This is a genomic window from Paenibacillus castaneae, assembly GCF_002884445.1.
Lineage (GTDB): Bacteria > Bacillota > Bacilli > Paenibacillales > Paenibacillaceae > Pristimantibacillus > Pristimantibacillus castaneae.
This window is the reverse complement of the sequence record NZ_KZ614144.1, coordinates 972671-1030341: the sequence shown is the minus strand read 5'-3', so window position 1 is coordinate 1030341 and position 57671 is coordinate 972671. Positions and strand designations below refer to the sequence as shown.

Genomic DNA, 57671 nt, shown 5'->3' with positions numbered 1-57671 from the left:
TAACACATCCTTGTTGGTTATGCACTCGGTTCGCTGGCTAGTTGTCCTTCCAATTTATTCATATTGGATCCCTTTCGAAATTCATTCGCGAAACGGTATATAAAAAAGCATTGGTCTGGAGTATAGATGCCATCCACCAATGCTTTTTTTAATAGAATCGAGAGTACGTCAATAATAGCATTTTATGCCGACATAATAATGATACGATCTATCAACCAATATGCCCCTAGTATCAAGGCGATTGCTGATCCAACAATAACTGCGCGTCTTAAAAATTTCCAACGATGCAGCATGATCAGCGGAAGCAGCAACAGTGCAACCAACGCTACTTGAATCGTTTCAATACCAAGATTAAAACTAATTAAGTCTGTTGCCAGTTCACTTCTTGGAATATCCATTTCTTTCAAAATGTCAGCAAAGCCCATACCATGAATTAATCCGAACAAAAAGGTTAATACCCACCGATAGCTAACATCTTTACGCACTATATTTTCAACGGCTACATAGCAAATACTAAGCGCAATTGCTGGTTCTACAAACCACGCAGGTATATTAATAATACCGAGCACTGTTAATGTCAAAGTTATACTGTGAGCGATCGTAAACGCAGTTATCATTTTTGCATACTGCTTAAACGTTTGTCTTGCAATAAGCAGCGAGAACAAAAATAACAGATGGTCATAACCACCCAAAATGTGACCCATGCCTAACGTAAAGAAAGAAAACCAACCTGAAATATGCCCTAAACCATCTGAACTTTCCGTACCGCCAGATTCAGTACTATTACTATTCGGCTGCGATTGCAGATCCTGACGGAGAGCAGCATAATCACTTTCTGTTAGTTGCATCGACCATACGCGGTACTTCCCCGACAGGGCAGATGTACTGTTTTGTGTACCGTAATTGATTTTAACTAAATCAACATAATTTGCAGTATTTTTATCAATTAAGTAGAGATTGTCTGTTAATGAAATTGACTGAGAAGCCAGTACAGGAGGAAAGGTGATATTTAGGATCACCTTCGTGGCGTCTCCTTCACGTTTCAATGTAAAGCTTTCAATTTGGGACCATTCCTGAGGCACGTTATCAATTTCTAATTGAATATCTTTCTTTAACAATTCCAAAATCCGGTCCTTCACCGCATCGAACTCTTCCGGTTCCAGCATACTATTCTTATTCACATCGCCATCCGTCAGTTCTATGACAGAGAGCTCATCAAGTGTATATGTCATTCCAATGTTGGCTTTCGTTAGAGTTAACGTTGTATAGCTGGCGCTGTAAGCATGTGCATCTACTTTTCCAATAGGGATAAGAAGAAGCGCTAGAATAGACAATAGGATGGAAGCTCGAATTGTAGCTTTAACACGAACCATGATTTCTCTCCTTATTATTGAAAGAGGATGCAATATAAAGTACCATCCTGTAATTCAAATATTTTTATTGTGCAACCTAAATTAAAGAGGCTATCCCAAACTAGCTTAGCAGTATGGTCAAGTTAGTTTGGAATGCCTTAGTGTATTGAAACTCTTCGTTATATTCCTACACCTAGTACAAGCGAGTAAAGATTGCATACAGAACTTTAGCCGCTTCATCACGTTTTAAGTTATCCAGCGGTCTGAGCTTGCCGTTGCTGCCATTGATAATACCAGCCGCTACGAGCTTTGCTGTGCTATCAGTTGCATAAGAAGCAACCTGCTTCGCATCGTTGAATGCAGATAGAGATGCTTTCTCCGAAAGCGGTTTGCCTGCAATTGTAAGTGCGCGATCAATGAGTGTAATCATTTCCTGTCTTGTGATCTGCGATTTAGGGTTAAACTTGTTGTCGCCAGATCCGTTAACGAGGCCAACTGCTTTGGCTGTCATTACTGATTCATAGTAATAAGCCGTGGATGGAATGTCGCTGAAATCATTTCCTTGTTTCTGTGCTTTAAGTCCAAGAACACCAACAAGCAGTTTTGTGAAATCAGCTCTTGTAATGTTCGCCGCAGGAGAGAAAGTCGTTGCAGTCGTACCATTAATGATGTCGCGAATGGCAAGCGCTTCAATCTCGTTCTTCGCCCATGAAGTTTGAATGTCAGCAAAGCTTTTCTGAGCAAAAACTATACCATAGTTGCTAAAATGGTTCGTTGCGAAATTAATGCTATGGCTTTGAGCGTTATAAATACTGTTTGCTACAGCATAAAGCTTACCGTTATCGTCAATATAATGAACAGTCAATTTATTAGTGTTCTTTGCTTCATCCGCTGTTGGAGTGTAAGGAATAGATACAGTTACCGCTACATCATCATTATTCCAAGCAATAGATTTTCCATCAACTAAGAAATGAATATCAAAAACGGGATGGCTGCCAACCTGTGACTGAACATCCTTCGATAAGAGGGACAAATTCTGCTTTTTCACAATTAAAGTAAGCGTACTAGCATTAGCTGCTTGTTCCTTTGTCAATACATTTGACGGAAGGTTGAATGTTCCGAATGGCGTAATGATATTAACAATACGCTGCTCTGGCGTATTGAGAAGGAAGTAAGGCAATTGAATAGCAATTTCATCATTGTCGTCTGCCAGTACCTTAGTTGCATCAATTGTAATAACTTTGACATTGTTCTTATCTGTTTTGGCTTTCTCTAGTGCACTTAAGGCATCTTGGCTGTCAACAACATAAGAACCGCTGTTTTTATCCGCAGGAGGTTTGGTATCAGAACCACCGCCTGGACCTGGGTCTGGGTTACCACCTGCAGTGCGAGTTACTTGCAAAACTTTATTGGGTTTCGCAGATTCTGTGCTTACAAAGCCATCCGCTGTAATTGTTGTAACATTCGTTTCAACTAGAGTTACTTTAGCCGGGGAATCGCCCGTATATGTGAAAGTTATTGTACAAACATTTATTTTTCCATTGTATTTATTTGCTTTATCATAAAAACCAAAATAATTTACGCCATGGCTTTCTAATGGGCCTATATGAGAACTAGAAATGGCATTGCTATATTGTATTTTATCTTTTTGAATGGTTACGCCTTCCAAAAGAAGACCGAATTCTGCGCTGCTAAAAGATGCGTTATTGTTTAAAATAATATCAACGGAAAATTCCTTGGCATTGCTGCCAACCGTAATGCTCGATTTGGAGAAGTCCACAGATTGAATATGTTGATCGGCTGACGCATAAACAGGCACCTGGAAGCTAAAGCAACAGATTATTAAGAGTGCGGTTAACCATTTAATTTTCATTAGATTAAACTCCCTTATTAGTAAGGAGCAGGAAAAGGCGCAAGGCCTTCTCCTGCTCCTTTACTTACTTTTTATTAGTGCATGATGTGGTACATGATTAATGTTAAGTCAGCGGTATCAATAACGCCGTCTTCGACAACGTCAGATCGTTTTGCTTTATTCCAATTTGGATCAGCAGAAGTAGTTCTGTAGCAATCAATAGCAAATGAAAGGTCGCCGACGTCTACTTTGCCGTCTTCGTTAACATCAACGAGGTTTTTATACGTACGAAGCATGATCGATGCCGCTTTTTCCTCCGTGTTGTTTAGAACTACTGTATTGATTCCTTTGGAAGCAGTTGTTACTTTGTCAAGCTTGATGTCAGCTTGCAGGAATTTATTAAACACACTGATTGGTTCCAAAGTCAGCTTCACTACATCCGTGTAGCCAACTGTTGAAATTGGTTTTGTAAAGCCAGCGATGAAACGTACAGAACCATTGTTATCATCGAATGATTGGATGTCATCGTCTTGGTTGATCAGCTCAAAAGCCGCTAATTTGAATTTTGTGTGGTCATAATGGAAAGTAGTGTCCAGTGCGTTTACATCATCAGCGTTGCTCAGTGCAATATAGAATTCTGCTTTTTTAGACAGTTCCGCAATTACCGTACTTTTTTTAACATAAACTTTAACATTTGGTTGATTAATAATCGTTACTGGAGCATTCCTCTCTTCTACATTGGAAACATTAACTCTATGTTTGTTTAAAGTAGTAAGATCAGATTTTGCAAGTTCTACACTTACTACTTCCGATTTTTGGACACCTACTCCTTCAAAAGTAAGCTTAATAACATCAGCATAATCCTGAGAGCGGATTGGAGTTGCAAGAGTAGCCTTGATGTTTACTTCTCCCGCTTTACTGCTGTCAACTACAAAGCTTCCAGTGTCTGGAGTTACCAATGCAGCATCTTTCAATTTCATTTTTGTGCTGTCGAAAGTAAATGTAGTATCCAGGTTTTTCACAGCATTAGCATTCTTGATTGCGTAGTAAACGCTAGCTTTATCATCCGCTTTTGCGTAAACCTTAGCGTCTTCTGGTTTTTTCACAACTTTGTATGAATCAATAAGAGTTAAGCTGTCGTCGGATTCGATTTCATACGTATCATAAGTAAACGTTGTTGGTGTTACGGTAACAGTAGAGAAAGACAGTTTGTTGTGCTGGATTCTTGATTCAGAATAATATTCAGCAATTGGTGCTAGAGCATAATATTTACTTCCGGTCGCAGAGTTCGCTGTAAAGTAGGATGTACCAGAAGGGTTGATATCATTTCCTTGGCCATCTTTAAATTGAGTTTGAACATCGTTGTTATACAAAGGGTACGATCTAGCATAAGAGTGGTCATGACCTGTGAAAACCAAATCAATGTCAAGCTCATCGATTACAGGCTGAAGATATATCCTTCTAGCTACCGAATCTGATGTAGAGTGGGCCGAACCAGCACCATAAATGTCATGATGCAGAGTAACGAATCTCCATTTGGCATCTGGATTAGCAGCGACAGTTTGTCTCATAAACACTGCATGGTCTGCAGTACTAGAACTATTTGAATTAATAACCATGTACAGAGCATCGCCATAAGTATACGAATAATCACCGTTGACAATTTTACCAGAAACGGTTTGACCGCCGAAAGTTGTCAAATTAGGAACATTAAAGTGGTACTCATAGTTAATACTCGTATCATGATTACCAACTGTTGTTGCTACTGGCAGATTTTTGAGTTGATCAGGACTTGTATAAAGATCATATTGGGCCTCAGATGTTGCTGTATCAACCTGGTCACCGGCAGACATAACGAAGTCGATGTTCGGGAAGTTATCTTTAGCTAGTTTCATTGTTCTTTTCCAGCCAATAGTATCCGTGTCTGCGTTACCGCTTGCACCAATTTGCGGGTCACCTACGTACATAAAAGTGTAGCTATCCGGATTTGGAGTTTTGTAATCGTAAGCTTCGCTCCAGTTTTCGTCTGTACCGTCTCCAAAACGGTAAACGTATTGCGTATCTGGCTCAAGATTTGTTGCCGTTACTTTATTGGAATTAAACCCAGTAACTGCTGGAGAAGAAGTGCCATCGAATGACAAAGCTTTATCAGTTGGAAAAATACCATCAACCACATCAGTTACTTTGGCCATTTGAACAACAGCGCCTACCGGATTAACAGAAGAGTACCAAGCGAAATTCAATTTGGATTCATCTGCACCTGGAGTAAGTGAAATGTCCTTTGCACTGTAAACGGCTTGTACATCAGCTGCAGCTTCTACTGAATTTGATCCTGCAACACTAAGAACGTTACCTGGCAGTAAAGATACTGCCAACATCGAAGTTAGGACCAACGTGCCAATCTTAGTGAATTGCCTTTTCTTAAATTTGATAAACATTGCGAAATCAACACCCCTTTTGAATAAAATGTTGCGAGCTCTTATCAAGCCCGACCCGTCAAATTATAGGGTTAATTTGTTAAATCCAATTGGGAATTACGTGATTTATTTGTAAACATTTACACATTTAACTTTGCATTAGAAAAATGCTCTTACAATGAACCATACTATGCCAAACAACAAAAGCGTTTTTAAGATCCAAGAAAATAAGTTCTTAACCTTTAATACGAAATGAAGAACGAGGTACAAGATTAATGCAATTATAGATACAGCGGCACCGATTCCGACAGTATAAGCCAGAACAGAGTATATTTTATGCCCTCCATCCGATTTCAACCCGGCCAAACCTTCGGCATATCCGAATCCGTAGAAGAAACCGAAACCCCCTGCTAGCCATAGATAGAGATTTTTTTTCTTGCTTAGTAAGGTATATAACGAGACTATGAAAATACTTAGTGCAATAATTGAATGAATAAAATGATCAGGCAAGTTTAATAGCTGTAAACCTGCCAAAATTAAAGTCAATGAATAAATTCCCAAAAAAACGAACAAAGCTGCTGCAAGCTGCTTGACGGATTTACGACCTATAATTAATAGAGCGATTAAAATAATAGATTCAAACAGTGTCAATACATGCTTAAGACCAAGCAGAAAAAAATGCTCCAACGTATAGGGTAAACTCATTTGTCCAATTCGAAGCTCATGAAGCTCAGAGACGAACACAGCATTTGCTTTTAAATCTCCGAGCGCTACATTAACATAATTGACATGATATGAATCACGTTCAAAAACCAAATTATAATCTAGTTCAAATTTTTGGGGACTATTTTCAACTGGATACTCAAGCACCGCTTCTGCAAATGGTTGGTTCTGATCCTCTTTGTCAACTTGACTCAGCTGCGTTAGTTTTCCTTTAAGCGGTAAATCATCAGCATATAATTCTATATTAGATAACAAGTACTTCTCTACAGGATCATGCGACTCTTTAACAAACCGATCGTACGCTTCAGAAGTTTTATCCCCTACATCTGGATTCTCCGGTGTTGCCTCTACCCTTATATCATACATATCAATTTGTATTACAAATTTAATTACATTGCCTTTGATCGAAATATCTGTAAAAGCTATGCTGTCATTATCATGAGCGGATGTAACGGATGGAAATAACCCCAATAAAAACACAAACATAATTGTCGAAAATATAAAAAGCCTGCCCATTCTCTTCACCATTTCTGCCTCCTAAATTAACTTGAATATTATTCAGGTCTCATAATACCATTATTTAATTACAAAAATAATACATAAATATTCTTGTACATTTTCAACCAATAAGATAGATTAATTAATGTATTTAAGCCGTTTTTCATACAACTTATTCGGAGGTAGTATATGAAAATATCTAAGAAGACAAGAACGGTGCTCTCTCTCGTGGCACTGCTGATCATCTGTGCTTCAATTTATTTGTTCAGCAAGGCTCCTGAGGTGAAATACCTCCAATCGGGACTCACTTATTCTAAATATGTAACGGCACAAGTTTTGACGATCATTAGTGAAGATTTAGAAAAGAGTCCTGATCAACTCAATCTTAGAACAGGAACCCAACAGATGGAGGTAAAACTTCTTTCTGGCGAGCATAAAGGCGAAGTTCACAAAGTCATGAATTATGTTAGCCTGTACAATCACAATATTTTCAAAAAAGGCTCAACGGTTGTTGTAAATGTTGATACTGCTTCCACTAAAGATTATGAAGTTTATGTATACAGTAACCACAAAGCTCCCGTAATCCTGGGTTTAATTTTGCTATTCTTTGCAGCTTTATGGCTGATCGGAGGCAGAAAAGGGCTAATGTCTGTATTCGGCATTATTTTCACTTTTGCTTGTATTATTTATTTATATATTCCTATGCTGTACAGAGGTTACTCCCCAATTTGGGCATCTGTTTTGATCGTCGTTTTATCAACTTTTGTCACGCTGGTTTTATTAAATGGGTGGAGCTCAAAATCCTGGTCCGCTATAATCGGTACGATCATTGGGGTGACTGTTGCCGGTCTTATCGCCTATATAGCCGGAAATTTGACGCATATTTCGGGGTATAACATAGAAAGTGGAGAGTCGTTAGTTACCATTTCCCATAACACCGGTTTACAGCTTAGCGATTTGTTATTTGCAGGAATTTTACTCGCTTCGTTAGGAGCTATGATGGACGTAAGCATCTCTATTGCAGCAGCCGTTCATGAGGTTTTTCTAGCCAATCCAAACATTGGTAAGAAAGAATTGTATATGTCGGGACTTAATGTGGGGCGTGATATGATGGGTACGATGGCTACCACCCTTATTCTTGCTTTCACAGGCAGTGCTCTCAGTTCACTAATTATCATCTACGCGATGCGAGTTTCCGTTGCTCAATTGCTGAATATGAATTTTATAGCTATTGAAGTCATCCTGGGAATGAGCGGGTGTATAGGAATCGTACTCCTCATACCGGCCGTAGCATTCGTAGCATCCACAATTATTCCTAAATATGAAAAGGTTCCCGCAGTAGAGACTCCTGTATACGAGTAATTGCAAACAATACCAAAAAAGGAACAAGTCAACTTATTGACTTGTTCCTTTTTTTATTATCTCGCTATTACAGCACGCTCTCGCACAACAGGCGAAAGCAAAATGTTTACAATAAAAATATATTAATCATCATTCGGTCAAATGAAAAACCGAGCGAACTCAGTGATATTACCTGAATCTCGCTCGGTTATTTTGTATTCTCTAGCGTGCTTTGAGGGGGCTGTAGGTAAGCAATATCTGCTTCCTATTCTCATTCACTCACCCTATTTAGCACGGGTTTATTACGTTTTTAGCAGAACTTTATTTGTTATAGCAAGAGTTTATTGGGTGGTTACAACATCTCTCACTAGCAACACACAGCTCTCCACATGCACCGTCCAAGGAAACATATCCACCGGCACAACCTCAGCCGTGCGGTATCCGCCATCCTCCAGCACTCTCAAATCCCGAGCAAGCGTAGACGGATTACAGCTCACATAAACAACTCTTTCCGGCTTCATTGCGAGAATCGTTTCAAGCAGTGCAGGATCGCAGCCTTTTCTTGGTGGATCAACGACGATTACATCTGCCGTTATGCCTTCCTCGCGCCAGCGAGGAATAACGACCTCCGCAGGTCCCGCTTCAAATGACGCGTTCTCGATACCATTCAGCGCAGCATTCCTTGCTGCATCCTCAATCGCTTCTGGAACGATTTCCACTCCATACACGCGGCCCGCTTGCCGAGCAAGGAATAACGAGATGGTACCAATACCGCAATAAGCATCGATTACCGTCTCCGATCCCGTCAAGCCTGCATACTCAACCGCTTTACGGTAAAGCTCAACCGTCTGTACCGGGTTCACCTGATAGAACGATCTAGCGGAAATCGCGAAGCGAATACCGTCGAGCTCATCATATATCACTTCACTGCCCCATAGCACTTTCGTTTCATCACCGAATATGACATTCGTGTTCCGCTCATTGACGTTCTGCACGATGCTCTTCACAGCTGGCAGCTCTTCACGAATTCGTTGAACCCAAAGCTCTGCCGACGGCAGCTTTTTGCCATTCGTTACGAGCACGACCATGATTTCACCAGTGACTACTCCCGTCCGCGCCATCACATGACGAAGCATGCCGCCGCCTGTTTCCTCATCATAGGGCGAGGCTCCCAGCTCCCTGCCGATTCTCTTCACCATACGAATGACTTCGTCATTGTCATTATGCTGAATGAGACAATCGTCCATATCGATAATGCGATGGCTGCTCCGTGCATAGAAACCAGCGAGCAGCTCGCCATCCTTCGAGCTTATGCCAACAGGTACCGCAGCCTTATTCCGGTAACGCCAAGGCTCGTCCATTCCAACCGTTTCATGAACGATGATTCCCTCCGAAATAATCGCACCTTCACGATTAGCTTCGCCAATTACTTTAAGCTTCCCGATCCGCATTAAATTGTCCACCACATGCTGTCTCTTCCACTCCAGCTGTGCAGGATAATCGAAGTGCTGCAGCTGGCAGCCGCCGCACTCCTTATATATATCACAAGGCGGCTCCACACGTGAGGGGCTCTTAAGAACAATCTCCTCCAGCCGTGCATAACCATACTGCTTCTTTACTTTCATAACCTTGGCGCGCACGCGTTCACCAGGAAGCGCCCCTTGTATAAAAAGGGTATAGCCGTCAGCGCGGCCTACCCCTTCTCCATCATGAGTCAGGCCGATGATATCGACAGTGACTTCTTCATTTTTTTGAAAAGGCGCATCTATTGGAGCTGCCGCTGCACTAGCATTTCCTGTGCTTCGCGATTTCCCCCTGCTGCCGCCTCTGCTTCTGCCTTTGTTCATAAATTCTCTCCGCTCTTTCTTCATTGCTGTTTCTTGCAAGCTTTAATCCGCTCTTATCTATAAGTAGACACGCCCGTTTTATCCGCAAAAATATTCAAGTGCAGCGGCAGCACCGAGAATGTGCATGGCAGCACGCCGCCATATTCACCATCGAGGTTAATCTGTACGTAATCCGGTGTCGTTACCTTCAGCTCGTTGGTCCGGAAGTGGATCACATGCGGATCATTGAGATGCTCGCCGCGAAGCGCAAGTGACACGAGCTTAATAAACTCAGGCAAGTTGCACTTGCGGATCAACAGCACATCAAGCAAACCATCATCCAGCTTGGAATCCGGCGCAAGGCGTTCAAATCCGCCAACCGAATTGCTGTTGCAAATGAGGAACATCATGAACTCATCGTGGAACTGACCGACGCCAGCCGCTTGGAATGTTAATTCGGTCGGGCGCAGGCGGGTCATTTTCTCCAAACCCTTCATATAATAAGCGAGCTGCCCAATCATCGTCTTGAGCTTGCTCGGCACATCATAGGTCAGTTCTGTCAATGAGCCGCCGCCAGCAATATTAATAAAATAACGATCATTCGCCTTCCCGACGTCAATCGGCCGCGTATATTGTTGAATGATCAAGTCGACCGCATACTCCCAGGCTCTCGGAATACCCATCGCTCTCGCGAAATCATTCGTCGTTCCCAGCGGCAAAATACCAAGAGGAGGACAGTTCGACTTGTTCGTTAATCCATTAATGACTTCATACAGCGTGCCGTCGCCGCCAGCTGCAATAATCATATCATAATCGCGATCCGCCGCTTCAGAAGCAGCAATCGTAGCATCACCTTCACCAATGGTCGCATGACAGCTTGTTTCAATACCGCCCTGTTCTAATCGCTGCAAAATATCCGGCAGACGCTTTTTCATTTCTTCTCTTCCTGAACTCGGGTTATATATCAGTCTTGCCCGTTTGATTGCCATCTATCGGTTCACCCCTAACAATCACTCAACCTACATCATAATATGCGATTAGCTAATAAATCTTGATTAACTTCCGGCTTTCAACCAGTCAGTCATCTGCCGCTCCAGCCAACGTTCAATTGCCGGATGAGGAAGCATAGCCCGTCCATTGTACCGATAATCAAGCCCTGCAAGCCGAGTCGGAATTACATGATTTGTAAAATAACCCTGGCTCAGAAACAGCGGAACTACAATGACCGCTTCCTCTGGATGCTCCGCCTGCATGCCGGCAAGCTTCATTGCCGCTTGATCGGGCAGCAGCATGGCATAATCTGCACGTGCATAGCCGCCGAGCTTTCGAAGCTGTTCACTCAGCTGCTTCAGACCCAGCTCCCACCTTTGGTGGAATACGTCTTCCTTGCTCCCGTGACCGATCAGCAATAACGCTTCCTTCGCAGGCTCTGTAGACAAATCCTCAGCATGAGTTGCTAGAAGCTCAGCAATTTCTGGATCATCGTTAATCGGCAGGCCATAATGCACCTTCGCTTCAACACGGAAAGTGCCAAGATCGCCTTCTAAATCCGATACCCATGGAAGGCCAAACGCCTGTCCAATCTCGTCAACATGAGTGCTTCCTGAGGAGACGAATAACGGTATAACCAGCATATCCGTTACGCCCTGCCGTTCCAACTCATCAATTCCATCCTGAATGAGCCGTCCCTCGACAATTTCAAGAAAGGAGGAATATACTGGAATACCTGCCAACGGAAGAGAAGCCGCAGCAGCAGCTACAGCTTCATCCACTAGCTGAACCCATTCAGCCTCTCTGGAGCCATGACTAATGACTAGAACGCCCGGCTTCATGGAAAGGACCTACCTTCCGAGACGCTCTAAAGCCATTTTGTAGCCGTCATTGCCGTAATTCAAACAGCGCTTCACCCGTGAGATTGTCGCCGTGCTCGCTCCTGTTTCCGCTTCAATTGCATTGTACGTGCTGCCCTTGCCGAGCATACGAGCAACCTCTAACCGCTGAGATAACGACTGAATTTCATTAACCGTACACAAGTCGTCAAAAAACACATAACATTCCTCAACCGATTTCAAGGTTAGTACCGCTTCAAATAATTGATCTATTGCTTTATCGTTCAGCTTTTTCAGCTGCATGTGCATCCACCCCTATTACATGCGTAAACGGCAAACGCCCGTCGATGACGGCGCTCTACACGTTTCGCGTAAAAATATAAGCATCATATTAGATAAAATCATGACGTTCTCATATTTAAACCAATGCTTTCATTGTAGCTTTTTTAACAGATTTATTCAAACATTACCGTATTCACGCATTACAGAATGGAAGGATTAATCAGCTTTTCTGGAAGAGCGGCAAATCATACAGGCACAGGGCATTAATCTATAAAAAATATAGGATCTCGGGACATTAGTCCAATCCGTATGTTTGCCTATTCCATAGACTATTATAAAAAAGGGTTGTGATCCGTGTGAATTATCGCAACAACTCCTCCGGTACCGGCAACCAACACTATAATGGACACGGTGGCTACCGCGCAGGTGAAGGACCTCCTCATAAATCGATGGGAGCCAAATCTGGCGGCTTTAACTTTGGTGCGAATCTGCCGTCTATGCCGCCGATGACACCGCCCCCTCCAGGCCAGGATATACTGCCCGTTGTCTTGCCTGAGAAAGCAGCAGACTTAGTGGATTCGACCACCCCTGCCAAAACAGGCTTTTCTCTTGCCAGCTTAGGAGAAATTAAAGGCTACTTGGATCGGCTTGGTGGAATCGACGGGATTCTGAGCACCGTTACGAAGGTTCAGAAGGTCATGAGCAGCGTTTCTCAGATGGCTCCGCTTGTCAAAGTGCTTATGGGCTCCTTCAAAAAGTCCTCCTCCGATTCGGATGATGATGACGGAGAATGGAAACCAAAACGCCGCAAGCGCCGCAAGCCTCGTACTGGAACAGGCTCAGGCAAAAGCCAAGTCCGCCGGCGCACCACAAAGCGCAAGAAGTAATAAGAAAAGATTAATTGGCCCACCTCCTCCGATCAGCCAATTAACCTTTGTACATCCATACGTATCAGGGTAGAGTTAGCCAGAACTACTCCAGCTCACTTGTATGAATGCCTTCTATTCGCTAATATGAAGTTATATATGCATTGGAGTGAAGCACACCCCGACTGCAGCGCTAAGCGCTGCAGTCGGGGTGTTTTCATTTCTTACACAAAAAGGAGGAATAGAAATGCATCCTAACCTGATATCATTTATTGAACGCTTTGAACGAGAAGCTGCTCTAAGCAGCTCCTATCGCAGCAAGCTGGATATATCCTCAATCTCTTTTCTTGAGCAAGTGTGGGGCCCGGCATTCGACCACAATTATGACGGTCTTCGCGCCGAGCATCCTTTTGTTGACCATAAAGGAGGCCAAAGATTTGCTGATTTCGTATATATTAAGAACGGAATGCGATTGGTAGTCGAAATTGACGGCTTTACAACTCACGCTCGCAATATTTCGCCTGCCGAATTCAATGACCATCTCATTCGCCAGAATGATCTTGTCTTGTCAGGCTGGATTGTACTTCGTTTCTCGGCTTGGCAGGTGAAAAACCATTCACAAAAATGCATGTTCCAATTAAAGCAAGCAATTGGGCATTGGTGGGCATTAACCTATAGCGGTGAAAGTACAAAGCCCACCAAGCTATGGGAAATTCGCAAGCAGCTTCTCATTCAATTGGCTATGCGCCGAGATGGAAAGCTTAAACCTAGCGAAGTCGCTCGTGAATTTCAAATTAGCAACCGAACAGCTATTGACTGGCTTCAGCGATTTGAACAGGAAGGCATATTGCGCGGCCAAGCATCCAAGCATAGAACAACTTCTTACCTGCTCTCGAGCTACAACCAATCCTAATCTTGCTCATTCATCCACATCTGTGGTCTGATTGTGCATAATACTCGTCGTATCTTATTTATGCATCATTTCACACTACATAGAAACAACTTATACCCCTGTGGATATCTCAAAAAACTGATATATCCACAGTTTTTGTATCTCTTCACTATTCCTTATTATTTAAGCCTGTGCACAAGTGCAACCTTCGACACCGTTCGGCAATCTCCTTAGGCCACTCATACACAACTGTTAATCCATTGTGCATATCCAGCTCGTTTCGCGCTCCTAAGCAACAATCTGTAATTCACTCATACACAATGGTTACTCCAACGCACACATCCAGCTCGTTTCGTGCTCCTAAGTAACCAATCCGCAATTCACTCATACTCAACAGTTACTTCAATGTGCACAACTAGCTCATTTCGCGCTCCTAAGTAACCAATCCGTAAGTCACTTCATACTCAACAGTTACTCCAACGCGCACATCCAGCTCGTTTCGCACTCCCGAGTAACCAATCCGTAAGTCACTTCATACTCAACAGTTACTCCAACGCACACATCCAGCTCATTTCGCGCTCCTAAGTAACAAATCCGTAATCACTCATACTCAACAGTTACTCCAATGCACACATCCAGCTCGTTTCGTGCTCCTAAGTAACCAATCCGCAATTCACTCATACTCAACAGTTACTCCAATGCACACATCCAGCTCGTTTCGTGCTCCTAAGTAACCAATCCGTAAGTCACTTCATACTCAACAGTTACTCCAACGCGCACATCCAGCTCGTTTCGCGCTCCCGAGTAACCAATCCGCATCACTCTCACATCCGACTCGCCCTGTGTAGTCGAAATCCGCGACGAAACTCACTAACTGTGAGGCCAGCCTCACTTATTATGGGGCTTACATATGGAGAACACAAAAAATAGTGAGGTAAATCTCATTCCCCATGAACCTAGGTTCATGGCGAGTGAGGTTTTCCTCACTATCTCATTGAAAACTTCGTATAGCTGCCAAATTAGTGAGTTTATCCTCACTAAAACGGAGTTTGCCTCATAGGAGGTACGTTCAGAGGTAAGAAGGTACGTTCAGAGGTAAGAAGGTACGTTCAGAGGTACGAAGCTACGCTCTGAGGTACGAAGCTACGCTCTGAGGTACGAAGGTACGTCCAGAAGGTTCGACCTCAAAGGTTTCGACCTTTGGGGGATCCTTCCATCGGGCATGTCCTTAGAAGGTTCAACCTTTGGACCTACGTCTACGTCCTACAAAGGTACGTCGCCCTTCCCCACAATCCCGCCACAGCCTCTTAGAAGAAGAATTGAACGATCCAGTAGGTGAACATAGCCATGAGTACCGTAATTGGAATTGTGATTACCCATGCGATTCCGATGCGTCCTGCTACTCCCCATTTGACGGCGGAGAAGCGTTTAGCGCTGCCTACACCAAGGATCGAAGAAGTGATAACGTGAGTTGTGCTGACTGGCAAATGGAGCATCGTTGCTGTCAAAATAACGATTGCAGAGCCTGCATCTGCTGCAAAGCCGTTAATTGGCTCAATTTTGAATATTTTGGTGCCCATTGTTTTGATTATTTTCCAGCCGCCGACTGAAGTACCGAGTGCCATCGATGTCGCTGCGGATATTTTAACCCACATCGGAACATCCATCGTAGTTTGAATATCAGAAGCTACGAGGGCGAATACGATAATCCCCATCGCCTTCTGCGCATCATTCGTACCATGCGAGAAGGATTGGAATGCTGCTGTTAAGATTTGTGCGAAACGAAATCCTTTATTCACCTGATGCGGACTTGATTTGGCAAATATCTGCTTTAATATCCACATGATAATAAAGCCGGCTGCAAATGCAAGTACAGGTGAGAGCAATAAAGCTTTAACGATCTTAATTAATCCCTCGGAATTAATATTGCTAATACCCGCGCCGCCGATAACCGCTCCAGCTAGTGATCCAATCAATGCATGCGAGGAGGAGGAAGGAATTCCGAACCACCAGGTTATCAAATTCCACGCGATAGCGGAAATTAGTGCAGCAATTACAATAGCTACCCCGTTCGATAATGCTGCTGGGTTAGCAACGCCTTTACCTATGGTCGCAGCAACACCGGTAAACGTAACCGCGCCAAGAAAGTTCATCGTTGCAGCCATGATAATGGCTACCCTTGGCTTTAATGCGCGTGTGGACACAGCGGTCGCAATGGCATTAGCCGTGTCGTGAAATCCATTTATAAAATCAAATGACAGTGCTAGAAATACAACAATCCATAGAACCAATAGATCCATTTTTTAAGACTCCCACTCTTTAGATTAGCTGTTACGCATAATGATCGATTCCAGCGTATTGGCAACGTCTTCGCAGAAGTCGGTCGTTTCTTCTAGCATCTCATAAAGCTCTTTGCGCTTCATTAATTCAATTGGGTCAGTTACATTTGCAAACAAATTCTTGATGCAAACCCGAAGCAGATCATCTGCTTGATTCTCTAGCTCGTTCAGCTCAATGTTCATCTCACGAATGGCTAGCAATTTTTTTTGTGTCAGTAAGTATATGGCTTTCTTGATTTCGTGTGCAGATCGAACAAGAATTTCGCCGAATTTCGTAATGTACTCGTCACTTTCACGAACATTGTACATTTCAAACCGCGATGCACATGCCTCAATGCCGTCAAGCACATCATCAAGAGAAGTCGTAAGCGCCATAATATCCTCACGCTCGATTGGAGTAATGAACGTTTTGTTCAGTTCCTTCAAGATCGTATGCGTATATTTATCGCATTGGCTTTCGTATTCCTTCATGGTCTTGGCGAAAGTAGCAACATCTGATAAGTCTGATAGACCCTTCGAAAAATACTCCACTGCTTCAACAATGGCATCAGCCATATCCTCAAACGTCTTAAAGAAAATATCCTTTTTCTTGAACATCGTAATCCCCTTTACCTGACTGGATGTTTAGGCGCACTGCTATGAGCCCACAATATCTTAACATAGTATACATCTTAATTGTTAAGAGAATGTAAATGTTTAATAAAAAAATTTTTTATTTTCATAAAAAAAGAAAAAAAAGACGCAATCCTGTCATAGGATTGCGCTGTTCTGAAGCCATAGCCCATTCACTATCGTATTGATAGTGTAACCAATAAGCTATATTTATACCCACGTAATATGTTCTGCAAAGGTCGGTTTGTTCGGAACGATGTGAAAAAACGTTTTTCCTGGAACCAATTCAAGCTCTGCCCCGTTCTTCACAATTCGAATCATGCCATCGGGAGCACGAACCCATTCCGCCTCTATCGCCTTACCTTTCTGGAAAAGAAGAGCCGAGCCGCCCTCCGTCAAATTAACCGCCAATCGGCCCTCATCATCTAAGGTCTTGTGGTTGGCTCCGAGCACAACCAGATTCGTTCCCGTAAGCTGCTCATTATTATTCATATCGATATGAGGCTTATCATTGATTGATCGTTTGTATGTACCGCTTGCAGCATCGTATTCATAGCCAACCTTATAATTTTTCAGCAAAAAAGATATCGTTACCGTTGAAGCCGGGACACCTGATTCGTTTGAACCGTTCTCTGCAAAGGTGTAGGCAGGAGTAACTTTCTCCGTAAAGTATTTCTTCTTCTCCACACCCGCGCGCAGCTTTTCCAAATTCGAATATAAATTATGCGGCGGCTTCCGATCCTTGCTTCTCCAGAAATAGCTGCCCGCATTCGATATTTCATCCAAATACGGCTTTCCTTGATGCTGCAAGATATCGTATCCGTCTGTGCTCGCTCCTGCATGAGCTAGGATAGCCCCGTAACTATCGCCTATGTCGATCAAGTAGGGGCGAATGCTGCGAATCGGGCCAATCGTATCCGTCAAAGCATTCGTGCTCTGAAATACGGCAATCAACCGCGTAATACCGCCTTCTGCAAGCACTTCCCATATCACATCGGCGTTCGTAAGCCCGGACTGTGGACGAGCAGCTGCAAAGTTGTTAATCATGACGACTATCGGTCTAGCTTCTACTCCCTCCTCTTTCTCCAAGCCCGTGAGCGATGCTGTAAGTCGCGGTGGCGTCGGCGGTGCAGCCTCCTCGGTACTGATGGGATCGATCGTTTCTCCTGTTTCCTGCGGCTGCTCCTTGCCACCATTTCCCGAACTGCATGCTGTGAACATAAGAATAAAAGATAATAGCAATGCGCTGACCGAAATTCGCAATCGTTTATCCATAAGTAAGCAACCCTGCCTTTTTCCGCTATGAATAGCTTGTATTCGTTTCCATCTAACTTCCATTTAAACACATTTACTAACGGTTGTCTCGACAAAAAAGTTGCTCCTTCAACAGAATAAGTAAGTTATATTTAGAAACCTCCAGCGCAAACGTCCTCCAAACACTTCCAAGTGATAAGGCTCATATACACAAAAAAGGCGCACATGCTTTTGTAATAAAAGCACGTACGACCCGCTTATTTCTTAAATGCTCCAGTGATGCCACTCCTCTTGCTTCTTATCCAGTCCATCCAGCCACTCTGAGGTCACGCGTATCGCTTCCTCCTGATGATTCCGGCTTGAATACGTATGATTCGCTTGAAATATAATTTCCTTATCGCATAGCCCCTCATGACGGGTCCAGAACACCTTCTGGTAGAGGAAGCTGTAATCGACAGGAATTAGCTCATCGCTCGTACCATGGACAAGCAGTACTTCCCCGGCAAATTTCGTTGCCGCTTGAAAAGGCTGGTGCTGCAGCAGCGATTCAAAAAATACAGGCTGCAAAGTGTAGCCTTGAAAGTCTGTGTTCCCTATCGTCACCGCTTCATCATAACTGCTGCGTCCGACGATGCGAACAATGTCATTAAACGGGTAAGCAACCGGAGACCAAAGTACAAGCCTCTTCGCACGTTTGTCCTTAACGGCGGTCATGATCGCTACTGCGCCTCCAAGACTGTGTCCGAGCAGTACGATTCGAAGCGGATCAACGCATTCCATGCTTGCTACATAATTAATTGCAGTTCGTGTCTGGTCAACCATGGAGTCGAAGCCCAGAGAGCCATAGTCTCCCCCGCTTTCTCCGCAGCCCCCATAATCAAAGCGCAATACGTAAGAGCCTTGAGCAGCCAATGCACGCGCTGTTTTGACGAATAAACGATCGACTCCGACGCGTGAGCCTATAAATCCATGGCATATAATAATAGCTTGCTTCTTCTCTGAATCATTCTTGCTTCCGTCCGTCGGATAATGCAGCGTTGCCGCCAGTTCAAGTCCATCATGCCGAAGAATTAACTGTTTTTCCATCTATATAACCTCCTGAACACGTATATATAATAATTCCTACCCGTATACTATGAATTGATATTGAACTTATGATAGCACTTTGCCTCCGTTTCTGTCAATCCTGTTTATAGCCAAAGATGTACGATTATAGTACAGTGGGCGGTTTATCAATATTTTGATCTTTCTTAGGGGAATACTATTCAGGTGGAAAATTTATGGGGAGGTGCTTGAACTTGCCTTTGTGGATTGAATGGCTGCAAAATCATTGGCTGTCCTTCTTTATTGCAGCGGGTGTGGTCATCGCGATCATATATGTTGTTTCTAAGCGCAAGCAGCTGTTCTATAAAGAATGACGACCGAAGGCCGCTTAAGCTTATGCTTCGTGCATAAGCGGCACTCGAATCGTCACAACCGTACCAGCTCCGCGTTCGCTGTCAATCGTTAGCTGACCGCCGTGGAGCTCTATTATTTCCTTGCATATGGCTAGTCCAAGTCCAGACCCGCCTTGTCCCGTATTGCCCTTATAAAATTTCTCCGTGACATGCAATAAATCATCACCATCGATTCCGCAGCCGGTATCTGATACGACAAGCCTCGCCCAGTCTTGCTCGATTGCGGTCGCCACTCGAATGGTGCCGCCCGCGGGTGTAAATTTAAATGCGTTGTCTATGAGGTTGATTATGACCTGTTTCAGACGATTTGCATCCCCTCGCACTACAATAGGGCTTTTGCCATAGGCGGCCAATAGTCGAACGCGTGTCTGTTCCTCTCGCACGGCTAGCTGATTGACGGTCTCCTTCACAGGGCTATTGAAATCAAGCACCTCCGTATGCAGCTCCATCGTCCGTGCCGATAGCTTGGAGAAATCCAGCAAATCCTCAACAAGACCCGATAATCGTTCTGTTTCCTTGCTAATAATAGATAGGCCGAGTTTAACCTCTTCATCGTCCTCTGTTGGCTCGCTTTCCTTCAATGTTTCACTCCAGCCCTTAATGGACGTCAGCGGCGTACGAAGCTCATGGGAGATAGAAGAAATAAAATCATCCTTCAGCTTCTCCCTCTTGCTCAGCTCAATGACCATCGTATTAAATGTTTCCGCCAACTGGCCTATCTCATCATCGTTACGGCGCAGCGCGCGCCGGGTCCAATCTCCTTCAGCCATATAACGCGCGGCACGGGTGAGCTCGCGTATCGGCTTGACGATCCGCTGCGCCAGAAACAAGCTTAAGCCGAGAAACAACAGCACGACGCCAATACCAACCGCCACTGTCATCCGGATGAGCTGACTAATCATAGCATCTACCTGCTTTAGTGAAGCAGAATAACGAAGCATCGACACGACCTTGGCATCATTCCACAGCGGTATTGTTACGGAAATAACACGTTCCCCGTAGTACGGATCAACGCCTCGCCAACTGCCCGTATTCCCGGCAATAGCCGCTTTCACATCCCCGGTTGTATAACGAATATCCGGAGCGAAGCCATCCGAATCGATTCGAATTTGTCCCTTGCTGTCTAGAAGCTGCAGACTTGTACCGCCTTCGACCATATATTGGAGCATATAGTCTACCTGATCCTGCACCGTAAGCGAAGAGAGTGAACGGCTGTGCAGCGTTAATGCTGATTCAGCCCTTTGCTTAACAGAGCTGTGCGCACTTCCGTAATAGTAATTCCACATCAAAGTCGCAAACACGCCGCCTAGTACGCTGACGACAAGCACGATGAGCAGCAGATAGCTCCACACCATTCTCGTTTGCACGCTCTTCATTCGTCTCCGCCCCTCTTCCAGCGGTAGCCGTAGCCCCACACCGTCTCAATAAAGGAAGGATCTGATGGGTTTTTCTCGATTTTTTGACGAATTCTCCTGATGTTTACATCAACGACCTTCAAGTCGCCAACATAGTAACGGCCCCATACCTCTGTCAAAATATGATCGCGACTCACACTCTCGCCCACTCGCTCCATCAGCAGTCTGACAAGCGCCCACTCCGTAGGTGTTAGAATAATCTCACACTCATTCTTCCAAAGCTTGCGCTCCGATATAGAAAGCCGGAAAGGCTGTACGCTCAATTCATGATGAGCACCCGCTCTTGCCGCTGAAATTTGACCCGATTGGATGTGAAGCTGAGACATAACTTGCGCCTCTAATGTCTCAGCAGCTAGCGGAGTCTCTTCCGCGCCTCCGCTTGACCCCGGCTCTTCCTGGCCTATAACGGGCTTCATCCGCCGATAGAGTGATTTAATGCGGGCGATAAGCTCACCTGGACTGAATGGCTTCTGCACATAGTCATCTGCACCTAGCTCAAGCCCATGAATTTTGTCTTCCTCCTGCGACTTTGCCGTAAGCATAATAATACCCATTCGCGGATATCGCTCGCGAAGCTGCTCACATACCTCGAATCCGCTAATAGTCGGAAGCATGACATCAAGCAGCGCAATATCAAAAGGCCCCAACGTTTCGGCATATTCAAGCGCAGCTTCACCGTTGTCAGCCTCAATGACCTCCATATCATTTCGCTTCAGATTAATTCGGACGAATCCGCGGATGGACTCCTCATCTTCTAACAGTAATATTCGCATCGGTCAACACCCGCTCTTCTCTTAATCATTTCGAATCGTTAGGGATGATGTAAACTCCGCTTCCGCCTCAAGCATTTCTCTGAACGCTTTCCGGTCTGCATCAGACCCATCTGCCGGGGCTTCCTTCACGAACGAAGTTACAAATACGTTGCCGCTATCCGTAAATACTTGTCGAAAGGACTTGGACTCGCTTCTCCACCCTGCTTCAACGCTGCCCCACTGCTTTTGAGGAACAGCATATAAGGTTGCAAGCTTGGCGGTTGCCTTTGTCTCTTCATTCCAATAATCGATCGCTACCACAGCATAGAGTTCATTGTCCGCATTATGGAGCGTATAGCGACCCAGCCATTGATTAGGTATGCGCATCTGGATCCCATATCGGTAATCGGTGAATTCCTCTGTTATCTTTTTGAACCCGTCATGGCCATCCCATTGCATCCAATCATTCACCCACTTGGAGTAGGCGTATGCAACATCTGGATAGCCTGGAGCTTCTCTGCTCCATTGCAGCTCCAAGATGCCGTCTCCATTAATGTCTTGGCTGTAGGTAGGCTTGCCGACTATGCCTTCGATTCCCTCTGACTCGTTCGGGTAGACCAGTCGAAGCTTTCCTTTCTCCCATACATACATAGCCGTATAAGAGGAATGTGCGCCCGTGGATGCTTCCAGAATAATTCCCCTATGCTGCTCAGATATCCGGCCAATCAATATACGGTCATAGGCATTTACCCCATTATTAATGGATTCTCCGTAGACTTCCTTTAGTTTTCTGTTCGTCCATTTGTAAATGGTCAACTGATATTCCGGCAAGGCAATTTCTTGATTTGTTCCGGTTTCCGATATAACGACAAGCTCTGATCTGCCATCATTATCTAAATCGCCTGATTCCGCATACGTATAGGGCAAAGATTCAATCGGCTGAATGGTAAGCTTGCCCGACTCATTGCGTATCGGCTTGGATTGGAACGAGTAAATTTCTAGCACGTTAGGACTGTCAAAACCGCCAATCCAGCCTATTATAAGCTCCTTTTGGCCATCCTTATCCAAATCCTCGAATTTCAACCATTCGATTTGCCGGGCTAGCGGCTGCTGAATAAGCAGCCATGGCTTCCAAGCGGATGCCGTATATTTGAACACCATAAGTTCAGGTGTGCTGTATTCATTATAATAGGATACGATAGCCTCGTTTGTACCGTCCCCGTCTACATCGATTAGGCGAATCGCTCCCATATGCTCCTCGCGAACAGGAAGTGTCAGCTTGCTGTATGATGGCAATGATTTTTCAATTGCCTGCACAATAGCTTGCTTGTCAGGCGCTATAGCAGGCTTCTGCAGCAGGTCTGCAGGAGCAGCTGTATAGCGGCAGCCTGTTGCCAGGAACAGGAGGGTGAGAACAGCACTAAGCATTATGCTTAAGCGAATCTGCTTCCCATGCCCGCCCCCGGCATTTGTATAACCTGCGTTAGCCAACTTTACAGCCTCCTCGTGCATATCCCTATCTTAATCCAGCTGTTCAATGGTCACTAATGTATAACCCATTTCTTCTAGTTCATCAATGATACCTGGAAGCGCATCGACCGTGTTCTGAATTTTTTTGCCGCCAAAAGAATGCATTAAAATTATACCATTCGGCTTCGCTTGTTTCTTTATCATTTTTTGCATATCAGCAGCGGGAGTCCCTGCCCAGTCGCGCGTATCGATGTTCCATAAGATCGATTCGCGCTTGTATTCCTTCATGATTTCCATTAATGCGTCGTTAACAGCGCCATAAGGAGCACGGAATAATGTTGGCGTATAACCGATCGCCTTCTCAATTTCAGCATCTGCTGTGGTCATTTCCTTAAGTATTTGTTCTTTATTCAGTTTAGACAAGTCTTTATGATTATAAGTATGATTGCCAATCGAATGACCTTCTTCGTCAATACGCTTAAGTACTTCCGGGAATTTGCTCACTTGCAGTCCTACTACAAAAAAAGTAGCCTTAACTTTCTTTTCCTTCAAAATATCCAGAATTGCTGTTGTATAACGACTATCGGGTCCATCATCAAATGTTAACGCAATACATTTCTCGCATTTATTCTTTGCTCCATCAACAGGCTTTTCCGATTCGATAGGCTCAGATTTATCAACTGCCGGCTTCTCAGGAGGCTCGGTTGCTGGCGTGTCAGGCTTATCCTTTTCGGTCGTATCCGGCTTATTAGGCGTTGGCACGCTTGTCTCTCCGTTACTCGAATGACCCGGTCCCGGCTTCTCATTATCCGATCCCGTATTTCCAACTACAATGAATTGGTTTCCGTTATTCTTTCCTGCTTCTGTCTGCGGACCCTGCTCGCTCGTTCCTGCATTCACGACTGGTTTGCTGCCTATCGACATGAACGATGACAGGCTTAAGGGCTTGCTTACCGCACAACCGCCAATCCATATCATAACTGCTGCCAAAATGAACAGTACCAAAAGTCTGCGACGGCGTTTCTTTCTTCTTTCCATTTCGCTCACCTTCTATTCCTAGCTGATAGTTCTATCTTAATAGAACAACAGATTAAGAGAGTTACAAAATAGTAACACCTTTCGAGAGAATATGACACCTTTAGCAGAAAAAAAGACCATTCACACGCTGCTTTTTTCAAGCAAACGAAGTGAATGGTCCATTATTGTAAATATCATCCATTTATATGGTCATTTCAACATAGCTTTGCTTATACGAGCGCTTTAGCAGCAATATCCGTTCGATTCTGTTTTCCTTCAAAATCGATGACACTAACCGCTTCATATGCGCGTGCGCGAGCCTCCGCAATATCGCGGCCACGGCCAACAATGCCGAGCACTCGCCCTCCGTTAGTAACGAACTGTCCATCCTTCTCTGCTGTGCCTGCGTGGAACACAAGCGCGCCCTGCGCTTCTGCTTCTGCAAGACCAGTAATAACCCGTCCCTTCGGATAGGAAGCAGGATAACCTTCCGATGCAACAACGACGCATACAGCTGCTTCATTGCTCCACTTGATGTCTATTTGATCCAAGCTGCCATTCATAGAAGCAAGTACGATGTCGAGCAATTCGGTTTCGAGGCGAGGAAGTACAACCTGCGTCTCAGGATCACCCATGCGAGCGTTGAACTCGATCGTCTTCGGACCGTCTTTCGTAATCATAAGTCCTGCGAACAACACGCCGCGGAATGGACGGCCTTCGCTAACCATTGCTTTTGCCGTAGGAATGATAATGTTGGCAATAGATTGTTCGACAATAGCGGGATCGATATGCGGCAGCGGGGTATACGTCCCCATCCCTCCCGTATTCGGTCCCTTATCGCCATCGAAGATCGGCTTATGGTCCTGCGCAGGCACCATTGCCCTGACGGTTTCACCATCAACGAATGCAAGAATTGACATTTCTTGGCCAACAAGACATTCTTCAATAACGATTTGGCTGCCCGCATCTCCGAAAATCTTGTTAAGCATCATATCCTTCAGCGCTTGCTCTGCTTCCTCAAGCGTAGCCGCAACAGTAACGCCTTTCCCTGCTGCCAGACCGTCTGCTTTAATAACGATAGGAGCCGTTTGCTTGTTCAAATAAGCGGATGCCGCTTCATAATCAGTAAACGTTTCGTACTTCGCAGTCGGAATGTTGTATTTCTTCAACAAATTTTTCATAAAAATTTTGCTGCCTTCGATTTCCGCTGCATTTTTACGAGGTCCGTATGCCTTGATGCCGTGCGCTTCGAACGCATCTACAATACCATCGGCAAGAGGATCATCCGGCCCAACAAAAACAAGGTCAATCGCTTTATCCTTGGCAAAAGAAATCAGCTCATCGAATTGTCCTACCGCAATTGGCACGCACTCGGCAAGCTGCGCTATACCGGCATTGCCCGGCGCGCAAAAAATGTTTGTAACCTTCTCGCTCTTCTTCAGCGCCCAGACGATTGCATGCTCTCGTCCACCGCCGCCTACGACCAATATCCGCATAGAATAACCTCCCTAGTGTTTGAAATGACGTACGCTTGTGAACACCATGGCGATATTGTTCGCGTTCGCAGCCGCAATCGATTCTTCATCCTTAATTGAGCCGCCTGGTTGAATAATAGCTGTAATGCCTGCTTTAGCCGCAAGCTCTACTGTATCTCCCATTGGGAAGAATGCATCGGACGCCAGTGCTGAGCCTTTTGCAGCTTCGCCTGCTTGCTCTATCGCAATGCGGGCCGCTCCTACGCGGTTCATTTGGCCTGCGCCTACACCAATTGTCATATCGTCTTTTGCAAGCAGAATCGCGTTGGATTTCACATGCTTTACTACTTTCCAGCCGAATAGAAGCTGCTTTAGCTCTTCCGCTGTCGGCTTGCGGTCTGTAACAAATTGCAGATCCGCTTCCGTAACACTATGAACATCGCTCTCTTGCACGAGCATGCCGCCGTCAACCGACGTTACAAGCCATTCCGGCTTGCGCTCGCCAGCTGCTGAAAGCTCGCCCAGCTTCATTAAACGAATATTTTTTTTCTTCGTCAGCACTTCAAGCGCTTCCGGAGTAAAGTCCGGAGCGATAATGATTTCAAGGAATATGCCGCCAAGCAGCTCAGCCGTATCCACTCCGATTGTACGGTTAGCCGCTACGATACCGCCAAAAATGGACGTTGGATCAGCCGCATAAGCTTTTTGGTACGCTTCATGAATCGTTGCGCCGATGCCTACCCCACATGGGTTCATATGTTTGACCGCCACAACCGCAGGCTCGTCGAATTCTTTGAGAATCGCAAGCGCAGCGTTAGCATCGCTAATATTGTTGTAGGAAAGCTCTTTGCCGTGCAGCTGCTCAGCTGTTGTCACATTGCCAGATGCGGCAAGCGGCTTGCTGTAGAATGCAGCCTTCTGATGCGGATTTTCGCCGTACCGAAGATCTTGCACCTTCTCATAAGTAACGGTATAAGTCTCAGGAAGCGGCTCGCCCATTTGCTTAGATAGGTAATCGGAAATTAGGGAATCATAAGCTGCTGTATGACGGAATACTTTGGCTGCGAGGCGTTTGCGAGTCTCGAGCGTTGTATCGCCCTGTGCCTTTACTTCCTCAAGTATTGTTCCGTAGTCAGCGGCATCAACCACAACAGTAACGAATGCATGGTTTTTGGCAGCTGAGCGGAGCATTGTAGGACCGCCGATATCGATATTTTCGATTGCATCCTCATACGTCACATCTGGCTTAGCAATCGTTTCTTTGAATGGATACAGGTTAACGATAACCATGTCAATATAATCGAGGCCAAGCTCTTTCATTGCTTTCTGGTGCTCTTCATCATCACGAACAGCTAGCAGTCCGCTATGCACCGCAGGGTGAAGAGTTTTGACGCGACCATCCAGAATCTCCGGAAAGCCCGTTACATCAGAAATACCGATAACGGGAACGCCTTCCTTCTGCAGCAGGCTGAACGTACCACCAGTAGAAATAATTTGCACACCTTGGCTTGCTAACCCTCTGGAAAACTCCACGATTCCCGACTTGTCAGAAACACTAATTAACGCTCTGCGAATAGCCATATTAATACCCTCCTCATCTAATTGAACAAACATATATAAAGGGAAGCCAGCTTCCCTAACTCACACTAGCCGTATGAGCTCATTTCCGCCGCTTTCGGGGACAATAGAGCTAATTTCTAGCTCTATTTGGCCCTAAGTAACCTGAGTTTGTGGAATAGAGCTAGTTTCTAGCTCTATTTCTTCAACCTACAGCCGTATGAGCTCATTTCTGCCGTTTTCGGGGACAATAGAGCTAATTTCTAGCTCTATTTGGCCTTAAGTAACCTGAGTTTGGGGAATAGAGCTAATTTCTAGCTCTATTTCTTCAACCTACCGCCGAATGAGCTCATTTCTGCCGCTTTCGGGGCAAATAGAGCTAATTTTAGCTCTATTTGCCCCTAAGTAACCTGAGTTTGTGGAATAGAGCTAGTTTCTAGCTCTATTCCTTCAACCTACAGCCGTATGAGCTCATTTCCGCCGCTTTCGGGGACAATAGAGCTAATTTCTAGCTCTATTTGGCCTTAAGTAACCCGAGTTTGTGGAATAGAGCTAGTTTCTAGCTCTATTCCTCTCCCCTGAGCACAGTAACGCGGCGGCCGTCCAGCGTGACGCGGCCTTGCGCGATTTGCTGGATGATAGCTGGCAGCAGTGCCTGCTCCGCGGCGTGAATGCGCACCGCGAGCGAGCTTTCCGTATCGTCATCCTCTACTGCTACTACAGACTGCGCAATAATCGGTCCGCTGTCCATGCCGCCGTCCACATAGTGGACGGTGACGCCGGTCACCTTAACGCCATAGTCCAACGCTTGCCCGATCCCGTTCACGCCAGGGAAAGCCGGCAGCAAGGCAGGATGAATATTAATCATCCTGCCGTAATACGGCTCCACGACAACGGAGGTAATAATGCGCATATAACCGGCAAGCACAATAAGCTCCACACCGCGGCGCTCAAGCTCGGCAATGATTTCCGTCTCATAGGCTTCACGGGACGGGTAGTTCTTCGGTGTGAACAGGAACGTGTCCACACCCGCCCGCTTAGCGCGCTCCACGACGGGAGCGGCAGGCTTGTCACAAACAAGAAGCTCGATGCTTACATCGAGCTTCCCCTCCTGCACCGCATCTATAATCGCTTGGAAGTTCGTGCCTTGTCCCGAAGCGAAAACAGCGATGCGAAGTGCTCCCATTATACAGTCGCTCCAGTAAACGTTACGATGCGGCTTCCTTCCGTAACCGTTCCGATACGGTAAGCCTGCTCGCCAAGCTCGTTCGCAATGCGAATGGCATCGTCAGCTTGATCAGCAGGGACAACAACAACCAAACCAATGCCCATATTAAAAGTCGTGAACATGTCACGATTCGTAATTTCACCTTTATTTTGCATCAAATCAAAGATCGGCAGAATCGGCCATGAGCCGTATTCTACATCAACGTTTACGCCGTCTGGAAGCACCCGCGGAATATTCTCGATAAAGCCGCCGCCTGTAATATGCGCCATGCCTTTCACTTCTACCTGCTCAATCAGCTTAAGCGCTGATTTGACATAGATGCGTGTTGGCTCGATCAGCACATCGCCAAGCTTAGCGCCGCCAAGCTCTTCAAGCTCTTGATCCAGCTTGTAGCCAGCATCCTCAAGCAGCAAACGACGAACGAGCGAGAAGCCGTTGCTGTGAATGCCGCTGGAAGCGAAGCCGATAACCGCGTCGCCAGCTGCAATCGTAGAGCCGTCGATCATCTTCTTTTTATCCACAATACCAACCGTAAAGCCTGCAATATCATATTCTCCGCCTTGATACATACCTGGCATTTCAGCTGTTTCGCCGCCGATCAAAGAGCAGCCTGCTTGCAAGCAGCCTTCCGAAATTCCTTTGACGATCGCTTCGATCTTCTCAGGCACGACTTTGTCACAAGCCAAGTAATCAAGGAAGAATAAAGGCTCCGCGCCTTGTACGATAATATCATTCACGCACATCGCAACGGCATCAATGCCGATCGTGTCATGCTTATCCATTGCAAAAGCAAGCTTCAGCTTAGTCCCAACGCCATCCGTTCCGGACACGAGCACAGGCTCATCATACTTATCCTTGTTCAAGCTGAACAAACCGCCGAAGCCGCCAAGCTCTGCCAGCACCTCTGGGCGGTAAGTCCGCTTTACGTGCTTCTTCATCCGTTCAACCGCTTCGTTGCCCGCCGCTATATCGACGCCTGCTTTTTTGTATGCTTCTGACACTATCGGTCAACTCCTTCACTAATTTTGCATTTGATGCTTCATGTATAACTGCTATTAGCAGCTGCAGCTTTTGTCCGACTCTTCATTGACCGGCGTTGGATAATCATTATCGAAGCACGCTAGACACATGCCGCGATTATATGCTCCATCATTGCCGCCAACGGATTCCACAAAGCCTTCATTGCTTATAAAAGATAATGAATCGGCATTAATTTGCTTCCGAATTTCTTCCACTGTCCGAAAAGAAGCAATAAGCTCCTTGCGGTCTGGCGTATCAATGCCGTAGTAGCAAGGGTTCTTGAAAGGCGGCGATGTAATCCGCACATGCACCTCGGTTGCCCCTGCTTCACGAAGCAGGTTAACAATACGAAGCGATGTCGTGCCGCGCACGATGGAATCATCGATCATTACAACGCGCTTGCCTTCAACGACTTTACGAACGGCGGAAAGCTTCATTTTCACACCTTTCTCGCGAAGCTCTTGAGAAGGCTGAATGAAGGTCCGGCCTGTATATTTATTTTTAATTAAGCCAAGCTCATAAGGAATACCGGTCTGCTCTGCATAACCAATCGCCGCTGAAATACTGGAATCTGGCACACCGGTTACGATATCTGCATCCACGAAAGATTCCTCCGCCAAGCGGCGTCCCATCCGTTTGCGCGCCATATGAATGTTGATTCCGTTAATATCACTATCCGGCCTTGCAAAATAAATGTATTCCATCGCACAGGTCGCGCGCCGATCAACATCGGCGTAACGATCCTCGCGCATGCCGTTCGAATCCAGAATAAGCAATTCTCCAGGCTGAACATCACGCTCATACTCCGCGCCAATCGTCTCAAAAGCGCAGGATTCGGAGGAGAATACATAGCCCTCGCCGATCCGGCCCATAACAAGCGGACGCAAGCCATGCGGATCAGATGCAACGAGCAGCTTATCATTCGTCATAATAAGGAAGGCGAAGCCGCCGACAATACGCTGCAAAGCTTCCTTCGCTGCCGTCTCGAAATCCTTCGGCGAGCGCGCAATAAGATGCGCGATTACTTCCGTATCACTTGAGGTTTGGAAGATGGAGCCCTGCATTTCCAGCTCGCGGCGAATTTCCGGTGCGTTCACGATATTGCCGTTCGTAGCAACCGCAAGATCACCGTCACGATAGCGGAAAATAAGCGGCTGCGCATTAGCCAGCTTGCTTTCTCCCGCGGTCGAATAACGAACATGACCAATTGCACGGTCGCCCGTCAGCCGATCTAGATTATCCTTGTCGAATACTTCTTTGACAAGCCCCATACCATGATGATACTCGAATTTATTGCCTTTACTCGTATCTACCGTACAGATGCCTGCGCTTTCCTCACCGCGATGCTGAAGTGCATGAAGCCCGTAATAAGAGAGATTGGACGCTTCGGGGAGATTGAATATCCCGAAAACGCCGCACTCCTCACGCAATTTATCAAATATATCGTCACGGCCAATGCCTTCGTTATAGTGGTCTCCCGTCCATAACAGTGGCTCCTGTCCTATTTTTTCATCAGACATGGAATCGCATCCTTCCAGACCTTCTCCAGTTGTTGTACCGGCGCCTGAATGCCGGCTTTCCCATTGACGCTTATGGTCAGGCTGCTTCCACGAACAGTACCAATTTCCGTATGAACAACACCTTGCTCTGTTAGCCATGCTTGCAATGCTGCAGCTTGCTCAGGCTTAGCTGAGAGCAAAATGCGTGATTGCGATTCGCTGAACAGAAGGTGGTCAGGACGAAGCTCAGTCGCAAGAGCGACGTCCGCACCGAGACGTCCGCTAATGCATGATTCTGCAACAGCAACGGCGATGCCGCCTTCGGACAAGTCATGAGCCGATGCTACGAGACCCTTCTGAATAGCACCTAATACCGTATCAATTACTTTCTTCTCTACAGCCAGATCAATTTCAGGAGGACGACCAGATGGCGCTCCTTGCAGCACGTATTGCAGCTCACTGCCGCCTAGCTCCGCTTTCGTCTCGCCTACGAGAATAATAACGTCGCCTTCTGCTTTAAAGCCTTGTGTCGTGATGTGGTCGATATCATGCACCAAACCAACCATTCCGATAACAGGCGTCGGGTAAATAGCGCCCTTCGCATTCTCATTGTACAAGCTCACATTACCGCCGATTACCGGCGTATCTAGAACGACGCAAGCCTCAGACATACCGTCAGCCGAGCGCTCAAGCTGCCAGAATACTTCTGGTTTCTCCGGATTGCCAAAGTTCAAGTTATCTGTTACTGCAAGCGGCTCTGCTCCAGAACAAACAATGTTGCGCGCTGCTTCTGCAACCGAAATGCGTCCGCCTACTTCAGGATCAAGATAAACATAACGTCCGTTACAGTCAGTCGTCATCGCAAGCGCCTTGCGCGTGCCGCGAATCGTTACAACTGCTGCATCTGAGCCCGGTTGAACGGCTGTAGATGTGCGAACCATGTAATCATATTGGTTATAAACCCATTCTTTGCTTGCAACAGTTGGGGAAGCCAATACTTTCTCCAAAGCACCAGTCAAATCAGTAATTTCTGCAAAATCATTCGTGTCGATTGCTGCATTTTCGCTATAGTAAGCAGGCTCTTTCGATGGTTTGTCGTATACTGGGCACTCGTCAACGAGCGCTTTAACCGGCATATCAGCAACCTCTTGGCCTTGGTGGAACAAGCGCAGACGTCCGTCATCCGTTACTTTACCAACTTTGGCGCAAATGATGCCCCAGCGATCAAAGATTTCCATTGCCTGTGCTTCATGCTGCGGCTCTACGACAAAGAGCATACGCTCTTGGGATTCGGAAAGCATCATTTCATAAGGCGTCATGCCTGTTTCGCGCTGCGGCACCTCATCGAGGTAAAGCTCAAGGCCATTACCCGCTTTGGAAGCCATTTCTGCGCTGGAGCAAGTAAGTCCTGCTGCTCCCATATCTTGAATGCCAAGTACAATGCCGGAATTGATAAGCTCCAGAGTCGCTTCCATAACAAGCTTCTCCATGAACGGATCGCCGACCTGTACAGCAGTACGTTTCTCTTCGGATTCTTCAGACAGCTCAACGGAAGCAAAGGTTGCACCGTGAATACCGTCGCGGCCTGTTGCAGGTCCTACGTAAAATACAGGATTGCCTACCCCTTTGGCGACGCCGCGCTGAATTTTATCATGATCAATTAGGCCGACACACATCGCGTTAACGAGCGGGTTGCCCTCATAGCTCTCATCGAACATCACTTCGCCCGCAACCGTCGGAATTCCGATACAGTTGCCGTAGCCCGCGATGCCGCTTACGACGTTTTCAAACAAATATTTAACGCGTTCATTCTCTAGACGGCCAAAGCGCAAGCTGTTCAGCAGCGCAATCGGACGAGCGCCCATGGAAAAAATATCGCGGATAATGCCGCCCACGCCAGTTGCAGCGCCTTGGTAAGGCTCAACCGCAGAGGGATGGTTATGCGATTCGATTTTGAATACAACCGCTTGATTGTCTCCGATATCGACGATGCCTGCGCCTTCGCCTGGTCCCATAAGAACGCGAGGTCCGGTAATCGGGAATTTTTTCAAAATAGGCTTGGAGTTTTTGTAAGAGCAATGCTCCGACCACATAACGCTGAATACGCCGATCTCCGTGTAGTTAGGCTTGCGTCCAAGAAAACCGCAAATGAGATCAAATTCATAATCAGAAACGCCAAATTGAGTGTAAATCTTTTGATCGGCAATTTGCTCCGCCGTCGGTTCCTTAGCCGTTAACTGCTGCGTCATGTTGTTCCCTCCATGCATTCAAAATCGATGTAAACATCCGTTTGCCGTCTTCCGATCCAAGCAATTGGTCAATCGCGCGCTCAGGATGCGGCATCATGCCTACCACATTTCCTGCTTTGTTGCTGACGCCCGCAATGTTATCAACCGAACCGTTCGGATTCGTGTCGCCTGCATAGCGGAATATGATCTGGTCGTTCGCTTTGAGCTCAGCCAGCGTCTCGTCATCGCAGAAGTAGTTGCCTTCGCCATGCGCGATCGGTATATTAATAATTTCGCCTTGCGAATATTGGTTTGTGAAAGCTGTCTTGCTGTTCACTACCTCAAGCGGAGCTTGGTGGCAGCGGAACTTCAAGCCGTTATTGCGAATAAGTGCACCTGGCAGGAGGCCAGCTTCCGTCAAAATTTGAAACCCGTTGCAAATGCCAAGAATATATTTGCCTGCTTCGGCTGCTTTCTTCACTTCGTTCATCACGGCAGCGAATTGAGCAATTGCACCGCAGCGCAGGTAATCACCGTAAGAGAAGCCGCCTGGAACTAGAATCGCGTCATACGCGGATAGATCCGTAGCGGTATGCCATACATAGTCAACCGATTGTCCGATGGTGTCTTCCACTGCTTTGTAGCAATCAATATCGCAGTTGGAGCCAGGAAATACGAGAACCGCAAACTTCATCGCCTTATCCCTCCAGCTCAAAACGGTAATCTTCTACAACCGTGTTCGCGAACAGCTTCTCACACATCGCTTTGACGCGAGTTTCCGCTTCTGCGCGGTCAGTCGTATCAAGCTCAAGCTCCAAATATTTGCCGATGCGCACTTTGCCGACTTCGGAGAAGCCTAGCGTGTGAAGCGCTCCTTGCACAGCTGTTCCTTGTGGATCCAAAACGTTTTGCTTGATAGTGACGTAGACGGTTGCCTTCATAATAGCCTCCTGAAAATGTATGTTTTTCTCGCTAGATGGTGATGGACGATGCTGTCCGCGGGCGGTGGGAGTTATTGTCTACGTCGCTTTCGAAGCCGGGAAATTCTGATTACACGCTATGCGGTAATTTCCCGGTCTTCAAGAAGCGATCGCTATCGCTCTACGACAACAACTTCCCACGCTGCGCGTGAGCATATTTCCTTCAAACTCTCGCAAGTGTGGTCGGTGAAGCAGCTTTTTGGCGGCCGCGCTTTCTCTGGCCGCCTTTTTCTTTAAAATAAGAGTAATATCTGAAACTAATAATCTAGTTTGAAACTAAGTAAATAGACTCTACAGCTCAGCACCCGTAAGACGACGGTAAATGTCGCGGTAGCGAGTAGTCGTTTCGGCTACTACGGATTCCGGAAGTGGTGCCGGCTTACTGTCACGATCCCAGTCGGAGCCTAGCAGGTAAGTGCGAACAGGCTCTTTGTCCATGCTGTCGATTTCGATATCCAGGGCATAGTTGCCTTCCGCCCAGAAACGCGAGGAATCTGGTGTGAAAATCTCATCGATCAGAATAACTTTGCCGTCGATGAGTCCGAATTCGAACTTGCAATCCGCCAGAATGATGCCATGCTCCGCGCAATAGCCGTGAGCGAACTCATAAAGCTTGATGCTGCGGTCGCGAAGCTCCTCTGCCAGCTCGGCGCCGACCATTTCCGCCATCTTCTGAAACGGAATATCTTCGTCGTGACCGACGTCGTTTTTGGCAGCCGGCGTGAAGATAGGAGCAGGGAAACGTTCGTTTTTGCGCAATCCTTCCGGCAGCTCAATGCCGTTGATTGCTGATGTTTGCTGGTACTGCCTCCAGCCGCCGCCCGTAATATAACCCCGCACGACGCATTCAATATCAATTCGTTCTGCTTTGCGGGTAACCATGATGCGGTTTCTCAGCATTTCCGGCTCTGTGACGATATCGCCAAGCTTCTCCACATCGGTATGCACAACATGATTGACTTGAATATCAGCCGTTTGCTGGAACCAATAAGCTGACAGGCGGTTAAGCACATTGCCCTTATCCGGTACAGCCGGATCGAGCACGTAGTCGAACGCCGAGATACGATCCGTTACGACGATCAGGAAATGCTCGCCCAGATCATAGAGCTCGCGAACCTTGCCCTTATAGATAAGCGGAGCTTTGATATAATCGACAGCCGTCGATAGAGCTTGCGATTGTGCAGTCATCCGGCTAACCTCCCCTTAAATCAATCCTAAGCGTGTGAAAATCGTATCCACATGCTTCAAATGCCATGCAGGATTGAAGCAATCGTCGATTTCTTCAGCAGTCAGCACACTTGTAATTTCTTCTGTCTCACCGATAATGTCGCGGAATTGACGCTGAGTTTCCCAAGCCTGCATCGCGCGCGGTTGAACCGTATCATAGGCTTTCTCACGGCTGAAGCCTTTGTCGATCAGCTTTGTCAATACACGGCCGGAGAAAGGTACGCCGTAAGTCGCTTGCATGTTGCGTTTCATGTTTTCCGGGAACACTTGAAGATTGTTGATAATGTTGCCCAAACGATTCAGCATATAGTTAAGCAGCATCGTTGCATCCGGCAAAATTATACGTTCTACGGATGAATGGCTGATATCGCGTTCATGCCAAAGCGCAATATTCTCATAAGCGGTAACCATATGTCCGCGAATGACGCGGGACAAGCCGGAAATGTTCTCGCAGCCGATTGGGTTGCGCTTATGCGGCATTGCGGATGAACCTTTTTGGCCTTTTGCGAAAGGCTCTTCGACTTCACGGAATTCACTCTTCTGCAGTGCGCGAATTTCAGTCGCGAATTTATCCAATGACGAAGCAACAAGCGCAAGCGTCGCCATATATTCAGCGTGACGGTCACGCTGCAAGGTTTGTGTGGAAATTGGAGCTGCTGTAATACCCAGCTTATTGCAAACGAACTCTTCAACGAATGGATCGATGTCTGCGAAAGTACCGACAGCACCGGACATTTTGCCGAATTGCACACCATTTGCCGCATGATGGAAACGCTCCAGGTTGCGCTTCATTTCCTCATACCAAAGCGCCATCTTCAAACCGAAGGTCGTTGGCTGTGCATGAACGCCGTGTGTACGGCCCATCATAGGCGTATCTTTATATTGGATCGCTTTATTGCGAAGAATCTCAATAAAACGCTCGATGTCCTTTACTAAAATAGCATTAGCTTGAAGCAGCAGATAACCGATAGCTGTATCTACAACGTCAGTAGAAGTTAGGCCGTAATGCACCCATTTGCCTTCCGGGCCAGCCTTCTCGGATACGGCACGCGTAAATGCGATAACATCATGGCGAGTGTCCTGCTCAATTTCGTAAATACGATCAATATCGAAGTCAGCTGAAGCACGAAGTGCAACAACATCTTCCTTCGGAATAACGCCCAGCTCGGACCAAGCCTCGCATGCACACAGCTCAACTTCAAGCCATGCTCTGAATTTATTTTCCTCTGTCCATATTTCTCTCATTTCCGGTCTGCTATAACGCTCCAACATCAATCATTCACACCTTCCAAATAGTTGTCTCTTTAATCCAGCTGAGTGCAGCATCTATATCTGGCGCCAAAACGTTGACATGTCCCATTTTACGCTTATGGACAGCATCTTTTTTCCCGTACAAATGTACCTTTGGTGCAACCTTCAGCCTTTCGGCCGTTTCATCGCGGCGTGCTAGCAGCGCCAGCAGCGGCTCAACGTGCTGTCCCAGTACATTAACCATCACAACCGGACTCATCAGCGTCGTATCGCCTAGCGGCAGGTTGCAAATTGCGCGGATATGCTGTTCGAATTGCGAAGTTCGGCATGCCTCCATCGTGTAGTGGCCGCTGTTATGCGGACGCGGCGCAAGCTCATTCACGAACAGCTCGCCATCAGCCGTATAGAACAGTTCTACTGCGATAAGCCCTACAACGCCAAGCCCTTCAGTGATTTGTTTAGCCAGCTGTTCCGCTTCACGCTGCACATTCTCGCTTATTCGCGCAGGCACGATAGATAAATGCAATATATTATCGACGTGTATATTTTCCGCAACGGGGAACACTTTTATTTCACCCTGTGGACTTCTCGCCGCTATAATTGATAATTCTTTCTCGAAGCGTATGAACTGCTCCAGAACCAGCTGAACGCCGGCACGTGCTAGCGTCTCATACGCTTCCGGTATTTCATCCTTGCTGCGGATAACCCATTGGCCCTTGCCGTCATAGCCGCCCATTGCTGTCTTGAGGACGCAAGGCGTTCCAAAACGTGCAACGGCCTCATGAAGCTCTTCCACACTGCGAATCTCGCTGTACGGAGCTACCCGCACGCCAGCAGCTTCAATTGCGCGTTTCTCGCGAAGCCGATGCTGTGTTGTATACAGCAGCTCGCTGCCCTGCGGTACATAAGATTCATTCATGAGCATAGCGGCTACGTCTGCGTCAACGTTCTCGAACTCGTACGTGATCACATCCGAACGCTCAGCCAGCTCGCGAGCGGCTTCGCGATTGTCGTACGCTGCAACGATTTGCTCTGCAACTTGTCCAGTCGGCGCATCCGGCGTCGGGTCGAGCGCGATGAATCGATAGCCCATTGCGCTTCCCGCATTCGCCATCATGCGGCCAAGCTGTCCGCCGCCTAGAATGCCGATGGTGCTGCCAGGAAGCAGTGTGCTTCCTGCGGGCTGCCGTGTACTAAGCTCAGGTTGCTCGTTCACAGCTTCCGTAGATGATGTCTGCGACTGGCTCTTGCCCGCTTCCTTACTCATAGCGTTTCACTGCTTTCCAGCACTTCCTGCTTGATGCGTTCGCGGCGTGCTTGCACTCGCGCCTGCACCTCGGGGTCGAACGCTCCGAGCATTTGAGCAGCCAGAAGGCCAGCATTCGTTCCGCCAGCGTTACCAATCGCAACAGTAGCAACAGGAATACCGCCTGGCATTTGTACAATGGATAGCAAGGAATCCAGTCCGCTCAAATTCGAAGATTTGACGGGAACGCCAATGACCGGCAGTATCGTCTTCGAAGCGACCATGCCGGGCAAATGCGCAGCGCCGCCTGCTCCAGCAATAATGACTTTCAGCCCTCGCTCTACTGCCGTTTCCGCATATTCAAACATTAAATCCGGTGTCCGATGCGCCGACACGACCTTTTTCTCATAAGGGATTTGCAATTCCTCCAAAACGTCGCAAGCTAGTTTCATTGTGTCCCAATCCGACTTGCTGCCCATGATGACGCCCACCTTAGCCGACATGCGATCAAACCCACTTTCATGTATAAGTTGAATTTCCATGTAAACGATTATTTAGATGTACCTCACGACAACCAAAAAAGGCCCGTCAGCAGCCATATGAATAGGAATGCCTAAGGACCAGAGCAAGCGAAGAATATTGAAGTACCTGCATTCTTCCGAATGAAGGCAGCTGCAATCACTTCAATGAAAATAACAGCACGGCACAGCATGGGCCATACAGACAATAGAAGGCTGCCTCGTTAGAGAGGCAACCTATGTCCTGCTTGGCTTCCATATCATATGCGGCGAATCGAAGCTTATCTCGCAATGCGAGACGATAGGCGCGATTTCGCCTGTTATGTTCATTTTGCTCGTAGTCCGAAAATTAAGGTTTCCGGGTAGAAACATTCAGGCCTAATCCCAAATATATACGAGTTGACTTTACATAAACGTTAAATAAGATTCGTATAAGCTTTACTATTTCATTACTAAAATGATTGTTAAAAAGTGACTTGACTCCAAAGGTCGGCAATTGCTGTTTTCCGCTCCTGCAGAACACTCCGCCTCAAGCCTATTCCAGTTTATCTAATCCTCAATCTACTGTCAATGAAATACGAACATTAAATTGAGTTTCTTTTGGAAAGTTCGCTTTTACCAATCATTGAATCAAAAAAAAAACAATTGCACGCCATAAAATAGGTGTTTCAACCTACTATTCCAGATTTCATCCTTAACCGCTTTAACTCATCAAAGAAGCCAGAAGCATCTTAAACAGACTAGGATGCGCATAAGGTGAATACAGTTATAATACAAGCCTTTCGAGCATAAGCAATAAAGCGATTAAACCTATTGAGGTAGAAATAGCGAAGAAGGAGGTTAGAAAAGTGCAAATTCATGTTGTGCAAAAAGGAGATTCCTTATGGCAGCTATCGCAAAAATATGATGTTCCCGTAGACGATATTGCTGCTGCAAACGGCCTAAGCAAGCAAAATATACTTGTCATCGGTCAATCGATCATTATACCCATCGAGGCTGGCAGCCATAAAGTGCTGCATGGTGAAACGCTTTGGGCCATCGCGCAGCGATACGGCGTCACACTGAAGGAGCTTGCTCGGTTCAATGGAATCAAAAACCCTGCCCTCATCTATCCAGGCCAGACGATCGTCATTCCGCAAGCCGTGAAACCAACGATAGAAGTTAACGGATATACGGAAAAATTCGGACCAGCAGGGGTTGAAATCATCGAAAAAATCGGCCCATATTTAACTTATTTAAGTCCTTTCAGCTATCGCGTTAGACCAGACGGCACGTTCATTGAATTAGATGAAACAGCTATTATTCTTGCAGCCTATGAGCAGCGTGCTGCTCCGATGATGGTTATTACTAATTTCGAGAATGGCACGTTCAGCCCCGATATTGCTCATGCCGTTCTGGCCAATCCCGAGGTCCAAGAGCGGCTGATCGCTAATATTTTGGACCTTATGGAGAATAAAGGCTATCTTGCGCTCAATATTGATTTCGAATACGTGCCTCCGGCTGACCGTGAGCTGTATAATGCATTTCTACAAAAAGTCGTTGATCAGCTGCATCCGCGAAATTATTTGGTATCGACCTGCTTGGCTCCCAAGCAGAGCGCCGACCAGATCGGCACACTATATGAGGCGCATGATTATCCGGCCCACGGTAGAATCGTTGATTTTGTTATCCTTATGACATACGAATGGGGCTGGTCAGGCGGCCCGCCGCTTGCTGTCGCACCGCTTAACGAGGTTGTTAAGGTATTGAACTATGCGCTGTCCGTCATGCCTCCAGAGAAAATCATTATGGGCATGCCATTATACGGCTATGATTGGACGCTTCCTTACGTAAAAGGAGGAAAATGGGCTCCGACCGTCAGCCCGGAGGCAGCGCTGAATCGAGCCATACAATATGGTGCTGATATCCAATACAACGAGGAGAGCCAATCCCCGTTCTACTCTTACTATGATGAAGAGGGCCGCGAGCATATCGTCTGGTTTGAAGATGCGCGAAGCGTGCAGGCCAAATTCAATATTGTCAAAGCCTATAACCTACGCGGGGTAAGCTACTGGGTTCTCGGCATTCCGTTTCCGCAAAACTGGTATGTGCTCGGTGCGAATTTTACGATTAAAAAGCTTGTTTAGCGCTAGAAGCAAAATAAAAGGCGCAGGGCCTCTCCGACTATAAGGAGAAGCCCTGCGCCTTTTCAATACTATTCCAGCCACACTGTCTTAGCAGTCGCAGGAATGCGCTGCGGTTCAGGGGCGGTCATATCTGGATAACCCAGATAAATGAAGCCGACAAGCTGCGCATCCTCTGCGAGTCCAAGTGTTTCTCTCATGAGTGGATGATACATCGGATCGCCGGAGCGCCAAATGGCGCCTAGGCCATTCGCATGAGCGGCAAGCAGCAGGTTCTGAACGGCTGCTTGTACAGCCGCAAGCTCCTCCTCCAGCACAGCGCGAGGATTATCTGACGGCACGCAGACAGCAGCTATAATGACCGGAGCGCGGTAAGCCTTAGAGCGTTCCTTCGCAAGGCGCTCTTCAAGCGGCTGACCGCTCAGCTCAGGCACGGCAGCGGCGCTTACGCGTGCGTAGCCTTCAGCGAGCCTTGCGCGTCCTTCTCCCGTCATAACAATAAATGACCATGGCTGCGTATTATGGTGGCTTGGCGCAAATACAGCAGCCTCAATCAGTCTCTCAATAATAGCGCGATCAACGGGATCCTTCTTCACTCTCCCAATCGTTCTTCGCGTTTTTATAGCTTCTTCAACGTTCATATCCGGTATCTCCTCCGATTATGCTATTTAAATAAATGCAAGTATTCGCCGTAGCCCTCTTGCTCCAAGTCATCTTTGGCAATAAATCGCAAGGATGCTGAATTAATGCAATAACGAAGACCTGTTGGCTGTGGACCGTCATCAAATACATGCCCTAAATGAGAATCGCCTTCCTTGCTGCGCACCTCTACACGCACCATGAAATGACTGGAGTCTGTATGCTCCGTCACAGCAGCAGCCTGCAGCGGCTTCGTAAAGCTCGGCCAGCCGCAGCCAGCGTCATACTTATCACGCGAGCTGAACAGCGGCTCGCCCGAAACGATGTCTACATAAATGCCATCCTCTACGTGATCCCAGTACTCGCCAGTGAAAGGGCGCTCTGTTCCGCTGTTTTGCGTAACTTCATACTGAATAGGCGTAAGCTTCTGCTTCAGCTCAGCAGGATCCTTCTTCACGGTCCAATGCTCGGAGATAAACGCATCACGGCCAGAGCCTTTACGATAATTTTTATAACGGAACGGGTTGGTTTTGTGATAGCCCTGATGGTAGTCTTCCGCTGGGTAGAAGGGTCCAGCCGGTTCAATTTCAGTCACGATCGGACGGTCAAAGCGGCCGCTTGCTTGCAGCTCCTGCTTGGATTTCTCAGCCAGCTGATGCTGCTCCTCCGTGTAGTAGTAAATGCCCGTCCGATACGATTCACCGCGGTCATGGAACTGTCCGCCTGCATCGGTTGGATCGATTTGTCGCCAGTAAATATCGAGCAGCTTCTCATAAGGAAACACTTGCGGATCATACGTAATTTGTACCGCTTCCGTATGGCCTGTTGTTTCCGAGCAAACCTCCTGATAGGTTGGGTTAACGGTGTGGCCGCCTGTATAACCGGATACGACCGAGATAATGCCCGGCATTTCTTCAAACGGCGAAACCATGCACCAGAAACAGCCACCAGCGAACACCGCTTTCGCCTCATTACGGCTTGTGCCGTTATTTATGATTGGTTGATCCATACTGATCACCCTCCTGAATATTTCATTTCATGTCTTGCTTCTCTATTATACATGACGAGTATGGCTAACATCAAAAAAAGAAGGGGTTGTCTCAAAAGCCGCTCAAATGCTGACATTAAATTTTCTCGCTGGGTTCAAGCAGCAGCTTTAGACCAAATAAGCAAAACAGCCGGTCAGGAGTAGAAATCCTGATCGGCTGTTTTACAATACTACATCCTATTCAAAAGCTTTACCTGGCAAAAAGACAAACAGGATTGGCAGCGAGCTCGCACCTGGTGAAGTATACTGGATCGTCACTTCCTGCGGTGAATTAAGCTCAGCTCCTGTAGGCTTGTGCGTATAAAGCAGCACACCTTCGGATAAATTCACATGTCCGCCTGTCGGAACCGAGATTACTTTTCCATTAACGGATACCGCACCTTGGAAAATACCTGCTCTTGGGTTCAATAGAATACGAGTTCCGTATGCAACGCTTTTGAGCTTGACCGTCGTAACGGCGCCATACTCGCCTCCGTTATAGGTCATTCCGCCTGTCAGCGCGTCAACGCCTACCATAACATCGCCGCGGCTGCCGAGACGAAGCTTGCTCTCGGTTACGCCAACCTTCTCATTTACTTCAATATATTGATCCGTATCAAAAAATTTACCACGATTTCCTACCTTCTCAAGCAGCGGCGCGTTGGACACAACACTTACCGGATCCGTAAATTCATTGAGCGCTAATGTCGTGAAGGTTAGCGGTCCATCCATATCAACATCAAGCAAGCCGGAGAAGCCCTCCGTCGGATTCATAATGATTTTCTCCAATTCCGGCAATATCGGAACGGATGCTCCAGGCTCGATGATCATCTCACGCGCCGTAGAGCCTTGTAAATATCTCAATACAGCAGCAGAACCGAATTGCATCGCACTGACACTCGGTCCAGCAAGGCCGCGGTTGCCAAGCTTCAGCTTCACGCTTTCTGTTCCTTTGTTAGTCGCGACGACCGCAATCTTAAGACGCTCTTCAGAGCCGTTGCGGTGATGAAGGAATAATCGGCTCGCATCATTTAGATCATCCTCGTACAGCAAACCCTCGCCGAAGAAACGTTCAGGCGCGTTCGACATATACAACGTACGTCCGCCCTTGGATTCTATCGTATCGACCTCTTTAAAGGTATTCATAAGCTTCGCGTCCAGCGCGAACTTGTCGCCTGGGTTACCATAACGCAAATAATATTCATAAGGCGTATACATGACTTCATCAGTCACAGTAATATCCTGCGTTTTCGTCGCGCTGACTGCGCCATCGTCATCCGTAACCTTCAGGGTCACTGTATATACCCCAGGCTCGAAATACGCGCTTTTGCGTCCTGCCCATTCCGTCTTCATAATCTTTCCATCAAGATCATAGCTAAGATCCGTATATTCAACCGGTTCTCCGAGCTTCACCTCGACAGGAGCTTTAAAATCGGCAACAGGCTCCACATTTGGGTCTGGCTGAATGGTAATACTAATTTGCTTAAGCTCAGCATTGAAGGTATAGTTCCCTGTCCAAAGCTGCTTTACAGCTGATAGCGGAACATGCATCGTACCGTTAATTCTAGTCGCTGCAGAGGACATCAGAATATAGCTGTCATTGCGGCGCGCTCCGCGCATATCTACGTTCAGTGTTACTTTGTTAAAGTAAGTATCGATATGAGTGCCCTTCGAGTCATTATACACTTTCGCTCCCACTGCGCTTGCAAGGGTATGAATAGGTATCATCGTAACCCCATTAACAACCGGCAGCGGTGTCGTCATTTGCTTTACGCTTCCATTAAGCGTCATTTGCTTCTGGCCGTGTACAAAAGTAATTTTGATCGGCTGCCGCTCTGCTGCGTTTATCTTATCTTGCGAACCAAACCCCGCCCCCGCAAGTGAAACCAACAAGCTGGCAATAATGATTCTCTTTGCTATCCGTTTGCTCTTTTTCTCTTTATTCATCTTCTTCTCCTTCCGGTTCACAGCATTAACTGCCGCATCCCGATTAGTTAGACGCTGTTAACATGCATAATGTTCCGCATAAATTGAAATATTCAATAAATTACCACTTGCAAAACAGGACATCAGATATTCTCTTTGTTACAATAAGATGACGTCCGCAACTATTCAGCAGGGTTTGATCGTCTATTATTACGTACCGAAATGCTTGCAGTTCGTTCATCCGATCTTCTATGCAAGTGACTAACAAGAGAGGTGAATGAATCAAATGAGTGATTTAATTATGGAACAACGTGCTGCCAGCCCCTATGAAATGAAGCCGCGAAAAAAGAGAGGAAAAGGCACATTCCTCATCTTTATCTGTGTATGGATCGTTCTCATCGCTTTAGGAGTATTGGGCGCCAAATGGTATACCGAGCGGATTCAGCAGACGCTAGCCGTCGATTTGGAGAAACAAACAGCCGCTCAGATTACAGCTATGCAGCAAGCCTATGAGACCCGCATGCAGCAGCTAGAAAGCAACTACACGGAGGATCTCGCCGAGCTTAAGAGCAAGGTTGATGCGCTTAATGAGCTGCTTACTTTCACCAAGGATAACGCCGATTCGAAAACAGACAATAGCAATAAGCTATATACGCAATTAAATGAAGTGAAGAAACAGCTGAACGAACTGCAAAAGAATTTGGACATGTTGAAATGAACATAACCGTAAAAACATTAAACCGGACGGCGCTGCTTGCTTGCACACCTTTTCTCAGCATTATGATTTGGCTGCTCTTATCCGATATTGTCATTCAATTATCAGATGATGCGTTTCCAAGCGCAGTTACTGAGCACGAGATGCCGCCTGCCGCTGATATTAAGCCTGCCATTATTGGGCTTGACCAAGCGCAGGTAACAGCTTCAGAGACCCAGCAATCGATTCAGAAGCAGATTAAACTCTATAATCAAACCAATTCGGATATGGCGAACCTATCATCCCTAGCAGCCTCGCAAGCATCGAGGCCGCTTGCCATCTATGACCGTAATATTACAAGAAGGCTAGGCAACCCCTCAGCTACTATTGAATCGGACAAGCTGCGGGCTCAGCTCTTCTACATAAAGGCTGAGCATTTCAACGCCTATGCGCTGAAGGTGAAGCTGAAGAGCAGCGATGCCATGAAGATGACGCTGGGCGGCAAGGAGCTTGGCCAAGCGGAAACGACACTCGCTGCCGTGAACCGCCATCATGCAATAGCGGGAGTCAATGCAGGCGGCTTTGCTGACGGAAGCGGCAAACGCTATCCGCTGAGCACGACGATTGTAGACGGCGAATATGTAACAAGCTTCGAGCCGCCGCGTGCGAATTTGTTTTTTGTCGGACTAAATGATAAGAATGAACTGGTTGGCGGCAAGTTTGCGACTAAAGAACAGCTTGATGCCAAAAAACCGAAATTCGGCGCATCCTTCGTTCCGGTATTGCTTCGAGGCGGTACGACCCAGCCTATTCCAGCCAAATGGCAGACGAGCCCAAAACGCGCTCCTCGGACTGTTATTGCCAACTTTAAGGATGACCAGCTGCTCTTCCTTGTTGCGGACGGCTATAACGAAGCCGGCAGCTCTGGAGCTACGCTGGACGAAATGCAGCTGCTGCTTCAGCGCTATGGCGCGGTTGACGGATACAATCTGGATGGCGGCGGCTCATCCTCACTCATTTTTAATGGCAAAGTCATTAATAAGCCGTCTGGCGGAGAGCTTCGCAAGCTTCCGACCCATTTCTTATTCTTCAAATAATTGCACAAAGGGTAGCCTTTTGATCGTTAATTGCGAATATACTGATACCGACTGCCGGAACCACACTCCTGCTAATGTTTCTATTGAAAGGAGCAGTACAGATGGGCATGGGCTCCAAATGGTATCGAAGGACGCTATTAACGATTACGGGATTCAAGTTTGTGGAGAAAATGTCTACAACCTATGGCAAAGGACTGGCAAGCCGGTTCATAGCCGGAGAAACACTTGATGAGGCTTTGGATGAGGTTGAGCAGCTTAATGGTCTTGGCATTATGGCCACGCTCGATCATTTGGGAGAAGGTATCACGGAATTAAGTGAAGCGGCTGCATACAAAGAGCAGTATATTAAACTGATCGAAGGCATTGCAGCCCGCAAAGCAAACACCAATGTATCTTTAAAGCCAACTCAAATGGGACTTGGTCTCGATCAGACGGTTTGTCTCTCGAACATAAGAGAGGTAGTTAAACAGGCAAGACATTGCCGGAACTTCGTACGCATCGACATGGAGAATTCACCTTATACGCAGGCCACTATCGATATCGTGAGACGACTTCATAAAGAGGGCTTAACGAATGTAGGAACCGTGCTGCAGGCCTATTTGTTCCGAACCCAGCAGGATGCAGAGGATTTGCTTCGCGAGCAAATCAATTTACGCCTTGTGAAGGGCGCTTATAAAGAGGCGGATGCTGTTGCCTACCAGAAAACGTCCGAAGTTGTCGAAAGCTTCAAAAGCATCATAAAGCTTCATTTGGATAACGGCGTCTACACTGCTATTGCCTCACATGATGATGCCATCATTAGCTGGGTGAAGGCTTATACTCGCGCAAAACAAATACCCAAGCATGCTTTTGAATTCCAGATGCTGTATGGGCTTCGCATGAATGAACAAGCAAGGCTTGCCAAGGAGGGATACCGCATCCGCTGCTATGTGCCATATGGTGTGATGTGGTATCCCTATTTCACTCGCCGTCTTGCCGAGAAGCCCGCCAACCTTATGCTGGTGCTCAAAAATATGTCAACTCTTAAGCGCTGATGCTGCTTCATGGCAGCCTTGGCGCTTTTGTCTTAAGCCCTTCCGTATACGAGCAACGCAAAAAAGAATCTTTCCCGCCATAAGGGATGATTCTTTTTTGCGTAACTGGAGGGAAGATCGATCCGATTAGCATCCCTCGTTTTAACCTTTAAACAAACCTACAAACGGTATAATAGATTTGATGACTCCCATACCCATATTAACAGCCGGCCAAGCTTTTTTCATAAAATTCATGATACCGCCAAAGCCGCCAAAGCTTCCAGGGCCTCCGGCACCACCAAACCCTCCGCCAAAGCCTGGGCCAAACCCTGGACCGAAACCTGGACCGAAACCCGGACCGCTACCTGGTCCGTTACCTGGACCATTACCTGGAGCGAAACCTGGACCGAAACCCGGACCGCTGCCTGGTCCGTTGCCTTCCTGATTTACGACGGCGGCAGCAGGAGCAAAGGATCCGCTCCCTCCAAAGTTTCCAAACGGGGCAGCAGTCCCCGGTAATATTGCAGATATTTTTGCTTTTTTTGTTCGTTGTGAAAGTGAAGGATTCAATTTCCCTTTACCCTTTTGACCAGAGAGAATCAGTTGTCCCTTCTCGACGCCCATGATTCGTCCGACATAAAAGCCCCCGTTCTTCAGCTCCACACAAACGGGTTGACCGATCATCCGTCTTGCCTGCTTACTTAACGCTTTTTGTTTTCTAAGCATGGCGGTCTCCTTTCTGTTATTGTAATACAACTTATTCTGCAAATTCCGCTCTGCTTGTACGGTTGACTATAGCATTAGCATTCATTTAATGATTTGTCCAAAGTCTCATAAACACAAAAAAGAAGCAGCGCTAGTCCAGCGCTGCTTCTTCGACTTATTCTTATTTATTGGCAATATTATTCCCCGCCCATGAATACGTAACGGCCGATAATAAGCACCGCTAGAATCCACATGAGCCAGTGTACTTTATACTTGCCTTTGCCAGTCAGATTGGCAACCGTTGCAAGCACCACATACGATACGATACCAAATGAGATACCGTTAGCAATGTTGTAAGTAAGCGGCATTAATGCAAGTGTAAGGAATGAAGGAATGGCGTAAACCAAATCAGAGAAATCAATATCCTTAACCGATTGCATCATCAGCACGCCGACAATAATAAGCGCAGCCGCTGTTGCAGAGCCCGGAACGAGCGCTACGATCGGCGACAAGAAGATAGCAAGCAGGAAGCAAACGCCGGTCGTAACAGCCGTAAGACCTGTACGTCCACCTTGCGCTACGCCCGCGGAGCTTTCAACGAATGCAGTAACCGTGCTTGTACCAAGCACAGCGCCGCCGCTGACGCCGATTGCATCGACGAACATCGCTTTGCCGATCCGCTTCTTGCCTTCCTCCGGATTTTTCATATAGCCGGCGCGAGTTGCCGTACCGACAAGCGTACCGAAAGTATCGAATAATTCAACGAAGGTGAAGGTCAGGATAACGGTTACCAGTCCCACCTCGAACACCCCAGCGAAATCAAAATGCCAAAAGTTCATTTTGGAGAAATCAGGTACCCAGGTTTGACCCGAGAACACATCTTTCACTTTGACTTGACCCGTTAGGATGGATATAACAGTCGTACCTAGAATACCAAACAAAATGGCGCCTGGTACACGAAGCACCATCAGTATAGCGATCAGAAAAATCGCGACAACCGTAAGCACTACCGTTCCGTCTTGAAAGCTTCCTAGCTGTATAACCGTTTCAGAGCCGCTGACAGGCGTGAATTCAAATGCCTTAATATCGTTAAAGCTCGAAACTGCAATCGTCATAAGGCCGCTCGTTTTCAAGCCGATTACGGTAATAAACAAACCGATACCGACTGTAATAGCGTTTTTCAGACTGTCAGGGACAGCTGTAATCAGCATTTGACGAATTTGAGTAAGTGTCAAAATAATGAAAATAATACCTGAGATAAACACAGCCGTTAAGCCCATTGCCGGAGAGATCGGCTTATCCGTCGCTGCTGAAGCAATGATTACGGATGCAAAATACGCATTGAGTCCCATTCCGGGAGCAAGTGCTACAGGGAAGTTAATGAACAGCCCCATCGCGATTGTGAAAATACCGGCAGCAAGCGCCGTAGCTAAGAAGACTGCTGTCCAATCTAGTCCTGCTGGTGTAAGAATGATTGGATTGACGGCCAATATATATGCCATCGTCATGAAAGTCGTCAGCCCCGCCATAATCTCCGTTCTGACATTTGTTCCGTGTTCCTTTAAGCGAAAGAAACGTTCCATTTTGATTACTAACCTCCCAAAATTGTGGTGGAACAAACAAAGAAGCCTAGAAAAAAATGCAAATAATCGCATTTCTCCTAGGCTCTGCAAAAAGGGGAAAAGTATACCCGCTAAACCGCCGCGAGCTTCTCCGCCAATTTCGTAGCCTAGTCATTTACGGTGACTTAGTAGAGACTCTCAAGCCGATTCTTGAGATTATACGAAAAGATATGCTGTTGTTGTTTTCCGTTTTTAATTTTATAAAGAAGGGTATGTTTTGTCAACCACTTTCACGAACATTAACGTCATTTACCATTAAAATTATTCGTCTTTCAAAATTAATGTCATTTATTTCCTACCTTCACCCTTATATGGACGCTTAATCCTAGCTCCGTGCTCGCAGAAGGCATATTAGATAATAAGAATAATTCCAATATAGTGCCACACCAACTAGCCCCGTTTCACTTTAGACCCTAATTAGAATGACTAACTGTAAAAGCTACAGCTAATTTGTCTCGTCGGGTTTTTTAGAGCCCTTTAGCTGTATAAGCTCACGTTAATTCTATCGAAAACCTACACTTTACTAAGAAACTCCCGAATTAGCTGCAGTATTTCCAGTTAAAAGTAAATAGTTGGAGCCTTTCGAAGAAATAGATGTAGCTTTTCCAGTTACTTAATCCTGATCCTGAAGCCAAAAAAAACGTTTGACAAAAACTGTGAATTCAAATAAATTAAATGTATCAAGTAGATATATCTAAAAGATACATTTAGGAGTGGGAGCATGATTGAACAGGTTGTTTTGGGAATGCTCATACAAGGACAAATGAGCGGCTATGACATCAAAAAGATAACGGAACAGTCGGTTGGCATATTTTACAAAATGAGCTATGGCAGTCTTTATCCCGCACTCAAGCGGTTAGTCGAAAGCCAGTGGGTTACTGAGGAAGAAACGAACAACAGCAAAAACAAGAAGCTTTATTCCATCACAGATGAGGGCCGGAAGCAATTTCTGCTATGGCTGCGCGAGCCGCTGCAATCCAATAAAAGAGAATATCTGATCAAAATTTTCTTCTATGATTACCTCGATGAAGCGACAAGAACGCTTAACATTACGATGTACCAGCAATCCATCCAGCAAATTATCGCTCAAATAGAAGCCGTTCAATCCATTGTTACACAGGAACTAGCTGAGCTGGACAATAAAGACGATTATTACTACCGGGTTTCCGTTATGCATTACGGCTTGCATTTCTACAATATGGAAAACGAATGGCTCAAAAAAATAATACAAAAAGGGGAGTTTTAATTGAAAACAGCTGACAGCTTCAACGTAAAAAGACCGTATTTGATTATTATTTTGATTGAACTCATGCTGATGATATTTGTTGCTGGCGGGAGTGCCTACGTCTCCATCGCCGAATTGACGCATCCGCTTGCTCCGTTCTTCGGCTTTATTCCCATCGCGCTGTTTCTTCTCATTTATTTGTCGGTCAAAAGGAGATGGCATACGTTTTATTTCGACGGTCTGGCTAACCTGACAAAGAAGCAATGGCTGGATTATGCTCCCTTATTGCTCATATTAATTGTATTGGTAATCGGCAATAACGGATTTCAAGCCGCTTCCTTCTCGTTCTTCGCATATATGCTGCTATCTCAATTATTTTTGGTTGGATTCGTAGAAGAGGTTTTGTTCCGCGGAATCATGCTGCGTGTCCTTATGTCTAAAGGTACAGCTTTTGCTGTAATTGGCTCCAGCTTCTTATTCGGGATCACACATGCACTCCAGGCACTTAGTGGCCAGTCGCTGCAAAATACGATTTTGCAAATTGTCTATGCATTCCTAGTGGGGTTTGTATTGTCGCTGCTTGTTGTCAGAAATCGGGCCATTCTGCTGACGATTCTGTTCCACGGCTTGCATAATTTTATCAACTTCACTGGAAATGAACCAAGCACTCATCTGTATGATTACATCGTCATTGGTATTTTGGTTATTCAATTGGCGTTGCTGCTTGCTTCTAGTAGAAAGAATCAACTGTATAACAGCACCATTCCTGCATAAATCCACATTTACGAATCTTTTCAGACTGGTTTGGGCAAGATACTGTTTGGAACTGCGCTATCCGTAGCCATGTTCATACCAGCGAAGGAGTGATAATGGATGTCTGAACATAACGATCGTAAACGAAAAGAAGGTTCTGACCGCAGCATGACCAATATGGATGGCGTTGGTGAAACTGTAGGAACTGTAGGTGGCGGTGCTATGGGTGCTGTCGTGGGCTCCGCTTTGGGTCCCATTGGAACCATTGTAGGCGGCATCGCAGGCGCAGCGCTTGGCAACAAAGCGGGCGAAGCTGTTACAGATAGCGACGACGCTGACCACGAGAAAGATTAATCTGTTGCTGCCCAACTGCTAGTGATAAAAAAAACTCCCTCCTACTTGCTGAATATCGCAAGTAAAAGGGAGTTTTTTTCATTCTATTGCTGTCTATTCCCACTCAATTGATTATATTTTCGATAAAGGAAAGGAAATATCAAATACAGTTCCTTTTCCTACTTCACTTTTCACATTGATATTTCCCAACATACCTTTTATGATGCTGTATGAAATCATCATCCCAAGACCAGTACCTTTATCTTTGTTAGAATAATATGGCATTCCTAGACGACTAATTTGGTCATTTGTCATTCCAATTCCAGTATCGCTAATGGAGAGGATCACCTCATTGTTTCTCCTATAAGCTTCAATTTTAAGTACCCCTCTCTTATCTTCCATCGCTTCTAAACCATTTTTTGCAATGTTAATGATGCTTTGCCTTAGCTTTTTACGATCACCTAAAACTAACAAATTATTGTCATATTTCATCTTTACTTCTGCACCTATAAGATTTCCAACGGATGTTAACAAATTACAAATGTATTGGATTTCCTCACCTATATCCAATTTTTCTACTACCTCAGGATAAGGTTTTGCTAATGATAGGTAATCATTAATGATTTGCTCCGCACGATCAATTTCTTCTAAACAAATTCCTCCGTACATCTGTTTTTTGTCAGGATTTAGTTCTGTTTGAGTAAGTAGTTGAATAAATCCTCTAACTGTGGTCAGCGGATTTCTAATTTCATGCGCAACGGAAGCTGAAATAGCACTTGCGATGTTCATTTTTTCTGAAAACATTAATTCTTTTTTTAATTCAGCGTTTCTTCTAATCGATTCAATTATGTATACAGCTAATCCCATGAATAAACTTTGAACAATATAAAACATAAAAGCAGATAGGAGATTATAATCAGAATCAATAATTAGAATACTTGATATGCCAATCATTTTACAAACAAAAGAAAGTATAGAGGATGCGAGAATTTTATTAATTAAACTATATGAACGATATTTTTTTGATAAAGATATAATTACCATGAATGATATAGTAGAGGAAATTAAATTTAAATAAGCGCCTGTGCCGCCAATCATAAAACGAACACTAATAAGGGAGAAAAATAACATGATGGAAATTTTGGAGTTTCCATAAAAACAACCCAATATCAAAGGAATAATTCTAAGATCAAATATTAAACCTTTTACTTCTACAGGAGGAAAGTACATACATAAAATCATTGGGGTGGCAAATAAAAAAAAGATGACTACGTTTTTCAAAGCTTTTTTCTCATTCATCTTTTCATGAATTGTAAATTGATAAAAAATTAATGGGAACAATATGAAGAAAATATTAAGTAGAAACTTGCTTAATTCATAGTTAAATCCCATAAACTCGCACCTCTTTTAAGTAACATAACCTATCTCCTAATAATTGCGGGTTAAAGTTTGTTCGGCAGGAGTCATTCCCTAACTTTGCAGTAAGATTATACCATGTACTTTCAATTTTGCATTCAAATTAATACTTTGCCACACCCAAGAAATGATGCCATTAAATACAAAACCAGATGTAGGAAAAAATCCTCATCTGGTTTTTGCATGTTCGCTTAGACGCTCTATTTCACACTGCGTAGCTTCTATTTCATCGATTTTAGTTATAAAAAAACTCCCTTCTATTTGCAAAAAAACGCAAATAAAAGAGAGTGAATTTTGATACTCTATTGTTGCAGGTGTACATGGAGTCTCAATATCATCAATGCTGTAAGCCTTTATGTATCAAGGCTTCCGGGCGATTGACAACATTAATTATTTCCAGCCTATTCCCACTCAATGAAGCGGATAGTGCTTGTAATGCCTGATGTTATCACATTTCTAAGGTGTCACCACTACTTTGGAGACGATTTTGGCGACAATCGTTTCACCGTTTGATTACCGACGAATGTAAATTGCTTACTCGTAGCTGTTTCAATTTTGATAATACCTGCCATTGATTCGGCGACAGCATCATCAATGCCACGCCACAAATGGGCATAGTGTTTTAGGGTAATGTCTGGCGAACTGTGTCCGAGACGTTTTGAGACAACCAAAACCGAAGCATTTAATTCATTAATGAGAAAACTTACATGAGAATGACGTAGTCCTTTTGCCTGTATCACCGGAGCACCTGCAAGCTTGGCATAACGAGCAATAATTCTGCCAATCGTTGATTTTATCATAGGTAAGCCATCATATGAGAAAATGAAATCTATATTTCCATGTTGTGATTGTCGTTCTTTCCAAACACGTAACACTTCAAGCGTATCATTATCTAAAGCAAGCACCCTTTTTCCATCAACTGTTTTCGTATGGTTCTTCCGAATGTAATTCGTGCGACTCTTAGAAACTAGCATATGATGTACACGAAGCTGTTTTTTCTCAAAATCAACATCATTCCACCAGAGAGCAGTTCCTTCGTTCACACGAACACCTGTCATATAGTAGACCCACAACATCATAAAACACAAATGCTCATAAAAATCTTCGGTGTAAATTTTTGAAATTACTTTCTCAATTTCATCTTTTGTCCAATAAGCAACATCGGTTTTCACTTTTGAAATTGGTTTCACTTGATGAGCAACATTCTTATCAAGGTAATTGAGCGTGACCGCAAATTCAAGAATTTTCTTCAACATCCCAAAGACCAACGAAGCGTATGACTGTGAATATCCTGCCGCATTTTTATCTAGAAGCCACGTTCTGAAAAATTGAATATCGTGCAAAGTAATCTTCCGTAACGGCTTCTTTCCAAAACGTTCGAGCAGAATATTCAAAGATGGATTCCGTGACTCAAATGTATCTTCCGTCACCTCCGTCTTATAATGTGGAATGTAGACATTATTCATGAATTGTTCTAAGGTCATGCCATAATCAGAATATCCTTGAGTTTGCAAAAAGTCATTTTTCACACGGATAGCTTCCGCATAGGCTTCTTTTGCTGACTCAAATTTCTTTCCAGATTGCGACTTGCGACCTTTACGCTTGATACGTTTTCCTGTGATTTTGTCCGTACCTAAGCTTACCTCGTAATAGTATTGCCCATTATTGTCTTGAAAGATATCTTGGTAGCTAGTTTTTGACAAAGTTATTCCTCCGTTTTTTCGGACAACTCAACATCACCGATAACGGATTTTACTGCCTGTATGGGGACAACAGAAACACGCCGTCCCTCGTAAAACTCATACCCTTGTTGTACCATATAGTGTTTTGCTTGTCTAATGATATTGGAAGCTGTGTAAGGTGAGAAGCCCGCACGCTTTAAATCTTCTGAGTTCACCATTGTTTTACTCATCACCCTCCCCCATTTCTTTATATAATTTTCTAGTTAGTCTTTCTGAACTGTAACGTCTTGAGTCTAATAATCTTGAGAAGAAATACGTTTTATCTACGATCAACTCTAGCAACAAATAATCATTATTTCTTGCGTACATTACAAGTTCTTCAAATTCCTTAAAATCTTGTTCCGCTATTACATCAATAATGCTGTTCAAAAATTCACCAGTATTATGCTCAACAAGAAATTTTCCAAGTTCAAATCCACACCCCCACTCAATATCTTCTGTTTGGTAGGGTGTCTTATCTGGATTTTCAGCGTGTGTAAAATATTCATACATTCCCTTTGGAGACATCACAACCTCAACATGCTTTGGAGCGTTAATCTTTTCGCTAATTAGGCTTGAAACCTGTGAATAGCTCTTCAAAGAATCAAAGTATAGTGCACCGTGCTTGTGTGCTTTTTTCACTTCCCCTGTCTCTTTATTCACGTCCTTGTCGTGCCAAGGGCTTAACACATATGGTATATGCATTTCTTCTAGAATTTCTAAATAATTTTCGGGAGCACTCTCTTGATAGAAAATGAACGCCCATTTATTGCTTCTCTGCTCTTTTTTCTTTTCCATAGTTCATTTTCCTCGATTATTGATTATTGATCCCACGGGGGTCGTAGTAACCCCGTGGAATCTCTTTTCCCGCCATTGTAAATGGCAACATCATAATGTTATTTTGCTTGTATAATATTGTTCAACCACGCTCGGTAGAGGAACTAAATGAATGTAATCCTTTGCCCTGACTAACGCCTTACGCTTACGCTCCAGTTGTTGGCGTACATAGAGTTGAATGGTTTGATAAACCCAACCATTCAACTCTATGTACGTGAATTAAGACAGTTAACAATATTCATGCTATCTATAAAGAATAACGAAGCTTCTTTGCTTCTGCCCAAGGCAGGCAAGAGCTCCGCTATTCTTTATCTAATTTTTGTTCCATCAATCCTAATCCAGTGTTTGTATCGTTCAAAATTTGAGAACGTATAATTTGGAAAGCGACTTGATATTTCTTCCCGAATAATATCTTTTTTTTCCAAGATACATGTTTGTGCTTGAACACTATTAGGCAACTTGATAGTATAGGCGATTTTCTTTTTCCTAACATCAATGATGGATTTTCGCATTGCTTTATTATACTGATGAAGCTTGAAAACTCCTTCGCCTTTATGGTCTGCCTGTTTTATTAGGAATTGCCTCAAACGGAAGCTAACCCATATTGAATAGAACCAATTTGCTAATGAGTCGTGAACCATCCTTATTACCAATTCTGAAACTACCAGTATTAGCAATATTGCAATAGATAGAGCAATCACCCCATCCAATGTGTTAGATATTGTCCCTAATACTTTAGACATAAATAATGAGTATTCTGACAGAAATAAACTTGTTCCAGTGTCTAAAATACTTTCAATTATTTTGAATGCAACTCGAACTAAGAGGAGTATCAATGAAATAAATAACAGAAATCCGTTAATACGGAACGTCAGAATGAAGAATGATTTACTTGGTTTTCTCATCTACATGATTCCTTTCAATTCATTAAATGTTGGTGTTAGTAATGGAACAATTTGAAATGGGTGCTCGGAGTCAATAACCTGTATCAGTCCCGTCCCAATTCCTTGCGGAATCACAATCCCCTCCAAATCAAGGTCTGGAAATAAGAACTGGGTTGTCTTGCTATTGATGTTTCCCACTTGAATTAGAACGCTTATTTGCTCCCGGCATGAAATTGGGATTGCGTTATTGTCGAAACGTTGCGAAACCATCAGCAAGTGAACTTTTGAAGATCGTCCTAATAAGCAAATTTGCGAAAGGAGGCTGAAGAAAGCTTCTTTAATCGGTTTTGCCACACCATCACTCAATGCAAGCACCTCGTCAATTACCACCGTATAGTGTTCAAAGTCGGCTTGCGGGTCATTGTATAGCACCTGTTGCCGTTGATGAATCAGCTCCAAGCACTGGCTAAGCTCTGCATTCACACTTGACACAAAATCATTTTTATTTTGGCTGTCACTTGGCGCTATGACTTTGACATTGTTTTCTCTGCCCCATCTACTTGGCAAATCAAATTTAGGGTCAATAATTACGATCCTTGAACTCTTTTTCAAGACACATAAAAAATATGTCAACACATAGGACTTGCCTGAACCTGAATTCCCTGCGATAGCAATACTTGTAACTTTGTTTAAGTTGATAGTGAAGTTTTCCATTACAGGAACTTGGTTAAATGGCAAATCATCAACATATTTTTCTATATCCCGTATAATCAATCTTTTTGAAATACCTCGCTTCCAAGGGAAGAACAATGCTCGTTTTACATGGATATCTTCTGTATCCATTGGGACAAAATAGGCACCTGCTTGTTTTAATAAGGTGAAATCAGGATATAGAACGGCGTTACTAATAAGATAAATTTTTTGATAAAGCTCACTATCAACGACATAGCTTGCAGGAAGGCGAGGGATAAAGTAATAACCTTCGTCCGCTACCTTCACAGCAAATGAATTGGTGTAGGATGTCTCACCTACCTGAAGTGCCATGTTCAGAGCTTGTAGTAAGTATCCTTCAAGTTCTGAGTTTTTCATCATTTAACAAGCCGTACCCCTTCTGAACGGAAATACACGTTGGATCGAATTTCAATTGCTTCGAGTTTGTCTAATTTGATTTCTGAAAGAAACAGTGGAAGGGACGGTTTCTTCTCTAATTTTACAGCGAATGGAGTAACTCCC

At 45.4% G+C, this 57671-nt stretch carries 50 protein-coding genes and 2 riboswitches (1 of these 52 cut by a window edge); of the genes, 10 read left to right on the top strand and 40 right to left on the bottom strand.

What is annotated here, in order from left to right; genetic code table 11:
- Positions 1–182: 182 nt before the first annotated feature.
- The 4 genes from CEF13_RS04340 to CEF13_RS04325 all read right to left on the bottom strand — a co-directional run bounded on the left by CEF13_RS04340 (position 183) and on the right by CEF13_RS04325 (position 6860).
- Positions 183–1373: a HupE/UreJ family protein gene (locus CEF13_RS04340; RefSeq protein ID WP_102709591.1), complete on the bottom strand. Its 1191-nt coding sequence runs from the start codon at positions 1371–1373 to the stop codon at positions 183–185.
- Positions 1374–1545: 172 nt separating this feature from the next.
- Complete coding sequence (locus CEF13_RS04335) at positions 1546–3225, bottom strand: S-layer homology domain-containing protein (protein WP_102709590.1); 1680 nt, start codon at positions 3223–3225, stop codon at positions 1546–1548.
- A gap of 74 nt (positions 3226–3299) precedes the next feature.
- Positions 3300–5642 (bottom strand): metallophosphoesterase, encoded by a 2343-nt coding sequence (locus tag CEF13_RS04330; RefSeq protein WP_102709589.1) that lies wholly within the window; start codon positions 5640–5642, stop codon positions 3300–3302.
- A 138-nt stretch (positions 5643–5780) separates the two neighbouring features.
- Positions 5781–6860: a HupE/UreJ family protein gene (locus CEF13_RS04325; RefSeq protein WP_243864672.1), complete on the bottom strand. Its 1080-nt coding sequence runs from the start codon at positions 6858–6860 to the stop codon at positions 5781–5783.
- Positions 6861–7031: 171 nt separating this feature from the next.
- Between CEF13_RS04325 and CEF13_RS04320 the strand changes: the two genes are divergently transcribed.
- On the top strand, positions 7032–8204 hold the full coding sequence (locus CEF13_RS04320; RefSeq protein WP_102709587.1) for a YibE/F family protein: 1173 nt from the start codon (positions 7032–7034) through the stop codon (positions 8202–8204).
- A gap of 320 nt (positions 8205–8524) precedes the next feature.
- Here the strand turns inward: CEF13_RS04320 and rlmD are convergent, their stop codons facing one another.
- The 4 genes from rlmD to CEF13_RS04300 form a co-directional block, all read right to left on the bottom strand.
- On the bottom strand, positions 8525–10030 hold the full coding sequence (gene rlmD, locus CEF13_RS04315; RefSeq protein WP_102716202.1) for a 23S rRNA (uracil(1939)-C(5))-methyltransferase RlmD: 1506 nt from the start codon (positions 10028–10030) through the stop codon (positions 8525–8527).
- A gap of 53 nt (positions 10031–10083) precedes the next feature.
- The gene (locus CEF13_RS04310; RefSeq protein WP_211297055.1) at positions 10084–10992 is read right to left on the bottom strand and encodes a diacylglycerol kinase; all 909 of its coding nucleotides are present in this window, start codon (positions 10990–10992) and stop codon (positions 10084–10086) included.
- Between the two features lie 72 nt (positions 10993–11064).
- Positions 11065–11841 carry a sirohydrochlorin chelatase gene (locus tag CEF13_RS04305; RefSeq protein ID WP_102709585.1) on the bottom strand — a complete coding sequence of 259 codons (777 nt, stop codon included), beginning with the start codon at positions 11839–11841 and terminating at the stop codon, positions 11065–11067.
- Between the two features lie 9 nt (positions 11842–11850).
- Positions 11851–12141 carry a YerC/YecD family TrpR-related protein gene (locus tag CEF13_RS04300; RefSeq protein ID WP_054026535.1) on the bottom strand — a complete coding sequence of 97 codons (291 nt, stop codon included), beginning with the start codon at positions 12139–12141 and terminating at the stop codon, positions 11851–11853.
- Positions 12142–12476: 335 nt separating this feature from the next.
- Between CEF13_RS04300 and CEF13_RS04295 the strand changes: the two genes are divergently transcribed.
- Positions 12477–13007, top strand: coding sequence for a tyrosine protein kinase (locus tag CEF13_RS04295; RefSeq protein WP_102709584.1), 531 nt, complete (start codon positions 12477–12479; stop codon positions 13005–13007).
- 226 nt (positions 13008–13233) lie between these two features.
- Positions 13234–13899, top strand: a complete 666-nt coding sequence (locus tag CEF13_RS04290; protein ID WP_102709583.1) for a helix-turn-helix domain-containing protein — start codon at positions 13234–13236, stop codon at positions 13897–13899.
- Between the two features lie 1286 nt (positions 13900–15185).
- On the opposite strand, the gene CEF13_RS04285 is transcribed toward CEF13_RS04290, so the two are convergent.
- The 20 genes from CEF13_RS04285 to purE all read right to left on the bottom strand — a co-directional run bounded on the left by CEF13_RS04285 (position 15186) and on the right by purE (position 38408).
- On the bottom strand, positions 15186–16178 hold the full coding sequence (locus CEF13_RS04285) for an inorganic phosphate transporter (RefSeq protein ID WP_102709582.1): 993 nt from the start codon (positions 16176–16178) through the stop codon (positions 15186–15188).
- A gap of 24 nt (positions 16179–16202) precedes the next feature.
- Positions 16203–16814, bottom strand: coding sequence for a DUF47 domain-containing protein (locus CEF13_RS04280; RefSeq protein ID WP_102709581.1), 612 nt, complete (start codon positions 16812–16814; stop codon positions 16203–16205).
- Between the two features lie 225 nt (positions 16815–17039).
- Positions 17040–18104 (bottom strand): DUF3048 domain-containing protein, encoded by a 1065-nt coding sequence (locus CEF13_RS04275; RefSeq protein ID WP_102709580.1) that lies wholly within the window; start codon positions 18102–18104, stop codon positions 17040–17042.
- Between the two features lie 243 nt (positions 18105–18347).
- The gene (locus CEF13_RS04270) at positions 18348–19169 is read right to left on the bottom strand and encodes an alpha/beta hydrolase (protein ID WP_102709579.1); all 822 of its coding nucleotides are present in this window, start codon (positions 19167–19169) and stop codon (positions 18348–18350) included.
- A 352-nt stretch (positions 19170–19521) separates the two neighbouring features.
- Positions 19522–20916: a sensor histidine kinase gene (locus CEF13_RS04265; protein ID WP_102709578.1), complete on the bottom strand. Its 1395-nt coding sequence runs from the start codon at positions 20914–20916 to the stop codon at positions 19522–19524.
- The gene (locus CEF13_RS04260; protein WP_102709577.1) at positions 20913–21728 is read right to left on the bottom strand and encodes a response regulator transcription factor; all 816 of its coding nucleotides are present in this window, start codon (positions 21726–21728) and stop codon (positions 20913–20915) included. Before CEF13_RS04260 ends, CEF13_RS04265 begins: the two co-directional genes overlap by 4 nt.
- Positions 21729–21749: 21 nt before the next feature.
- Positions 21750–23198, bottom strand: coding sequence for an FG-GAP repeat domain-containing protein (locus CEF13_RS04255; protein ID WP_102709576.1), 1449 nt, complete (start codon positions 23196–23198; stop codon positions 21750–21752).
- Between the two features lie 30 nt (positions 23199–23228).
- Positions 23229–24215: a polysaccharide deacetylase family protein gene (locus CEF13_RS04250; RefSeq protein WP_102709575.1), complete on the bottom strand. Its 987-nt coding sequence runs from the start codon at positions 24213–24215 to the stop codon at positions 23229–23231.
- Positions 24216–24424: 209 nt separating this feature from the next.
- Positions 24425–25690: a phosphoribosylamine--glycine ligase gene (gene purD / locus CEF13_RS04245; protein WP_102709574.1), complete on the bottom strand. Its 1266-nt coding sequence runs from the start codon at positions 25688–25690 to the stop codon at positions 24425–24427.
- Between the two features lie 12 nt (positions 25691–25702).
- On the bottom strand, positions 25703–27250 hold the full coding sequence (purH, locus tag CEF13_RS04240; protein ID WP_102709573.1) for a bifunctional phosphoribosylaminoimidazolecarboxamide formyltransferase/IMP cyclohydrolase: 1548 nt from the start codon (positions 27248–27250) through the stop codon (positions 25703–25705).
- A 541-nt stretch (positions 27251–27791) separates the two neighbouring features.
- Entirely contained in the window at positions 27792–28412 is a 621-nt protein-coding gene (purN, locus tag CEF13_RS04235) for a phosphoribosylglycinamide formyltransferase (RefSeq protein WP_102709572.1), read from the bottom strand.
- A complete protein-coding gene (gene purM, locus CEF13_RS04230; RefSeq protein WP_102709571.1) occupies positions 28412–29455 on the bottom strand; it encodes a phosphoribosylformylglycinamidine cyclo-ligase in 1044 nt (347 codons plus the stop codon). The genes purN and purM overlap by 1 nt, the downstream gene beginning before the upstream one ends.
- A gap of 54 nt (positions 29456–29509) precedes the next feature.
- Positions 29510–30994, bottom strand: a complete 1485-nt coding sequence (gene purF / locus CEF13_RS04225) for an amidophosphoribosyltransferase (protein WP_102709570.1) — start codon at positions 30992–30994, stop codon at positions 29510–29512.
- Positions 30976–33222, bottom strand: a complete 2247-nt coding sequence (purL, locus tag CEF13_RS04220; protein WP_102709569.1) for a phosphoribosylformylglycinamidine synthase subunit PurL — start codon at positions 33220–33222, stop codon at positions 30976–30978. Before purL ends, purF begins: the two co-directional genes overlap by 19 nt.
- Positions 33200–33895 carry a phosphoribosylformylglycinamidine synthase subunit PurQ gene (purQ, locus tag CEF13_RS04215; protein WP_102709568.1) on the bottom strand — a complete coding sequence of 232 codons (696 nt, stop codon included), beginning with the start codon at positions 33893–33895 and terminating at the stop codon, positions 33200–33202. Before purQ ends, purL begins: the two co-directional genes overlap by 23 nt.
- Positions 33896–33899: 4 nt before the next feature.
- Complete coding sequence (gene purS / locus CEF13_RS04210; protein WP_211297054.1) at positions 33900–34145, bottom strand: phosphoribosylformylglycinamidine synthase subunit PurS; 246 nt, start codon at positions 34143–34145, stop codon at positions 33900–33902.
- Positions 34146–34472: 327 nt separating this feature from the next.
- A complete protein-coding gene (locus CEF13_RS04205; protein ID WP_102709566.1) occupies positions 34473–35369 on the bottom strand; it encodes a phosphoribosylaminoimidazolesuccinocarboxamide synthase in 897 nt (298 codons plus the stop codon).
- A 15-nt stretch (positions 35370–35384) separates the two neighbouring features.
- Positions 35385–36680, bottom strand: a complete 1296-nt coding sequence (gene purB / locus CEF13_RS04200) for an adenylosuccinate lyase (RefSeq protein ID WP_102709565.1) — start codon at positions 36678–36680, stop codon at positions 35385–35387.
- A gap of 7 nt (positions 36681–36687) precedes the next feature.
- A complete protein-coding gene (gene purK, locus CEF13_RS04195) occupies positions 36688–37926 on the bottom strand; it encodes a 5-(carboxyamino)imidazole ribonucleotide synthase (RefSeq protein ID WP_102709564.1) in 1239 nt (412 codons plus the stop codon).
- Entirely contained in the window at positions 37923–38408 is a 486-nt protein-coding gene (gene purE, locus CEF13_RS04190; protein ID WP_102709563.1) for a 5-(carboxyamino)imidazole ribonucleotide mutase, read from the bottom strand. The genes purK and purE overlap by 4 nt, the downstream gene beginning before the upstream one ends.
- Positions 38409–38741: 333 nt before the next feature.
- A riboswitch (purine riboswitch) is annotated at positions 38742–38841 on the bottom strand.
- Between the two features lie 430 nt (positions 38842–39271).
- Here purE and CEF13_RS04185 point away from each other — a divergent pair.
- A complete protein-coding gene (locus CEF13_RS04185; protein WP_102709562.1) occupies positions 39272–40549 on the top strand; it encodes a glycoside hydrolase family 18 protein in 1278 nt (425 codons plus the stop codon).
- A gap of 68 nt (positions 40550–40617) precedes the next feature.
- On the opposite strand, the gene CEF13_RS04180 is transcribed toward CEF13_RS04185, so the two are convergent.
- The 3 genes from CEF13_RS04180 to CEF13_RS04170 form a co-directional block, all read right to left on the bottom strand.
- Positions 40618–41187 (bottom strand): nitroreductase family protein, encoded by a 570-nt coding sequence (locus tag CEF13_RS04180; protein WP_102709561.1) that lies wholly within the window; start codon positions 41185–41187, stop codon positions 40618–40620.
- 23 nt (positions 41188–41210) lie between these two features.
- Positions 41211–42194 carry a peptide-methionine (R)-S-oxide reductase MsrB gene (gene msrB, locus CEF13_RS04175; RefSeq protein WP_102709560.1) on the bottom strand — a complete coding sequence of 328 codons (984 nt, stop codon included), beginning with the start codon at positions 42192–42194 and terminating at the stop codon, positions 41211–41213.
- A gap of 216 nt (positions 42195–42410) precedes the next feature.
- Positions 42411–44159, bottom strand: coding sequence for a stalk domain-containing protein (locus CEF13_RS04170; RefSeq protein WP_102709559.1), 1749 nt, complete (start codon positions 44157–44159; stop codon positions 42411–42413).
- 265 nt (positions 44160–44424) lie between these two features.
- Here CEF13_RS04170 and CEF13_RS04165 point away from each other — a divergent pair, with 265 nt between their 5' ends.
- The 3 genes from CEF13_RS04165 (at position 44425) to CEF13_RS04155 (ending at position 46963) form a co-directional block, all read left to right on the top strand.
- A complete protein-coding gene (locus CEF13_RS04165; protein WP_102709558.1) occupies positions 44425–44856 on the top strand; it encodes a flagellar basal body-associated FliL family protein in 432 nt (143 codons plus the stop codon).
- The gene (locus CEF13_RS04160) at positions 44853–45929 is read left to right on the top strand and encodes a phosphodiester glycosidase family protein (RefSeq protein WP_102709557.1); all 1077 of its coding nucleotides are present in this window, start codon (positions 44853–44855) and stop codon (positions 45927–45929) included. The genes CEF13_RS04165 and CEF13_RS04160 overlap by 4 nt, the downstream gene beginning before the upstream one ends.
- A 101-nt stretch (positions 45930–46030) precedes the next feature.
- Entirely contained in the window at positions 46031–46963 is a 933-nt protein-coding gene (locus CEF13_RS04155; protein ID WP_102709556.1) for a proline dehydrogenase family protein, read from the top strand.
- A gap of 141 nt (positions 46964–47104) precedes the next feature.
- Here CEF13_RS04155 and CEF13_RS28995 read toward each other — a convergent pair whose 3' ends face one another.
- The gene (locus CEF13_RS28995; protein WP_208414585.1) at positions 47105–47668 is read right to left on the bottom strand and encodes a hypothetical protein; all 564 of its coding nucleotides are present in this window, start codon (positions 47666–47668) and stop codon (positions 47105–47107) included.
- Positions 47669–47844: 176 nt separating this feature from the next.
- Positions 47845–49230: an NCS2 family permease gene (locus CEF13_RS04145; RefSeq protein ID WP_102709555.1), complete on the bottom strand. Its 1386-nt coding sequence runs from the start codon at positions 49228–49230 to the stop codon at positions 47845–47847.
- A gap of 122 nt (positions 49231–49352) precedes the next feature.
- A riboswitch (purine riboswitch) is annotated at positions 49353–49453 on the bottom strand.
- Between the two features lie 537 nt (positions 49454–49990).
- On the opposite strand from CEF13_RS04145, the gene CEF13_RS04140 reads away from it, so the two are divergent.
- From CEF13_RS04140 to CEF13_RS04130, 3 genes are all read left to right on the top strand, one after another.
- Positions 49991–50515, top strand: coding sequence for a PadR family transcriptional regulator (locus CEF13_RS04140; RefSeq protein ID WP_102709554.1), 525 nt, complete (start codon positions 49991–49993; stop codon positions 50513–50515).
- On the top strand, positions 50516–51268 hold the full coding sequence (locus tag CEF13_RS04135; RefSeq protein WP_102709553.1) for a CPBP family intramembrane glutamic endopeptidase: 753 nt from the start codon (positions 50516–50518) through the stop codon (positions 51266–51268).
- Between the two features lie 99 nt (positions 51269–51367).
- Positions 51368–51601, top strand: a complete 234-nt coding sequence (locus tag CEF13_RS04130; RefSeq protein WP_102709552.1) for a glycine zipper domain-containing protein — start codon at positions 51368–51370, stop codon at positions 51599–51601.
- Between the two features lie 111 nt (positions 51602–51712).
- On the opposite strand, the gene CEF13_RS04125 is transcribed toward CEF13_RS04130, so the two are convergent.
- The 7 genes from CEF13_RS04125 to CEF13_RS04095 form a co-directional block, all read right to left on the bottom strand.
- Positions 51713–52972, bottom strand: a complete 1260-nt coding sequence (locus CEF13_RS04125) for an ATP-binding protein (protein WP_102709551.1) — start codon at positions 52970–52972, stop codon at positions 51713–51715.
- 494 nt (positions 52973–53466) lie between these two features.
- The gene (locus CEF13_RS04120) at positions 53467–54699 is read right to left on the bottom strand and encodes a tyrosine-type recombinase/integrase (RefSeq protein ID WP_102709550.1); all 1233 of its coding nucleotides are present in this window, start codon (positions 54697–54699) and stop codon (positions 53467–53469) included.
- Positions 54700–54701: 2 nt separating this feature from the next.
- Positions 54702–54908 (bottom strand): DUF3173 family protein, encoded by a 207-nt coding sequence (locus CEF13_RS04115; protein ID WP_102709549.1) that lies wholly within the window; start codon positions 54906–54908, stop codon positions 54702–54704.
- Positions 54901–55515, bottom strand: coding sequence for a replication protein (locus CEF13_RS04110; protein ID WP_102709548.1), 615 nt, complete (start codon positions 55513–55515; stop codon positions 54901–54903). Before CEF13_RS04110 ends, CEF13_RS04115 begins: the two co-directional genes overlap by 8 nt.
- A 347-nt stretch (positions 55516–55862) precedes the next feature.
- The gene (locus CEF13_RS04105) at positions 55863–56459 is read right to left on the bottom strand and encodes a hypothetical protein (protein WP_102709547.1); all 597 of its coding nucleotides are present in this window, start codon (positions 56457–56459) and stop codon (positions 55863–55865) included.
- Positions 56460–57530, bottom strand: coding sequence for a helicase HerA domain-containing protein (locus CEF13_RS04100; protein ID WP_166742855.1), 1071 nt, complete (start codon positions 57528–57530; stop codon positions 56460–56462).
- Positions 57527–57671, bottom strand: the 3' portion of a protein-coding gene (locus tag CEF13_RS04095; RefSeq protein ID WP_102709546.1) for a hypothetical protein. Its footprint extends 170 nt past the window's final position; 145 of the gene's 315 nt are visible here — the last part of the coding sequence; its start codon lies beyond the right edge, outside the window — the gene reads right to left on this strand; it ends in the stop codon at positions 57527–57529. Before CEF13_RS04095 ends, CEF13_RS04100 begins: the two co-directional genes overlap by 4 nt.

What these genes read in the sequence shown, in the direction of transcription:
- CEF13_RS04145 (WP_102709555.1), bottom strand. Translation starts at nt 49,230, where the DNA reads ATGGAACGTTTCTTTCGCTTAAAGGAACACGGAACAAATGTCAGAACG.
- CEF13_RS04320 (WP_102709587.1), top strand. Translation starts at nt 7,032, where the DNA reads ATGAAAATATCTAAGAAGACAAGAACGGTGCTCTCTCTCGTGGCACTG.
- CEF13_RS04115 (WP_102709549.1), bottom strand. Translation starts at nt 54,908, where the DNA reads ATGAGTAAAACAATGGTGAACTCAGAAGATTTAAAGCGTGCGGGCTTC.
- purE (WP_102709563.1), bottom strand. Translation starts at nt 38,408, where the DNA reads ATGTCGGCTAAGGTGGGCGTCATCATGGGCAGCAAGTCGGATTGGGAC.
- CEF13_RS04270 (WP_102709579.1), bottom strand. Translation starts at nt 19,169, where the DNA reads ATGGAAAAACAGTTAATTCTTCGGCATGATGGACTTGAACTGGCGGCA.
- CEF13_RS04285 (WP_102709582.1), bottom strand. Translation starts at nt 16,178, where the DNA reads ATGGATCTATTGGTTCTATGGATTGTTGTATTTCTAGCACTGTCATTT.
- CEF13_RS04125 (WP_102709551.1), bottom strand. Translation starts at nt 52,972, where the DNA reads ATGGGATTTAACTATGAATTAAGCAAGTTTCTACTTAATATTTTCTTC.
- CEF13_RS04160 (WP_102709557.1), top strand. Translation starts at nt 44,853, where the DNA reads ATGAACATAACCGTAAAAACATTAAACCGGACGGCGCTGCTTGCTTGC.
- CEF13_RS04325 (WP_243864672.1), bottom strand. Translation starts at nt 6,860, where the DNA reads ATGGGCAGGCTTTTTATATTTTCGACAATTATGTTTGTGTTTTTATTG.
- purK (WP_102709564.1), bottom strand. Translation starts at nt 37,926, where the DNA reads ATGAGTAAGGAAGCGGGCAAGAGCCAGTCGCAGACATCATCTACGGAA.
- CEF13_RS04140 (WP_102709554.1), top strand. Translation starts at nt 49,991, where the DNA reads ATGATTGAACAGGTTGTTTTGGGAATGCTCATACAAGGACAAATGAGC.
- CEF13_RS04290 (WP_102709583.1), top strand. Translation starts at nt 13,234, where the DNA reads ATGCATCCTAACCTGATATCATTTATTGAACGCTTTGAACGAGAAGCT.
- purL (WP_102709569.1), bottom strand. Translation starts at nt 33,222, where the DNA reads ATGACGCAGCAGTTAACGGCTAAGGAACCGACGGCGGAGCAAATTGCC.
- purF (WP_102709570.1), bottom strand. Translation starts at nt 30,994, where the DNA reads ATGTCTGATGAAAAAATAGGACAGGAGCCACTGTTATGGACGGGAGAC.
- purN (WP_102709572.1), bottom strand. Translation starts at nt 28,412, where the DNA reads ATGGGAGCACTTCGCATCGCTGTTTTCGCTTCGGGACAAGGCACGAAC.
- msrB (WP_102709560.1), bottom strand. Translation starts at nt 42,194, where the DNA reads ATGGATCAACCAATCATAAATAACGGCACAAGCCGTAATGAGGCGAAA.
- CEF13_RS04260 (WP_102709577.1), bottom strand. Translation starts at nt 21,728, where the DNA reads ATGCGAATATTACTGTTAGAAGATGAGGAGTCCATCCGCGGATTCGTC.
- CEF13_RS04205 (WP_102709566.1), bottom strand. Translation starts at nt 35,369, where the DNA reads ATGACTGCACAATCGCAAGCTCTATCGACGGCTGTCGATTATATCAAA.
- purQ (WP_102709568.1), bottom strand. Translation starts at nt 33,895, where the DNA reads ATGAAGTTTGCGGTTCTCGTATTTCCTGGCTCCAACTGCGATATTGAT.
- CEF13_RS04335 (WP_102709590.1), bottom strand. Translation starts at nt 3,225, where the DNA reads ATGAAAATTAAATGGTTAACCGCACTCTTAATAATCTGTTGCTTTAGC.
- CEF13_RS04280 (WP_102709581.1), bottom strand. Translation starts at nt 16,814, where the DNA reads ATGTTCAAGAAAAAGGATATTTTCTTTAAGACGTTTGAGGATATGGCT.
- CEF13_RS28995 (WP_208414585.1), bottom strand. Translation starts at nt 47,668, where the DNA reads ATGCTTAGAAAACAAAAAGCGTTAAGTAAGCAGGCAAGACGGATGATC.
- purD (WP_102709574.1), bottom strand. Translation starts at nt 25,690, where the DNA reads ATGCGGATATTGGTCGTAGGCGGCGGTGGACGAGAGCATGCAATCGTC.
- CEF13_RS04265 (WP_102709578.1), bottom strand. Translation starts at nt 20,916, where the DNA reads ATGAAGAGCGTGCAAACGAGAATGGTGTGGAGCTATCTGCTGCTCATC.
- purB (WP_102709565.1), bottom strand. Translation starts at nt 36,680, where the DNA reads ATGTTGGAGCGTTATAGCAGACCGGAAATGAGAGAAATATGGACAGAG.
- CEF13_RS04300 (WP_054026535.1), bottom strand. Translation starts at nt 12,141, where the DNA reads ATGCAGCTGAAAAAGCTGAACGATAAAGCAATAGATCAATTATTTGAA.
- CEF13_RS04155 (WP_102709556.1), top strand. Translation starts at nt 46,031, where the DNA reads ATGGGCATGGGCTCCAAATGGTATCGAAGGACGCTATTAACGATTACG.
- CEF13_RS04110 (WP_102709548.1), bottom strand. Translation starts at nt 55,515, where the DNA reads ATGGAAAAGAAAAAAGAGCAGAGAAGCAATAAATGGGCGTTCATTTTC.
- CEF13_RS04275 (WP_102709580.1), bottom strand. Translation starts at nt 18,104, where the DNA reads ATGGATAAACGATTGCGAATTTCGGTCAGCGCATTGCTATTATCTTTT.
- CEF13_RS04305 (WP_102709585.1), bottom strand. Translation starts at nt 11,841, where the DNA reads ATGAAGCCGGGCGTTCTAGTCATTAGTCATGGCTCCAGAGAGGCTGAA.
- CEF13_RS04100 (WP_166742855.1), bottom strand. Translation starts at nt 57,530, where the DNA reads ATGATGAAAAACTCAGAACTTGAAGGATACTTACTACAAGCTCTGAAC.
- CEF13_RS04180 (WP_102709561.1), bottom strand. Translation starts at nt 41,187, where the DNA reads ATGAACGTTGAAGAAGCTATAAAAACGCGAAGAACGATTGGGAGAGTG.
- CEF13_RS04330 (WP_102709589.1), bottom strand. Translation starts at nt 5,642, where the DNA reads ATGTTTATCAAATTTAAGAAAAGGCAATTCACTAAGATTGGCACGTTG.
- CEF13_RS04105 (WP_102709547.1), bottom strand. Translation starts at nt 56,459, where the DNA reads ATGAGAAAACCAAGTAAATCATTCTTCATTCTGACGTTCCGTATTAAC.
- CEF13_RS04170 (WP_102709559.1), bottom strand. Translation starts at nt 44,159, where the DNA reads ATGAATAAAGAGAAAAAGAGCAAACGGATAGCAAAGAGAATCATTATT.
- rlmD (WP_102716202.1), bottom strand. Translation starts at nt 10,030, where the DNA reads ATGAACAAAGGCAGAAGCAGAGGCGGCAGCAGGGGGAAATCGCGAAGC.
- CEF13_RS04130 (WP_102709552.1), top strand. Translation starts at nt 51,368, where the DNA reads ATGTCTGAACATAACGATCGTAAACGAAAAGAAGGTTCTGACCGCAGC.
- CEF13_RS04165 (WP_102709558.1), top strand. Translation starts at nt 44,425, where the DNA reads ATGAGTGATTTAATTATGGAACAACGTGCTGCCAGCCCCTATGAAATG.
- purH (WP_102709573.1), bottom strand. Translation starts at nt 27,250, where the DNA reads ATGGCTATTCGCAGAGCGTTAATTAGTGTTTCTGACAAGTCGGGAATC.
- CEF13_RS04340 (WP_102709591.1), bottom strand. Translation starts at nt 1,373, where the DNA reads ATGGTTCGTGTTAAAGCTACAATTCGAGCTTCCATCCTATTGTCTATT.
- CEF13_RS04250 (WP_102709575.1), bottom strand. Translation starts at nt 24,215, where the DNA reads ATGGAAAGAAGAAAGAAACGCCGTCGCAGACTTTTGGTACTGTTCATT.